At 56.8% G+C, this 54,160-nt stretch carries 66 protein-coding genes and 1 CRISPR repeat array (1 of these 67 cut by a window edge); of the genes, 16 read left to right on the top strand and 50 right to left on the bottom strand.

The genetic code is table 11. The annotated features are described in order from the left end of the window. The 6 genes in view from cas4 to cas6 are tightly spaced (at most 9 nt apart) and all read right to left on the bottom strand, a layout consistent with a single transcriptional unit that may run on beyond the window. A protein-coding gene (cas4, locus tag ACNO8S_RS16505; protein WP_420182807.1) for a CRISPR-associated protein Cas4 crosses the window boundary here: on the bottom strand, positions 1–140 show its start. Its footprint begins 475 nt before the window's first position; 140 of the gene's 615 nt are visible here — the first part of the coding sequence; the start codon lies at positions 138–140; the stop codon falls past the left edge of the window. After that, on the bottom strand, positions 140–2,293 hold the full coding sequence (gene cas3 / locus ACNO8S_RS16500; protein ID WP_420182806.1) for a type I-D CRISPR-associated helicase Cas3': 2,154 nt from the start codon (positions 2,291–2,293) through the stop codon (positions 140–142). The genes cas4 and cas3 overlap by 1 nt, the downstream gene beginning before the upstream one ends. Next, positions 2,286–3,029: a type I-D CRISPR-associated protein Cas5/Csc1 gene (cas5d, locus tag ACNO8S_RS16495; protein WP_420182805.1), complete on the bottom strand. Its 744-nt coding sequence runs from the start codon at positions 3,027–3,029 to the stop codon at positions 2,286–2,288. The genes cas3 and cas5d overlap by 8 nt, the downstream gene beginning before the upstream one ends. A 9-nt stretch (positions 3,030–3,038) precedes the next feature. Further along, the gene (gene cas7d / locus ACNO8S_RS16490) at positions 3,039–4,028 is read right to left on the bottom strand and encodes a type I-D CRISPR-associated protein Cas7/Csc2 (RefSeq protein WP_420182804.1); all 990 of its coding nucleotides are present in this window, start codon (positions 4,026–4,028) and stop codon (positions 3,039–3,041) included. A 2-nt stretch (positions 4,029–4,030) separates the two neighbouring features. Beyond that, positions 4,031–7,102, bottom strand: coding sequence for a type I-D CRISPR-associated protein Cas10d/Csc3 (gene cas10d, locus ACNO8S_RS16485; protein ID WP_420182803.1), 3,072 nt, complete (start codon positions 7,100–7,102; stop codon positions 4,031–4,033). After that, the gene (gene cas6 / locus ACNO8S_RS16480; RefSeq protein ID WP_420182802.1) at positions 7,102–7,845 is read right to left on the bottom strand and encodes a CRISPR system precrRNA processing endoribonuclease RAMP protein Cas6; all 744 of its coding nucleotides are present in this window, start codon (positions 7,843–7,845) and stop codon (positions 7,102–7,104) included. The genes cas10d and cas6 overlap by 1 nt, the downstream gene beginning before the upstream one ends. A gap of 272 nt (positions 7,846–8,117) precedes the next feature. On the opposite strand from cas6, the gene csa3 reads away from it, so the two are divergent. Then, the gene (csa3, locus tag ACNO8S_RS16475; RefSeq protein WP_420182801.1) at positions 8,118–8,762 is read left to right on the top strand and encodes a CRISPR-associated CARF protein Csa3; all 645 of its coding nucleotides are present in this window, start codon (positions 8,118–8,120) and stop codon (positions 8,760–8,762) included. Positions 8,763–8,871: 109 nt separating this feature from the next. Continuing rightward, positions 8,872–11,095: direct repeats of the CRISPR family, unit length 37 nt; unit sequence GTCGAAGCGGTCAGAAAACCCAGCACGGGATTGAAAC. A 205-nt stretch (positions 11,096–11,300) separates the two neighbouring features. Here the strand turns inward: csa3 and ACNO8S_RS16470 are convergent. The 7 genes from ACNO8S_RS16470 to ACNO8S_RS16440 all read right to left on the bottom strand — a co-directional run bounded on the left by ACNO8S_RS16470 (position 11,301) and on the right by ACNO8S_RS16440 (position 16,082). Further along, positions 11,301–11,483 carry a hypothetical protein gene (locus ACNO8S_RS16470; protein ID WP_420182800.1) on the bottom strand — a complete coding sequence of 61 codons (183 nt, stop codon included), beginning with the start codon at positions 11,481–11,483 and terminating at the stop codon, positions 11,301–11,303. A gap of 389 nt (positions 11,484–11,872) precedes the next feature. Then, entirely contained in the window at positions 11,873–13,099 is a 1,227-nt protein-coding gene (locus tag ACNO8S_RS16465; RefSeq protein WP_420182881.1) for an orc1/cdc6 family replication initiation protein, read from the bottom strand. Positions 13,100–13,792: 693 nt separating this feature from the next. Continuing rightward, entirely contained in the window at positions 13,793–14,758 is a 966-nt protein-coding gene (locus tag ACNO8S_RS16460) for a hypothetical protein (protein ID WP_420182880.1), read from the bottom strand. A 207-nt stretch (positions 14,759–14,965) separates the two neighbouring features. Further along, positions 14,966–15,244: a hypothetical protein gene (locus tag ACNO8S_RS16455; protein ID WP_420182879.1), complete on the bottom strand. Its 279-nt coding sequence runs from the start codon at positions 15,242–15,244 to the stop codon at positions 14,966–14,968. Continuing rightward, positions 15,237–15,377 carry a hypothetical protein gene (locus ACNO8S_RS16450; RefSeq protein ID WP_420182878.1) on the bottom strand — a complete coding sequence of 47 codons (141 nt, stop codon included), beginning with the start codon at positions 15,375–15,377 and terminating at the stop codon, positions 15,237–15,239. Before ACNO8S_RS16450 ends, ACNO8S_RS16455 begins: the two co-directional genes overlap by 8 nt. After that, on the bottom strand, positions 15,367–15,579 hold the full coding sequence (locus ACNO8S_RS16445; RefSeq protein ID WP_420182877.1) for a hypothetical protein: 213 nt from the start codon (positions 15,577–15,579) through the stop codon (positions 15,367–15,369). The genes ACNO8S_RS16450 and ACNO8S_RS16445 overlap by 11 nt, the downstream gene beginning before the upstream one ends. Then, on the bottom strand, positions 15,576–16,082 hold the full coding sequence (locus tag ACNO8S_RS16440) for a hypothetical protein (RefSeq protein WP_420182876.1): 507 nt from the start codon (positions 16,080–16,082) through the stop codon (positions 15,576–15,578). Before ACNO8S_RS16440 ends, ACNO8S_RS16445 begins: the two co-directional genes overlap by 4 nt. 145 nt (positions 16,083–16,227) lie before the next feature. On the opposite strand from ACNO8S_RS16440, the gene ACNO8S_RS16435 reads away from it, so the two are divergent. Continuing rightward, positions 16,228–16,368, top strand: coding sequence for a hypothetical protein (locus ACNO8S_RS16435; protein ID WP_420182875.1), 141 nt, complete (start codon positions 16,228–16,230; stop codon positions 16,366–16,368). Between the two features lie 25 nt (positions 16,369–16,393). Here ACNO8S_RS16435 and ACNO8S_RS16430 read toward each other — a convergent pair whose 3' ends face one another. From ACNO8S_RS16430 to ACNO8S_RS16415, 4 genes are read right to left on the bottom strand one after another with little or no spacing between them, the layout of a single operon-like run. After that, complete coding sequence (locus ACNO8S_RS16430) at positions 16,394–16,672, bottom strand: helix-turn-helix domain-containing protein (protein ID WP_420182874.1); 279 nt, start codon at positions 16,670–16,672, stop codon at positions 16,394–16,396. Then, positions 16,669–17,187, bottom strand: coding sequence for a hypothetical protein (locus ACNO8S_RS16425; protein WP_420182873.1), 519 nt, complete (start codon positions 17,185–17,187; stop codon positions 16,669–16,671). The genes ACNO8S_RS16430 and ACNO8S_RS16425 overlap by 4 nt, the downstream gene beginning before the upstream one ends. Next, positions 17,184–17,495 carry a hypothetical protein gene (locus ACNO8S_RS16420; RefSeq protein ID WP_420182872.1) on the bottom strand — a complete coding sequence of 104 codons (312 nt, stop codon included), beginning with the start codon at positions 17,493–17,495 and terminating at the stop codon, positions 17,184–17,186. Before ACNO8S_RS16420 ends, ACNO8S_RS16425 begins: the two co-directional genes overlap by 4 nt. After that, a complete protein-coding gene (locus ACNO8S_RS16415) occupies positions 17,495–17,878 on the bottom strand; it encodes a DUF7344 domain-containing protein (RefSeq protein WP_420182871.1) in 384 nt (127 codons plus the stop codon). Before ACNO8S_RS16415 ends, ACNO8S_RS16420 begins: the two co-directional genes overlap by 1 nt. Before the next feature lie 618 nt (positions 17,879–18,496). On the opposite strand from ACNO8S_RS16415, the gene ACNO8S_RS16410 reads away from it, so the two are divergent. Continuing rightward, positions 18,497–19,084, top strand: a complete 588-nt coding sequence (locus tag ACNO8S_RS16410) for a hypothetical protein (RefSeq protein WP_420182870.1) — start codon at positions 18,497–18,499, stop codon at positions 19,082–19,084. 11 nt (positions 19,085–19,095) lie between these two features. Continuing rightward, positions 19,096–19,218, top strand: a complete 123-nt coding sequence (locus tag ACNO8S_RS16405) for a hypothetical protein (protein WP_420182869.1) — start codon at positions 19,096–19,098, stop codon at positions 19,216–19,218. A 439-nt stretch (positions 19,219–19,657) separates the two neighbouring features. Here the strand turns inward: ACNO8S_RS16405 and ACNO8S_RS16400 are convergent, their stop codons facing one another. The 4 genes from ACNO8S_RS16400 to ACNO8S_RS16385 form a co-directional block, all read right to left on the bottom strand. Next, complete coding sequence (locus ACNO8S_RS16400) at positions 19,658–19,909, bottom strand: hypothetical protein (protein ID WP_004966740.1); 252 nt, start codon at positions 19,907–19,909, stop codon at positions 19,658–19,660. A gap of 213 nt (positions 19,910–20,122) precedes the next feature. Next, positions 20,123–20,599 carry a hypothetical protein gene (locus ACNO8S_RS16395; RefSeq protein WP_420182868.1) on the bottom strand — a complete coding sequence of 159 codons (477 nt, stop codon included), beginning with the start codon at positions 20,597–20,599 and terminating at the stop codon, positions 20,123–20,125. A 181-nt stretch (positions 20,600–20,780) separates the two neighbouring features. Further along, positions 20,781–21,062, bottom strand: a complete 282-nt coding sequence (locus ACNO8S_RS16390; protein WP_420182867.1) for a type II toxin-antitoxin system RelE family toxin — start codon at positions 21,060–21,062, stop codon at positions 20,781–20,783. Positions 21,063–21,071: 9 nt separating this feature from the next. Then, a complete protein-coding gene (locus ACNO8S_RS16385; RefSeq protein WP_420182866.1) occupies positions 21,072–21,437 on the bottom strand; it encodes a helix-turn-helix domain-containing protein in 366 nt (121 codons plus the stop codon). A gap of 184 nt (positions 21,438–21,621) precedes the next feature. Here ACNO8S_RS16385 and ACNO8S_RS16380 point away from each other — a divergent pair, with 184 nt between their 5' ends. Then, on the top strand, positions 21,622–21,951 hold the full coding sequence (locus ACNO8S_RS16380) for a hypothetical protein (protein ID WP_420182865.1): 330 nt from the start codon (positions 21,622–21,624) through the stop codon (positions 21,949–21,951). Further along, positions 21,948–22,211 carry a hypothetical protein gene (locus tag ACNO8S_RS16375; RefSeq protein WP_420182864.1) on the top strand — a complete coding sequence of 88 codons (264 nt, stop codon included), beginning with the start codon at positions 21,948–21,950 and terminating at the stop codon, positions 22,209–22,211. Before ACNO8S_RS16380 ends, ACNO8S_RS16375 begins: the two co-directional genes overlap by 4 nt. 599 nt (positions 22,212–22,810) lie before the next feature. Here the strand turns inward: ACNO8S_RS16375 and ACNO8S_RS16370 are convergent. Beyond that, positions 22,811–23,194: an FxLYD domain-containing protein gene (locus ACNO8S_RS16370; RefSeq protein ID WP_420182863.1), complete on the bottom strand. Its 384-nt coding sequence runs from the start codon at positions 23,192–23,194 to the stop codon at positions 22,811–22,813. A gap of 710 nt (positions 23,195–23,904) precedes the next feature. Next, a complete protein-coding gene (locus ACNO8S_RS16365) occupies positions 23,905–24,768 on the bottom strand; it encodes a hypothetical protein (protein ID WP_420182862.1) in 864 nt (287 codons plus the stop codon). A gap of 279 nt (positions 24,769–25,047) precedes the next feature. On the opposite strand from ACNO8S_RS16365, the gene ACNO8S_RS16360 reads away from it, so the two are divergent. From ACNO8S_RS16360 to ACNO8S_RS16350, 3 genes are read left to right on the top strand one after another with little or no spacing between them, the layout of a single operon-like run. Continuing rightward, positions 25,048–25,740, top strand: a complete 693-nt coding sequence (locus ACNO8S_RS16360; RefSeq protein WP_420182861.1) for a nucleotidyltransferase family protein — start codon at positions 25,048–25,050, stop codon at positions 25,738–25,740. After that, positions 25,737–26,276, top strand: coding sequence for a hypothetical protein (locus ACNO8S_RS16355; protein WP_420182860.1), 540 nt, complete (start codon positions 25,737–25,739; stop codon positions 26,274–26,276). Before ACNO8S_RS16360 ends, ACNO8S_RS16355 begins: the two co-directional genes overlap by 4 nt. 54 nt (positions 26,277–26,330) lie before the next feature. Continuing rightward, positions 26,331–26,825, top strand: a complete 495-nt coding sequence (locus tag ACNO8S_RS16350) for a hypothetical protein (protein ID WP_420182859.1) — start codon at positions 26,331–26,333, stop codon at positions 26,823–26,825. 143 nt (positions 26,826–26,968) lie between these two features. On the opposite strand, the gene ACNO8S_RS16345 is transcribed toward ACNO8S_RS16350, so the two are convergent. Further along, a complete protein-coding gene (locus tag ACNO8S_RS16345) occupies positions 26,969–27,631 on the bottom strand; it encodes a hypothetical protein (RefSeq protein ID WP_420182858.1) in 663 nt (220 codons plus the stop codon). Between the two features lie 176 nt (positions 27,632–27,807). Here ACNO8S_RS16345 and ACNO8S_RS16340 point away from each other — a divergent pair, with 176 nt between their 5' ends. After that, the gene (locus ACNO8S_RS16340; RefSeq protein WP_420182857.1) at positions 27,808–28,431 is read left to right on the top strand and encodes a hypothetical protein; all 624 of its coding nucleotides are present in this window, start codon (positions 27,808–27,810) and stop codon (positions 28,429–28,431) included. Between the two features lie 239 nt (positions 28,432–28,670). On the opposite strand, the gene ACNO8S_RS16335 is transcribed toward ACNO8S_RS16340, so the two are convergent. Together ACNO8S_RS16335 and ACNO8S_RS16330 are read right to left on the bottom strand one after the other, a co-directional pair. Further along, on the bottom strand, positions 28,671–29,723 hold the full coding sequence (locus ACNO8S_RS16335) for a Cdc6/Cdc18 family protein (RefSeq protein ID WP_420182856.1): 1,053 nt from the start codon (positions 29,721–29,723) through the stop codon (positions 28,671–28,673). 59 nt (positions 29,724–29,782) lie between these two features. Continuing rightward, on the bottom strand, positions 29,783–31,345 hold the full coding sequence (locus tag ACNO8S_RS16330) for a hypothetical protein (protein ID WP_420182855.1): 1,563 nt from the start codon (positions 31,343–31,345) through the stop codon (positions 29,783–29,785). Positions 31,346–31,885: 540 nt separating this feature from the next. Between ACNO8S_RS16330 and ACNO8S_RS16325 the strand changes: the two genes are divergently transcribed. The 3 genes from ACNO8S_RS16325 to ACNO8S_RS16315 all read left to right on the top strand — a co-directional run bounded on the left by ACNO8S_RS16325 (position 31,886) and on the right by ACNO8S_RS16315 (position 33,328). Further along, on the top strand, positions 31,886–32,713 hold the full coding sequence (locus ACNO8S_RS16325) for an IS5 family transposase (protein WP_420182854.1): 828 nt from the start codon (positions 31,886–31,888) through the stop codon (positions 32,711–32,713). A 268-nt stretch (positions 32,714–32,981) separates the two neighbouring features. Beyond that, entirely contained in the window at positions 32,982–33,152 is a 171-nt protein-coding gene (locus tag ACNO8S_RS16320; protein WP_420182853.1) for a hypothetical protein, read from the top strand. 38 nt (positions 33,153–33,190) lie between these two features. Next, positions 33,191–33,328, top strand: a complete 138-nt coding sequence (locus ACNO8S_RS16315) for a hypothetical protein (protein WP_420182852.1) — start codon at positions 33,191–33,193, stop codon at positions 33,326–33,328. Here ACNO8S_RS16315 and ACNO8S_RS16310 read toward each other — a convergent pair. The 20 genes from ACNO8S_RS16310 to ACNO8S_RS16215 all read right to left on the bottom strand — a co-directional run bounded on the left by ACNO8S_RS16310 (position 33,325) and on the right by ACNO8S_RS16215 (position 49,536). Continuing rightward, complete coding sequence (locus ACNO8S_RS16310; protein WP_420182851.1) at positions 33,325–33,861, bottom strand: hypothetical protein; 537 nt, start codon at positions 33,859–33,861, stop codon at positions 33,325–33,327. The genes ACNO8S_RS16315 and ACNO8S_RS16310 overlap by 4 nt on opposite strands. 6 nt (positions 33,862–33,867) lie before the next feature. Beyond that, positions 33,868–34,068, bottom strand: a complete 201-nt coding sequence (locus ACNO8S_RS16305) for a hypothetical protein (protein ID WP_420182850.1) — start codon at positions 34,066–34,068, stop codon at positions 33,868–33,870. 2 nt (positions 34,069–34,070) lie between these two features. Then, positions 34,071–34,394, bottom strand: a complete 324-nt coding sequence (locus tag ACNO8S_RS16300) for a transcriptional regulator (protein ID WP_420182849.1) — start codon at positions 34,392–34,394, stop codon at positions 34,071–34,073. Further along, complete coding sequence (locus tag ACNO8S_RS16295) at positions 34,394–34,699, bottom strand: hypothetical protein (RefSeq protein ID WP_420182848.1); 306 nt, start codon at positions 34,697–34,699, stop codon at positions 34,394–34,396. The genes ACNO8S_RS16300 and ACNO8S_RS16295 overlap by 1 nt, the downstream gene beginning before the upstream one ends. Further along, positions 34,699–38,982 carry a hypothetical protein gene (locus tag ACNO8S_RS16290; protein WP_420182847.1) on the bottom strand — a complete coding sequence of 1,428 codons (4,284 nt, stop codon included), beginning with the start codon at positions 38,980–38,982 and terminating at the stop codon, positions 34,699–34,701. The genes ACNO8S_RS16295 and ACNO8S_RS16290 overlap by 1 nt, the downstream gene beginning before the upstream one ends. Continuing rightward, positions 38,972–39,184, bottom strand: coding sequence for a hypothetical protein (locus ACNO8S_RS16285; RefSeq protein ID WP_420182846.1), 213 nt, complete (start codon positions 39,182–39,184; stop codon positions 38,972–38,974). The genes ACNO8S_RS16290 and ACNO8S_RS16285 overlap by 11 nt, the downstream gene beginning before the upstream one ends. Then, the gene (locus ACNO8S_RS16280) at positions 39,177–40,724 is read right to left on the bottom strand and encodes a hypothetical protein (RefSeq protein ID WP_420182845.1); all 1,548 of its coding nucleotides are present in this window, start codon (positions 40,722–40,724) and stop codon (positions 39,177–39,179) included. Before ACNO8S_RS16280 ends, ACNO8S_RS16285 begins: the two co-directional genes overlap by 8 nt. 2 nt (positions 40,725–40,726) lie before the next feature. Next, positions 40,727–42,676, bottom strand: coding sequence for an ATP-binding protein (locus tag ACNO8S_RS16275; protein ID WP_420182844.1), 1,950 nt, complete (start codon positions 42,674–42,676; stop codon positions 40,727–40,729). After that, positions 42,669–42,998: a hypothetical protein gene (locus ACNO8S_RS16270; RefSeq protein WP_420182843.1), complete on the bottom strand. Its 330-nt coding sequence runs from the start codon at positions 42,996–42,998 to the stop codon at positions 42,669–42,671. The genes ACNO8S_RS16275 and ACNO8S_RS16270 overlap by 8 nt, the downstream gene beginning before the upstream one ends. Further along, a complete protein-coding gene (locus tag ACNO8S_RS16265; RefSeq protein ID WP_420182842.1) occupies positions 42,998–43,798 on the bottom strand; it encodes a hypothetical protein in 801 nt (266 codons plus the stop codon). The genes ACNO8S_RS16270 and ACNO8S_RS16265 overlap by 1 nt, the downstream gene beginning before the upstream one ends. Further along, positions 43,791–45,599 (bottom strand): hypothetical protein, encoded by a 1,809-nt coding sequence (locus tag ACNO8S_RS16260; protein WP_420182841.1) that lies wholly within the window; start codon positions 45,597–45,599, stop codon positions 43,791–43,793. The genes ACNO8S_RS16265 and ACNO8S_RS16260 overlap by 8 nt, the downstream gene beginning before the upstream one ends. Before the next feature lie 2 nt (positions 45,600–45,601). Next, complete coding sequence (locus ACNO8S_RS16255) at positions 45,602–45,736, bottom strand: hypothetical protein (RefSeq protein WP_255410841.1); 135 nt, start codon at positions 45,734–45,736, stop codon at positions 45,602–45,604. Further along, the gene (locus ACNO8S_RS16250) at positions 45,726–46,085 is read right to left on the bottom strand and encodes a hypothetical protein (RefSeq protein ID WP_420182840.1); all 360 of its coding nucleotides are present in this window, start codon (positions 46,083–46,085) and stop codon (positions 45,726–45,728) included. The genes ACNO8S_RS16255 and ACNO8S_RS16250 overlap by 11 nt, the downstream gene beginning before the upstream one ends. A 72-nt stretch (positions 46,086–46,157) precedes the next feature. Further along, the gene (locus ACNO8S_RS16245) at positions 46,158–46,442 is read right to left on the bottom strand and encodes a hypothetical protein (RefSeq protein ID WP_420182839.1); all 285 of its coding nucleotides are present in this window, start codon (positions 46,440–46,442) and stop codon (positions 46,158–46,160) included. After that, positions 46,442–46,900: a hypothetical protein gene (locus ACNO8S_RS16240; RefSeq protein WP_420182838.1), complete on the bottom strand. Its 459-nt coding sequence runs from the start codon at positions 46,898–46,900 to the stop codon at positions 46,442–46,444. The genes ACNO8S_RS16245 and ACNO8S_RS16240 overlap by 1 nt, the downstream gene beginning before the upstream one ends. Positions 46,901–46,902: 2 nt before the next feature. Further along, the gene (locus ACNO8S_RS16235) at positions 46,903–47,346 is read right to left on the bottom strand and encodes a hypothetical protein (protein WP_420182837.1); all 444 of its coding nucleotides are present in this window, start codon (positions 47,344–47,346) and stop codon (positions 46,903–46,905) included. A 314-nt stretch (positions 47,347–47,660) separates the two neighbouring features. Beyond that, entirely contained in the window at positions 47,661–48,146 is a 486-nt protein-coding gene (locus ACNO8S_RS16230; protein WP_420182836.1) for a hypothetical protein, read from the bottom strand. Between the two features lie 6 nt (positions 48,147–48,152). Then, the gene (locus ACNO8S_RS16225; protein ID WP_420182835.1) at positions 48,153–48,737 is read right to left on the bottom strand and encodes a hypothetical protein; all 585 of its coding nucleotides are present in this window, start codon (positions 48,735–48,737) and stop codon (positions 48,153–48,155) included. Then, a complete protein-coding gene (locus tag ACNO8S_RS16220) occupies positions 48,734–49,360 on the bottom strand; it encodes a hypothetical protein (RefSeq protein ID WP_420182834.1) in 627 nt (208 codons plus the stop codon). Before ACNO8S_RS16220 ends, ACNO8S_RS16225 begins: the two co-directional genes overlap by 4 nt. Beyond that, positions 49,357–49,536, bottom strand: a complete 180-nt coding sequence (locus ACNO8S_RS16215; protein WP_420182833.1) for a hypothetical protein — start codon at positions 49,534–49,536, stop codon at positions 49,357–49,359. Before ACNO8S_RS16215 ends, ACNO8S_RS16220 begins: the two co-directional genes overlap by 4 nt. 200 nt (positions 49,537–49,736) lie before the next feature. On the opposite strand from ACNO8S_RS16215, the gene ACNO8S_RS16210 reads away from it, so the two are divergent. The 3 genes from ACNO8S_RS16210 (at position 49,737) to ACNO8S_RS16200 (ending at position 50,935) form a co-directional block, all read left to right on the top strand. After that, on the top strand, positions 49,737–50,123 hold the full coding sequence (locus tag ACNO8S_RS16210) for a hypothetical protein (protein WP_420182832.1): 387 nt from the start codon (positions 49,737–49,739) through the stop codon (positions 50,121–50,123). A gap of 117 nt (positions 50,124–50,240) precedes the next feature. Further along, a complete protein-coding gene (locus tag ACNO8S_RS16205) occupies positions 50,241–50,510 on the top strand; it encodes an AbrB/MazE/SpoVT family DNA-binding domain-containing protein (protein ID WP_420182831.1) in 270 nt (89 codons plus the stop codon). After that, complete coding sequence (locus tag ACNO8S_RS16200) at positions 50,510–50,935, top strand: type II toxin-antitoxin system VapC family toxin (RefSeq protein ID WP_121538762.1); 426 nt, start codon at positions 50,510–50,512, stop codon at positions 50,933–50,935. The genes ACNO8S_RS16205 and ACNO8S_RS16200 overlap by 1 nt, the downstream gene beginning before the upstream one ends. Before the next feature lie 236 nt (positions 50,936–51,171). On the opposite strand, the gene ACNO8S_RS16195 is transcribed toward ACNO8S_RS16200, so the two are convergent. The 4 genes from ACNO8S_RS16195 to ACNO8S_RS16180 form a co-directional block, all read right to left on the bottom strand. Next, positions 51,172–52,053 carry a hypothetical protein gene (locus ACNO8S_RS16195; protein ID WP_420182830.1) on the bottom strand — a complete coding sequence of 294 codons (882 nt, stop codon included), beginning with the start codon at positions 52,051–52,053 and terminating at the stop codon, positions 51,172–51,174. 280 nt (positions 52,054–52,333) lie between these two features. Next, positions 52,334–52,546 (bottom strand): hypothetical protein, encoded by a 213-nt coding sequence (locus ACNO8S_RS16190; protein ID WP_420182829.1) that lies wholly within the window; start codon positions 52,544–52,546, stop codon positions 52,334–52,336. Beyond that, positions 52,546–52,851 carry a hypothetical protein gene (locus ACNO8S_RS16185; protein WP_420182828.1) on the bottom strand — a complete coding sequence of 102 codons (306 nt, stop codon included), beginning with the start codon at positions 52,849–52,851 and terminating at the stop codon, positions 52,546–52,548. Before ACNO8S_RS16185 ends, ACNO8S_RS16190 begins: the two co-directional genes overlap by 1 nt. Before the next feature lie 505 nt (positions 52,852–53,356). Beyond that, complete coding sequence (locus ACNO8S_RS16180) at positions 53,357–53,674, bottom strand: PadR family transcriptional regulator (RefSeq protein WP_420182827.1); 318 nt, start codon at positions 53,672–53,674, stop codon at positions 53,357–53,359. Between the last annotated feature and the right edge of the window lie 486 nt (positions 53,675–54,160).

Here is a 54,160-nt window from a genome sequence, read left to right as displayed (position 1 = left end):
CGACCATCAACTAGTTCGTAGGGAGTCCCGATTTCGTCTTGATACCGCTGGTAGTAGAATCGTCGTGAACAGTAGAGGTACTCATTCAGCGCACTCACATGAACCAGGTCGTCATGATCTGCAACAGAACTTGCTGACATCACAACTCACCCAGTTCAATATCGAGTCCATCATCGTCTTGCTGATCCTGTACTCGACAGTACAAATAGAGTGCATCGTGGCTGAACGCGATTGCAGCCGTATCTCCTTCTGGGTGAAGGAGTGGATAAACGAATCCGAACTCACCAATGGAGTATTGTTTCGAGACTTCGCTGACGTGGCCTTCAATTGGATAACAGAGGATTTCGGTTTCACTAAGGTTGATTTTCAACTGATCTAGCCCATCGATATCTGGGGAGGTTTCGACTTCTAATCCGGTACACACTTTTGGTTTCCGAGTCTGCCGTTGTCCCCCACTCAACAGTGAGTACAGTTCACCAGTTGGTTTGAAGCAGAGGTCACGTCCAGTGTACCCTTCATCGCCTTCGGCTCCATCGCCGTCGTAAGTTCCGTAATAAATGCAGTATCCAATGCTGTAGCGTTCTACTCGCGATACGTCGTCTTCGAGATGACCGGGGATATGTGTAAAAAAGTCATCCCGCTCCAATAACCGGATGTCGCCGTGTCGTAGTAGATATGTCAGATTATAATTCTGGACGGCCTGTTGGTCTGGATCATAGACTGATAGTTGGAGGCTGTTGCCGCGGTACATTTGCAACGCATCGAGAATCTTTGTTTGTACCGCGTCATGGCATCGTTCCACATCTTGTTTCGAGAACACGGTACCATGCGGTCGGCAAAAGTGCCGTTCGATTCGTTTCCAGCCCTCTTTTCGGATCAGGCCGGCTTCGTCCGATGGTGCGTTTTCTACACGTTGTTCAACGTGATGGTACGCCTCGACGGCCGAATACCGCCAGTCAAACGACTTCGGTGTGGAATTATCGACGTAGTGTTGTTCAACCAACTCCTCGAAGCGATCTCGACCGATCCACTCGTTGCCGAAGTCATCAATCTCCGGCTGAAGTTGTTTATATACGTAGGGTGGGAGGTACGCGTAGGCACTTGATGTCTCTTCACGTGTTCGGAGTCGGCCGAGTCGCTGGAAGAACGTTGCGGCGCTGTGTGCCGAGAACAGCACCTGATCAGTATCGAAATCGACGCCAACTTCGACTGCCGCATTGCTGACAAGCGTGTCAAATCGGTCGAGTTTATCAGCAATATCTCCACGATGAAATCCGTCGATTCGTTCGACAACACCGAGTTCAGAATCCTGCAGCAACCGATATATTTGATCAACTTCGTGGATGCCATCCAGCATCAAAACCGTTCGTCCTCGTAAGAGGCGGTCGATGGTTTCCTCCCGTTCCTCAGCTAAGCGTGTCGCAGTCTGAAAGGTCGCTGCTGGCTCCAACTGGAGTTCGAGTGGTGGCAGTACTGGACGGTACTCGGTCGGTAGTTGGCCAGGTGCAAATGCGATAACTGGCTTGTCGTCCGCTGCCATTGCTGGATGTGGCGTCTCACGCCATCCAAAATCCGTGAGCGGATAGTAGGGCGCAGAGACGGCTTCATCGAACCGTTCGGCTAGCTCCTCGTCAGGAGTCGCACTGAGGAACACGAGGTATGACAGCCGACATATTTCTGTGTCGGCATCCTGCATTTCATCCAATAAAAACAAGAGTGTATTCTGTTCTTTTCGTGTCGCTCGATGGAACTCATCGACCACAGCGACTTCGAAGAGATTGATCCCATCAATTCGCTTGTGGTATATTTCTCGACGTAGCAGGACGAATATGTCTGGGTTCGTGAGTAGAATTACTGTTTCTGGCCGCTGAAATGCATCTCGTAGGAGGTACGAAAGTAGCTCTCCATTCGATTCAGCAGCAGGATACTCTGTGGCGTACTCATCTTGGAGTGTGTCACTTGAGACTGCCAGTAAATGGACATCACCTCCACCGTCGATATCGTCCAGCTGTGACTCGATATTCGCCTGTTGATCTTCAATCAGTGCGTTCGTCGGGTACACTGCAACTGTGTCAAGACCCTCCGAAATCGTCGGTGCAAGCCACGAAAGTGTCTTCCCCGCACCAGTTGGTGCATCGTTCACGAAGACACCTGGAACACCTGTTGTCAGAGCGTCGTGGAGTGCCCACTGGTGGCGGTGGGGTGTGACACCATCAACTGGATACGAATCGCCAGGATATTCCTGCAATGCAAGTCCCTTCAGCCGAACAGTTGATGAAGATGAATCAGACATCGTCACGTTTCGTTGCAAGAAATTTGGCATCTGCCGGGTAGTACACGCGGTCAGTAGAATCAATCGGAGGTTCTATCGCGTAATGTTCAGTTTCGAACTCACCCTCGAACCAGAGCGGTGTGGGTTGCATCTGCCGCATCACGACGCCACCGAGTGGCTGTGCGCTATGATCGTAGATACTCAGCGGATGGCCTAGCGAGAACGTCCCCGACTTTCGCTCGGCATTGACGATACGATATCGAACGTGGCCTTTTCCACGTTTTTTACCGAGTCGGATATACGGTGGAAGCGTCTCTTTGACGGTCTCAGCTGTCCGGCCATACGGAAAGACGTAGAACCGGAAATGGTTGCCCGGGGCGAGCGCTCGTTCACGTTCGAACGTTGGAAGGTTCTGGCTGGCCTTTCCTGTTGGATCGTCGTCAGCAGGATAGTTCGGGGTCGCGTACGTATCCGCTCTTGCGTTTCGGTTGGTCGTGAGGTATTCCGTTCGGATCGAATCACTCTCGACTGCAACAGGTGTTGCAGGGGTCACGTACACTTCGTTGACGATATCCGCGGTATCCTCAATATAGGTTGGCTGGTGTGTAACATCAACGTAGTTGCCACCCGCCAGCCCGAGCGCATAGTGCAGTGCTGTGTTGAGGATATACGGATCGGTGTCGGCCATCCGACCAACTTCCCGAGATGCAAATCCGACTTTTCCGTGTGTTGTCAGCGTTGCTTCGAGTACCTTCATGTTCTTGGATTAGCTTTCGTCTGCTGCGATTGCATCGTCGATGAACGACTGGGAGTGGGGTTGTTGAGCTTCAAGCACAGTCTGGAGGTTCTCGTCATCTGTGAGCGCCAGTAATTTATCAAGGATTTCGTCATCAACAGGGGTCTGTGCAATTGTCTCTGCACACGCTGTGTCGTAGGTCTCTCGGACGTATGTCGCTGCTTTGTCAGCATTCAGTGCTGGAGCCTGGACGACATCACCAAGCGTTCGATCACTCTCGCTGGCGAACGAGACAATCGTTTCGGCGGTCAACTCTCGGTTTGACGGCCCCTCTTCAGAGCCAGTGTAGAGGCCGAGGACACGATTGTTAACACGTCCAAGCCGAGTTGTTGCCGCCCCGTAGCGTTTATTTCGGCTCGTGATCGCAGCGACGAACGCCACTTCCGCAGGTGTTGCGTCCCGAAGGGTTATGCTACACGGGAACAGAGTTCCCGGTTCGAAGAAATCCGGCTCTCGAATGTTGGCAGTCGATCCTTTGGCGTACCCCTCACCGGGTGCGTTCTGGAATTTCTCGTCGATACAAGCACTGGCATCGCGGACAGTAAACGCAGTATCGTACATCACTCGTGACGTGACGCCAATGTCCACATCGTCGTCCCCACTAGCAGCACTGCCATAAAGTGCCGACTCGACGGACTGGGGGTTCATATCGTTGACATCCATCGAATCGCTCTGGTCGTACTCCAGTAATTCGCGCTGAATCGCTTTTCCAGTCCGGCGGTCGCTCCCGGTCTGTTTCCGCATGAACATCAGTCCTGGAGAGTACTCGATACTCCCGTCATCGCCAACGACCGATAATGAGGTGATATCTGCGTCCTGCCCATTCGTTGTGAAGACCGCATGGCTCTCCAATTCCCGGAGTACTAACAACGTCGTGTAGTTCGTTCCGGGCGTATTGGTCATGCCATCGATTGGAACAGTGCCATCGTCGAGTGCGTCGGTAATACTGTCTGGAATCATTGTTAGGCTTGATCTGCTGTCTGCTTCTCTGCGCTGTCTTCTTCGTAGTACTCTGCCTCTGCTCGAAGTGTCGCACCGAAGAAACCGTCTGCAAGGTTGTTTTCGAGACGTTTCAGTTGGGAGGGGCGCCCGTCAGCGATCCCGTAGAGGATTTCGTCGACAAAGTATCTCGCGTACTCTTCGATGCGCTCCTGAAGCGGTGTTCCAGCCTCTGACTCCTCGGAACTGACCGGGTAGACTGCGTCGCCAGCCTGCCGGTCGATCATCTTCTGAAGTCGCCCGGAGACACACATCCTGTAGTCTTCTCTGTCGAGTTGTTGTCCTGTCTTCGAGACCGCTTTGACGCTCTCACGGAACACGCGTTCGACACGATGGGGTTTCCGGTCGTGCCCGCTTGCTGGCCGGATGGCATCGTATGCGAGGTCTGCGAGTGTCGTAATGCGATTGTGTGGTGTGTCGCTCATCTGTGAATTGGATTGTCTTATCGCGTTTCGCTGATCGAGTGCGACTGCATACCTCATCAGGGCGGGTATATACGGCCCCTCATCTGAGGTCTGAACAGCACGCTTGAGTAGATACGACCCCGGCAACAGTTCGTTCCGTGTCGTCCGGAGGTATTTTGCGAACAAGGAGTCGTTGCGGTCATTACCCTGAATCGCGTATCCAAGCTTCACAACGGCAGCTGCTGACTGGAGTACTGACCGAAGACTGGTCAGTGGGACAGTCTCTCCGTAGAAACTCGTCACCTGTGTGAACCCACTCCCGATCTTTGCAAACTCTGGGAAGTCACGAGAGCGCATCTCCGGTACAGGCGACGAACTCAGATACACGCGCATCCCAGTGTATGCACTCACGGTGAGGGCCAGAAACGCAGCGAAAAACTGGAACTCAGTGTCGTTATCTGGGTTTTTGAAGTAACCGACCGTCTGAGCACCAAACTGCTGATTACGGTCGAAATGTTGTGAAAGTGACTCAATCATCGTTCGGCCGTTCCCTTCCGGCTGTGTCAATTCGTCCATCACGCCGGTGAACTCTTCAAGAGAGTCGATATCGAACACCCGCTCGGCAAGTCGTCCCAGTCGGACCCGGTTTTCACCAGTGAATCGGTTGACTAAGCGAGAATAGAGTCGCCAAGAGTAGGGTGTGTAAAAGTAGTCAGGAACCAGATGGAAAAACAATCGCCCTTCGTCTCGTCGTGACGCTGCCGTCTCGCGCAATGAGAATTCGATTCGGCAGGTCGAACACAGCAGGAGGTTATCTCGTTTCATTCCACCGACCATCTCCCTATTTGAAAACCCACCCTGTAACGTCGTCAGGGATTGTTTGGATTTCATTGGTCCAAGGTTCCCACCCGCCGCGACGCCACGGCTACACAGCATACAGGTCTTTCCCCGTGATGATTTGACGTATTCGTCGTAAGTATCGACTGTCGCACTCGTGAGAATGAGGTTGCCACCACCAACACGGAGGTTTTCGCCGATGAACGCTTCGACCTCTGCCGACATATCACCCGCGTGTTCGTTCTGAATGAGGGTCCGCCAATCAGTGTCATCGTCAACGAGTGCGGCCAACCCATCCGACAATGTGTTAATGATTTCGTCTTCAACAGTGGGAATTACCGGTCCGGTTCCATGTCGATCGAGAAGCCCTTGTGCAATTGCATACGAGTATTCCCATTTGCCACCACTGGTCAGCTCCGAGGTAGTGTCTTCGGAGAGAGCAACAAGATCCTCAGATAGCTTATCCGGAAGACCGAATACGGTGACAGTGGCTCGAATCAGGTCGTTCGCAGTTCGGTCACTGGGAAGCAGCGGATCGACAAACCAGCTTTTTATTGTGTTCACAAAGCGACCAAGACCGTACTGCTGCTCGGTTTTCTCGTACTCAGTCCCCAGTTCATCTTCCAACAGTTCCATCGACTCTGTGGCAGCGTCCGTGGCACTACTGTCCGCGTCGCCGTCAGTAATCCCCTTCCGAACAACGGCTTGCAACATCGTTCCACTACCAGCGTAGAAAAAGTCGGGCTCGTTCAGACTGTAAAGTCCTTGGGCGCCAACAATCGAGAAGTTTGAGCGCAGTTGATCGACATCGTTGTACGATGGGTGAGAATCGCCGATACTATCCCCTAGCTGTGAAGTGATTGCGGTAACGATGTCTTCGTCAGTCTCTGGCTGGTCTTGATCCGATGGTGCGAGATACACACAGCCATCCTGATACATCGTGAGTAGATGGTAGTTGTATTCCTCTTGTAGATACTCGCTCACGGCCTTGTTCAACAAGTTCGTAAAAATACCACTGACGTGGTCGGTCTGGTGATATGCGAGTTCGACGTTTCCACTGGGGAATGCCTCACGGAATCGATCTTGGACGCGAGTATTCGTCGCTGCCTCCGGTGTCGTGGAAGAAGCCATCGCGTCAGCCAGTCGGATTAGTGGCCGATACTCTCGCCAAGTCGTCGTGACGCGAGTCGAGTTAGCGTTATTAGTCTCGTGATGATCGACGGCGCACGAACGGAACGTCCGCATTGAGAGTGCCGAATCAGGATCGTCTTGACTAGCGCTAAATTCGTCCAGTCCGATTTGCTTGATAAATGGCTCCAGTTCCTTGATTTTGATATCGAACCGTTTATTTGGATTTTCGTCTTCTTCGCGGAGCTTGTGATAGTCATGAGCGACCGCGAGTGCAACGAGATGACGGAGTTTTTCCGGTGTAATCGGTGGAAGATCGGTATTCTCTACTTGTCGACCAAGCTGGTGTAAAAAGTATACTAGATTTCGAGTATGATTGAGCATCGACTGGTCGACTTTGTTGTATTCAACGCTCTTGTTCGGGAGGAACGACCAGCCTGCCTCCACGAGCTGTGGGTCAATTTCTGAAATATATTCGGTTAAAATACTATCCAATTTTGACTCAACAGTCTCCAAGTCAGAGTCCACTCCGAGTTCTTCCTCTGGGTCGTCGAAGAGAGACTGCGAAAACGAGTCAACGCCTTCAGTAGGTACTCCGTCTGAATCGCCATCGCCCTCTGACCCAATTTCATCGAGTTTTGCCTGCATTCTATCGTTGTCGGTCATCAGTCTTTAGCCTCCAAGCTCACCTGCCCACAGCCCCGAGCAACAGCGCTCCCGACGCCCGAGTATTCAGCGAACATCCCGAGCGCCGATACCACATTCTCGACGGACTCACTGGCTCCTTTGAATTCGTAGGCACAGTCACCAGTGAAACCCTGCCGGAAAATATTCCGCGTCTCACCGTCTTCGTTTCTGACGCGGTTGACCAACACTGAATGGGTATCGTACGTGCGTGCGTCGGGTTTCTCGATTACATTCGCCTCAATCGCCTCCCGGCTCAACTCAAACTCCAATTCCTCCGGAGCAGACCGGTTCCACTTCCCTAACAGTGACGAGAATACGGCACCCCGATGAGGAAACATCGTCGTAATTTCACCGGCTTCCTCAATGCAGGTCGCCGTTTCGAAGGACATCTCGATGGTCGGGTTATCCATCGACCCCGCCTCGTCCAGTAGTTCGGCCTGTGTCGTGTTCGTACTCTCGAACTGTTCAACGTGTAATTCCCCGTGGCTCAGCTCGATGCGATCACCTTCCAAGACGAGTGCGTTCACCAGCGCCTGAAAAATCTCGGTGTCGGCAGGGTCTACTACGCCAAGTGTTAGCTGATAGGTCTCGTCTGGTAGGAGCAACTTGTGATAGGCACGGTCACTATCACCGAACACACCGCGAAGGCCACTGCTGTGGAGACTCCCAAGTGACGAGTCATGAATGTGTCCGCTCACGTCCGCATCAACGGCTTCGAGCACACCCAATAGCGCCGAATACACGGAGTATCCGTCCGAGATTGGCACTGGAAACCGAGATGCCGGCTGAGCCGTGATGTGGATTTGGCGCAGTCTATTATTTGCCGAGACTTCTTGTTTGTTCATCAGGTGTGTCCGGGTCATTGACCCAGTACCATCATAAGCGTTTCCCAAAAATGGGACGATTTCAATTTCGTGCAACTAAAATTGAATAGTCGTCGATTTCACTGACACGCAACAGTACTATTTTAGCGGGTCAAAACGATTAGCAGGTAATGCATACATATCTCTCAGCGATTGGGTTTAACAGTACAAGCGTTACCCGGCCGCTGCTAAGTCACGGTGTCGACACCGGCGACACAGTCGTCTTAATACGGCCAAATCAAGAACCAGATTCACGCGCCAAGGAAGCGATTGGGGATGTCGAACGCCTCTTACAGGAGATTGAACCGGACCTCAATCTTACAACAGAACAGATCACACACGGTGATTTTCAGACAGCTGTTTTGGAATGTAGTGATTTGATCCGGGCAGCAGACGGTGAGCGAATTGTTTCGCTCGGTGGCGGAGCACGGGACGTGTTGCTTCCATTCACGATTGCTGCAATGACACACGTTCGATTGCTGTCTGCTGCACTGTTTTTTAGCGATCTTGATGGGACAGTACAGGAGTGGAATCTCCCTCGGTTGACTGCCCAAATTCAACAGACTACGATGTCAACACTCCAGACGATTGCCAATGCAGAGGGGGAGATCTCGATACCCGACCTGACTGCGGAGACTGGCAACTCGAAAAGTACGGTGACACGCCACGTCACCGCACTTGCCGATGCAGGAGCAATCGAGACATGGACAGACGGGAAAACCAAGTTCGCACAGGTGACTCTGACCGGACAATTGCTCCTTCGAGATGATGGCTGACTACGTGGACCTTTATTAAATCAGTGTACAGCCACAGTCGACGTAACCGGGTCTTTGTTTGGCGGGCTGAGAAAGACTTTTCAGCCCTATAACCGTATTTTCACCCCCTGTCGAAGCGGTCAGAAAACCCAGCACGGGATTGAAACGCGTATCTCGTCTAAATGCACGTCTCGCGGCCTATCCGTCGAAGCGGTCAGAAAACCCAGCACGGGATTGAAACTCTTCGATGCGGATGCGGGCCTGGTCGTCGGCCTCGTCGAAGCGGTCAGAAAACCCAGCACGGGATTGAAACACTGTCGTGAGTTCGTCTGGACGGCCGCTCATTGGAGTCGAAGCGGTCAGAAAACCCAGCACGGGATTGAAACCATGGGATCCCAACCTCTACCGCCATGGAAACGTGTTGTCGAAGCGGTCAGAAAACCCAGCACGGGATTGAAACCCCGAGAGCGGTCCCTGATTGTACCACGTATGCGGGGTCGAAGCGGTCAGAAAACCCAGCACGGGATTGAAACTTGTGGTTGGGACCGTCAGCGTGTACGTCGGTGATGGTCGAAGCGGTCAGAAAACCCAGCACGGGATTGAAACCGCCGTCGACTGTGCAATTGTCACAACTTCGTAGCCGTCGAAGCGGTCAGAAAACCCAGCACGGGATTGAAACTCGACCGGCCGCCGTTGGTCCACATCGAAACCCAAGAGTCGAAGCGGTCAGAAAACCCAGCACGGGATTGAAACGAGGTGGGTCGCGTCGAGTTGCCGGGACTGTTCGGTGTCGAAGCGGTCAGAAAACCCAGCACGGGATTGAAACCGAGACTCTTGGGACTCTATTTCGGCGTCGATTTTGTCGAAGCGGTCAGAAAACCCAGCACGGGATTGAAACTGACAGTGTTGCCGTCGGTCGGCTGATGCACGATATGTCGAAGCGGTCAGAAAACCCAGCACGGGATTGAAACAGCGCAACAGCGCCGCTGGGGCTGGCGGAATTGGGCGTCGAAGCGGTCAGAAAACCCAGCACGGGATTGAAACAAAGTGACCTGCTGAACGATACCCGTCGCGTCAGCAGGTCGAAGCGGTCAGAAAACCCAGCACGGGATTGAAACCAGGCGTTCAGGACGCGCCCTTCCAAGCGTTTCTCGGTCGAAGCGGTCAGAAAACCCAGCACGGGATTGAAACTCAGTGATACGAGCGGTGACGATGACAGCGGCGGCGGTCGAAGCGGTCAGAAAACCCAGCACGGGATTGAAACACGCCGACGACGCTGTCGTGACCGTCGACGACGGTCGAAGCGGTCAGAAAACCCAGCACGGGATTGAAACTACATCCGAGACGAGGGGCCAGTTGATGTTGATGATGTCGAAGCGGTCAGAAAACCCAGCACGGGATTGAAACTGTCCGATATCGACATCATCGGACTCTCCAAGGGGGGTCGAAGCGGTCAGAAAACCCAGCACGGGATTGAAACAGGATATGTATGCGCTGAACAACCTCCAGGGCAAACTGTCGAAGCGGTCAGAAAACCCAGCACGGGATTGAAACACGACGAGGACTGTGTCGAGAAGTCCGTTGTTCGGGTCGAAGCGGTCAGAAAACCCAGCACGGGATTGAAACAGGCACGCCAGATGTGCAAATCGTGCATTGACGAGCGGGTCGAAGCGGTCAGAAAACCCAGCACGGGATTGAAACTGGACGTGAGCGGCTGGCGAGATGTCGAGCGCATTGTCGAAGCGGTCAGAAAACCCAGCACGGGATTGAAACCGTGTTCTCGCTACGGAACCCGTCACCTCCACACCGTCGAAGCGGTCAGAAAACCCAGCACGGGATTGAAACTGGCAGGGTGAATATCACACCCATGTTCTCCGACCGGTCGAAGCGGTCAGAAAACCCAGCACGGGATTGAAACCCGAATATGTCGTTTCATTTGGAACCCCTGTTTCGTCGAAGCGGTCAGAAAACCCAGCACGGGATTGAAACATTCTCGGGTGCCACTGCCTGCTTTCACGTTGGGACAGTCGAAGCGGTCAGAAAACCCAGCACGGGATTGAAACATATTGCGGTCCGCATCGTAGGAGTCGACCTCGTAAGTCGAAGCGGTCAGAAAACCCAGCACGGGATTGAAACTACCGATACTGTCGTTGAACACGTCGAGCACGTAGGTCGAAGCGGTCAGAAAACCCGAACCGGGATTGAAACAGCGATGCGAGCGTAAAGACGCCGCCGAGAATGGCGTCGAATCGGCCAGAAAACCCGAACCGGGATTGAAACCCAGCGGGTATGACAAGACGGACAGTTATCTTAAATCGTCGAAGCGGCCAGAAAACCCGAATCGGGATTGAATGTCGGCACTGCGGGTGAGCGATTAGCGACAGCACAAGCGTGCCGGTCGGGTGCTGCTCTGGCCACTCATTGAGGTGATTACTGCCTCCCCAACGTCAGCTCATCGGCGTGGTCAACCCTCAGTACTCGTCAAACGACATAGCTAAAGCTAACAGACCTGGCGATGGCGTGCTCGCGGGCGTGCTGAGAGCGGTTCAGTGAGGGGAGTCAGTCAGCAACGGTGCCTCCATCAGTCATTGCCGATGGCTGCTGGCCGCCACCATAGGAACCCAGCGTCGTCTCACCGCTGTCAGCAAGCTTCGAGTCGCTATCGGCGTTCGCGAAGTGTCGAATCGTCTGACCCATATCGGGGTGGTCGATTTCGAGTTCGGTCAGATTCAGGCGCAGCACCTGTTGTCTGTCTGGTTTGCCAGTCCCGATCCCGAAGTGCTCAGCGGCTTCTTACATCACTTCATGCATCATCGGTCCGAAATCTCGTCGTCAAACACCTCCTGGCGAAGCTCCCGCTCAGGGAGCGTCACGTCCGTCGGCAACGTTGCCATTGCGCGGCGGTGAAGACGACGAGACCCTTGATTGTGCAAAGAGCCAGTTCTGGAGTGCACACACCACCGTTACATGTGAAACGCCTACCATCGGACACACCACTCTTTCAAGTGAAGCACTCACTGTAACCACACCACGCTTGCAAGTGGAACAGCGACCGTCAGACACACCACTCTTTCAAGTGAAGCCGTTGCCCCGCCCGCTACGCACCTTCACTTGAAAGGGTGGAGTCCCTTTCATCCAACGTTGTTCATAGCGGCAATGTCACGGATTGTATCGATCTCCGTTGTGAGATGAAGGACATCAGACATCGCCTCAATGGCGCTTGTAAACGGAACATCAAGCTCGTAGTTGTAGTAGTTCCCCCGAGAACCGCTCCGATTTTCGTGGGCTGAGAGGATGCCTAACATCCGAAGGTCTGAGAGGTGGTTATGGAGCGACCGCTGGCCGAGCGCATCGGTTTCAGAGGACTCACAGAGTGACCGATACTCCTCGTAGAGGTCACGAGTGCGACAGGGCGTTTCTTCTTTGGCTGCTTTCGAAATCACTGCCAATAGTGCAAGGCGGCCATGCGTCGTCAACTCGCGCATTCCCTCTTCGACTCGTTCTTGTTCGAGTTGTGAGCGGGCATCCTCGATATGCTCTTCTTTGATCATCTCAGCTTCCCGGTTTTCCGCGATTTCACCACCCAACCGAAGGAGATCGAGCGCCTGCCGGGCACTGCCACTGTCTCTGGCGGCGAGAGCAGCACACAACTGCAACACACCGGTATCGGTTGACCCATCCGTGACAGCGACTTCGACACGTGATTCGAGAATGTTTTTCAGTTCTGTCGCATCGTATGGCGGGAACTGGAGTTCCCGCTCACAGAGTGTGTCCTGGACACGAGGGTCGAGCTGGTCACGAAATTTGAAATCGTTGCTGATGCCAATAACGCCAACCTTTGCCGAGTCGAGATTCCCGTTGGCTCTGGCTCGAGGAAGCTCATAGAGCAACTCATCTCGGTCGCCGATTGAATCAACTTCATCAAGCACGATGAGAATGGTCCCGCCAATGGCCTCAAGCTCCTGATAGAGCTTTTTAAACACGGTTTGCTGTGGATACCCGGTCGTACTGATTTCGCCGCCGGATGGACGGAGTTCATTGACGAGCTCCACAGCGACCTGATACGAGGAGTTGAGCGTCTTGCAATTGAGCGAAATAATGGAGAGATCGATGTCATCGTACGCAGCGACGTCGTCCTGAAGTCGGTCAAGAAGGTAGTCGGTGACGGCTGTTTTCCCGACACCCGTATTTCCGTAGAGAAAGATGTTGTTTGGTTCCCACCCATCGATCACCGGCTGGAGAGCGTTCATATACTCCTCAATTTCTTCATCCCGTTCCTCAATCCGGTCCGGTTGGTAGGACTCCCCCAGGGCGTCTTTGTTCCGGAAGATGTTTTGCTTCCGCTCGAACCGACGCATAGTGAATCTTTCACAAGTGGGGTATATAAAACCACCTCTGCATCTGTTTCAAGTGAAGCCACTCACACACACCACTGTTTCGAGTGAAGAACTAGAGTAGAGTATCTAGTAGAACAACAGTCCACTGTTTCATCTAAAGCGCTGACATGACTGTACTGTGCTGCAATCCTGATTCTGGTGTTACTAACTCTGTAACTCCCATTTATGGTCGATCCGTGATAGTTGGCTGGTTCTTGGATCTCTACCGGGGACTCCACCATTCACCCGCTTCACTTGAAAGAGTGGTGTGTCTCTCCCCCTGCCTCTCACTGTCTCATCTCGAAGTTGGTGCTCTCAAGCTAACCAACATCTAGCGTCAGTTGGGGAAAGTGTTAGTTAGTTATGGTCGTGACTGTGGAATTTCAGGCGCCACTGCCTTGACGGAGTATCTGACAGTGTTGTCAGAAAGAACAGAAGGAGTATGTCAGATAGAATCGTTCGTTCTCAGACTTCTTTTCCTACACCTCATAGAGGGAAGGAAAAGGGAAGTCGTTTCACGTCACTCTAACGAAACGAGAACAACCGTAAGTTACGTACCACATTCGTGTGGATTTTATCGCAGGGGTCTAGTGGGGAATTCGTTACCGCTCTTGTCGACCACCTCCATCTGACACGCTACTCGCGAGTGTGCTGACAACACTGTCAGAACGCGTCTCAGTCATCCGCGTTCACCGCTGTTGCCTGATTCAGCTGATCGAAGTCCGTCGTGTTTGACGGCTCTTCGGCTGTATTCTGTTTGTTCTCGTGTTCACTGCCGGTTCTGACATCGGCGTCAGCAGTGTCTGCGTTGTGGACGCTAGCTTTCATCTTCCGCTTTGGAACGGTCAGAGTATGCGGTTTCCCGGAGCGGAAGTTGATCAGTCCATGGTCGGAGCACTTATCGATGTCAACGCAGTCCCTGTGGGCGTCACCATCGACGATTGTGAACCGCTGGACATCGCGCATGACACGCCCGGCTGTCTTGGAATAGGACTGTGTCTTGACGCCATCCAGCAGGCCTTCGTCTTCAAGCACCTCCACAGCCTGTTCAGTGTTCATCGTGAACTTCTGGCCGTCTGGCGTGACGTTCTGGTTCGTCTCGCCGCTGGCCTTATTCGCGAACCGCTCGTACAGCGCCGCGGCACGTTTCTGTGACTTGCTGAGCGATGCGTCGACGCCGGAGTTCAGATCAACCATCATCCGGTGCAGCGGGAGCATATTCTCCCGGCTCTTCTCCGAGGTGCCCTGATTCTCAGCAGCCGGCTGGGTGTTCGTGACCGACTCTTTCACCGTCCCGTGCTCCTCGACGAACGGCTCAATGTCGCTTTTTTCCACGCCGGGCTCTGGATTCCCAAACACCAGGCGGTTGAGATTCTTTCGGCCCGTCTTGTTCGAGGCGATGCTGTTGCCGACCGGCACGCCGCCGACGAACAGGTTCTCAATCTCCTTTGTATCACCGCGATATTCAATGGACTCTTGCTCGGCAACCTCCGTTTCGAGCTCATCAACGCGCTCGCGAAGCCGTTCGTTCTCCGTTCGTAGGTGTGAGACCTCTTCGACGAGGTCGGCAACAACATCCCGAAGGCCGTTCGAACTCTCGGGCAGTTCCTCGGCAGTTGATGGAGAGTTGTCGATGCTCATTGGGCACCTCCCGTGCGTGGACCGCTGACTGCGCCGTGGGCGATGCCCTCGGACGTTCCACTCAGCACGGCGCGATTGGTAGCAATCGCACTGTAGGTAGTCGGCTCGAGCTGGGAACGGTGGCCCCTTCTCAGGTGCGTTGTATTCTCGTAGTGTCTTCTCTGTCCTGCGACTTGCACGTGCGGTGAGTTAGAACCGCCAGCAGCGTCAGACATTGGTATCATCCTCGACAAGACTGCGAACGACATCGGCGTTTGACCCGCGAGCGATACTGACACGGTCAGTAGCGACGTTGACCATCTTCTCGGACGACTCGACAAGCACGCGTGGCGGGGCGTCGTATTTCTCATACGTGTAGCGCTCGCGAACGATCCCGAGCAGCGAACCGCCGCTGAGTCGGTCGACTTTCACAGGCGTGCCGACATCGGCGGGTTCGTCAGCGCGCGCCTTGCGTTTGACCGGCGTGCCCTGGCTGGCTTTACTCATCGGCCCACCCCCGCTTGCGAACTTTCCCGAGCGCATCGAGCAGCACCGCCTCGGTGTCGGCGTCTTCTTGGTCGGCAACGAGATCGGCGACCTCGACGACACGGTCGACGGTGGCGTCGAACTCACTCGCCATCGTTGCCCTCCTGGTCGCGTGGTCGAAGGTGGACGACGACAGTGCCCAGCTGGATACGGTGCTGGACCTCAGTCACCCGGTAGTGGTCCGTATCCCAGGTGACGATCTCGCCCTCGCGAGGAATCGCGGCGCCGTAGTGCTCGATTGTCTCGGTGAAGCTCTCCGGCGTGTCGGGTTTCTCGACGAGTTCGAGGCGGGTCATGGCTGTCCCCCGTCGTACTCAGACCGGATATCAGCGAGTCGTGCGGACGCCCGGGTCCGTTCGGTCACCTCGACGATCTCCCAGTGCCAGACGTGGTCCTCAGGTACGTCGTCGTCGACGTCCCACTCCGGGGACCACCACTCAGTGTCGGGCCGAACCGTGTATCGCGGCCCGTGGGGCGTTACTTCGACAGCGTGGATTTCACCGGGAACGGGCACGTCGTCAGTGTCGAAGTCTTGGAAGAGCCCGTCCTCTTTGAGCCGGTATCGATGCTCGTTCTCGTAGCGAACGCCGAAGCCTTGCTGGAGGGTCTCGGCTGCGTTCCCGAGCAACTCCCAGCCGTCGGGAGTCTCGTCAACGGTGCCAACAGCCTCGAAGCGGCGCTCGGTGTCACCATCGAGATCGACGACAGCCCGGTGGCACGGACAAATGCGCGGGTCCGTCGTTTCTGGCCCCGCCATCTGGCGCGTGCAGCGCGGGCACTGGTAGAGGATGGCGGCCATCTACGGCTCACCTCTGGTGGCTGACTTACTTGCGGTTACTCGGCTACGTTCAAGAACACCTGTTAGAAGCCTTCTATAGCAGGTGGAAGCCGTATATTTCGTCTGCCCTTGTACCTTTAATATGGAATTCAGGAAAATCCCACATATGGATGGAACATTCCTTCCCGAATGGATTATGGCTGTCAGTAGCGTCGTTGCAGTTGTTGTCAACGTGTACCAACTAGGCAGCGATGATGACGACAACGAGGATGAACGGCGAGGCGGTGGTGCTGTAATCGAGTTCTGAGGGGCACACCGCTGTTCAATACCGTTCATGAGCCAGTGTTCACCTCCGATAGCTCCGATGCAAGGGCCTCGCCGCTGTCAGTCAGCCCATAGAACCGTCCCTTTCGAACATCTTCAGACACCAGCAATTCGACGTGGCCCTTCTCTTTGAGCTCTTGGAGCGCCCGGGAGATGTGTGCGATATCGCGGTCGGTTTCCTCTGCGATGGTCGACGGCGTTGCGGGGCCGTCCTGGAGGGTTTCCACAGCGACTTCTCGGTTGGCACTCGATGCGATGTAGGACAGTTCGTCGTAGTTGACACTCATGCCAGATCACGCTCCTCAAGAAGTTCGTCACGGCGGCCGTACAGCGCCTCACTGTGGCACTTCTCGCATGGGACGCCACTTTCCAGCCGCTCCCGTGCGGCCTGTGTCACTGCCTGTGGATCGGATACCTCGGTGAACCCGGTCCACTGTTCGTTGGCAATCGGGAAGTAGTGGGCAGCACAGTAGAGGTGGAACTCAGCCTGGTCGTTCCACCAGATGTGTGTCGCCTGCGGGATCTCGTCTTCGTCCAACTCGGCGTCGATAGCCTCCATCAACCGGTCTTGGGCGTCGAAGAACCGCTCTACAGTACCGGGTTCTGCTTCGGCAAGGTCGACACCCTCGAACGATTTGAGTTCGTCGAGGATCGCATCGATATCGTCGTCGGAGACACGCCCGCCGTCGGTTCTCAGCTCACGAACTGGTCCGCCGATGCCTGCGACCGCGTCGGCGTCGGGCCAGCGCTCGTCGAGTGACCGGCCGTCAACATCGTAGTGGTTGCCGTGGCCAGCAGTCATGCTGACCCTCCCGTGGAGTCTTCGGAGTTCGTGAAACCGTGTTCTTGAAGCACATCGGCCGGTGACCGACCGGACTGGCCGTGGTTTCCTCGCGGGTCTGGCTCGCCGTTCATCTTCGCCGCACAGACACGACAGAGCCCGTAGCGTTCGCGGTCGCTTTCGTCGGCGATGCGAAACGCTTCGGAACCACTCGTGGTATGGTTGCACAGCGGCTCCGGGTCATCACGGGTGGATTCCGGTGCTGGGTGATGGACTTTGGCGTCGTTCCACTGGGATTTCGGCTTGATGTAAAACTCGTCTTGGTCCATCAGCAGTCACCTCCCGTCGTCCGGTCAGCGAGGTCGTTCAGGGCGTCGACGGCCGGCCCCGTCTCGGCGGTCGCACAGACTGTGCCGTTAGCTTGGTTCCAGCGGACCAGTCTGGTGTCGTCCAGTTTCGAAATGTGCGTCTGATACAGAGATACGTACACGCGCTTGCGTTGTTGGGACTGGAGTTGGTCGCGGTCAGTGCCGACTTCCGCAGCGGCGACGATCTCCGCGAGGTCGGTGAGTTCCAGTCGGCCGTGCTCGTTCACCGTCCGGAGGCATTGCCGTCGGCGTTCGGACTGAGCGATATCCAGCAGGGCGTCGAATGGGACGCTCACTGCCGGTGGCTCCGACTCGTCGCCGTTAGAGAGGAGGCGTTTCAGCATCCCGCCACCCCCGCAGCGACGGTGCTGGTTTCTGGGTCGATACAGTTTTCCGGGGCCTCGGCAAATACCGAGGCGCGGTCGTTGGGTTGCTTCATAGCGCTGGAACGACCGCATTGGGTCGGTGTGGCTGCACCGGCCCGCTTTCGTAGACGGACCTTACTGACCCTTGAGCAGTCGTTATGACTATCATTATAGGCGCTGGTATTAGTACTTGTGTTACTACTAATTAACTTCTGAATACTAGTCTCTATATGTGTAGAAACATCGAACAAATGATATATACGAGCATAGGCAGATTCGTACGTAAGATGGCTGGCCGAAAGCCGACTGTATCTGACTCCGAAATCCTTCAATTCTTTGTCAACTCTGACGACCCATTCCTCACTACAGCAGAGGTGGCCGATTTGGCAGGATTTTCTACCAATTCGGGAGCGAATAAGCGGCTTACCGAGCTTGAAAAACAGGGATACGTACACTCCAAAACTGTTGGTCGGGGCCTCGCTTGGTGGATCACCGACGCGGGCCGCGAGTACCTGGAGTCTGAGTCGTAGAAACCCCCGAGGTGACGTAATATCGGCAATAAAAACGCTTTTCGGATCACCACCTGCAGACGCCCACATGGGAGAGGGTGGCCAGTCGTATCGTGAAGCCGTAGAAGCGGCGAGGCGCGTGTATGATAAGCAGGTAGCTAAACTGGAGGAGATAGACGACAAGGCGATGCGGACGGCTCGGACTGGTATCCTCGTCATGGGATTCATCGCGGCAGCGCTGACGAACGCAGGTGCAGACGCAGTGTCATCATTGCCGAACACAGCGGCCATCGCTGGCGGGCTCGGCACTGCTGCTGTCGTGGCGTCGTCGTTCGTCTCAATTGGGATATATACGATGACAGAGTACCCCTTCGAAATCCAGGGTCGGCACATTGACGCCGCCGACGACACGCCACCAGAGGAGTGGCTTAGCACAGCGCTGGATCGCCTGAAGGACTCCAGCATCGAACTTGCTGGTGAAATAAAACGCAATGCAGAGTATCTTGAAATGGCCCAGCTATTCCTGCTCTTGGGGATTATTTTTCTCGTGTATTCATCTAGTGTGACGATCCTCAGACGCTCATACGGGATCGTGCTGGGAATCCAACCGCTGTCGTTCCTCATCGGAGCTGGCGCGGCACTCCTTGGGCAAGTCTTATACAACTTCTTGCAATAGTTAGATACACGATGGCCGACACCAGCGAGTATCCCAGCCGAATGCAGAATGGTTCGGACCGGATGCGCCGGTTCTTTTCGTTCTTCGGCATCCGTTCCGCGCGAATGGAGCGAGAGCGGTCGGACGACGAATAATTCTGCTTCTGCTTTTTCATGTCTGATTCCCCGGAAGAATCTGTAAACCGGACATACCACTCTTCGGCAGGGTGGCGCAGATTCTTCTCGCTGTTTGGTATCCGCTCTGCCCGAATGCAGCGAGAGCGGTCGGATGATAACTGACTCTATAGTTTTTTCTCCGACGCTGGCCGTGAGTACCTGGAGACGGCTGACCGACGGTACACTTCGATAACGGGGCGTCCGATAGTCGATACCACGTCGCTTTTGAGAGACTACTGCCTGTCTGTGCATGGGTTGCGGTTGCTCCTGACCCTAATCCGCTGACGGACCGCGACCCCGCGCCGGGACCTGTTAGTGGCAGGTCCCACGCTGGCGCGAGTGGCGTAGGTAGTCCTGACGAGCGAGTTGTATGTAAACCCCCCTTGGACTTCCGGAGTGGAGGGGATCGGTCGCCAATTCAGACCGCTCGGTCAACGAGTTCATGCACCCAATCGGGTGCGTCGAGGTCTGCCGCCACGCCGTGCTCCCACGCCTCAACGACCTCGTAGCCGCCTGTACGGTTAATTTCGAGCCGCCACCGACGCGTATCGCCGTCGGCCTTGGGTTCGACTTCGAACTCCGCAGTGTCGTCGCCGGTTGCACCAAGGTACTGGACGGCGAGTTCAGTCCCATCATGCAGTTCGACTGTCTGAGCCTCTGTTGCGGCCATATACAACCGAATACGGGCGACTGGCTATTAAAACGGGCTTGTACTTCCGGAGTGAGCGGTCGCTAACCAATACTCGGTGGAAAAAGTGGGGCAGTGTTGGTTAGTCAGAAAGTATCATAACTACCCACTCTTCTGCTGACAGTGGTCAAGAGTCGATCCAAAGCCTATGCTGGATGCAGTGAACAACCCGTTAGTTGGAACTGAAATGCTCCACTACGCCGTACCCCATCTTCGAACTGCACCGGAGACACGGCGCTTGATATCACTCTTCCATTCATCCATATCGATGGACATCTGCTCGGTCACTACCCCTGCCCCAGTTGGCGACATCTCTTCAGTTGCATCGCGGTAGCAGACTGTGAACTGCGCTTTACGACACTCGATTTGAGCAATTACGATACCGGACGACCGTGACCTGAACGCGATAGCATCGCTGCCACGCTGCCCACCATCAGGATTATATTCTCGTTCAAAATCCCCGAGAGTCTCGATATAGTCTGCCAATTCGTCAACGGCGTTCCGCATGTGGTTCGGCATGTATGCGGCGACAGTCGATTCCATATCCTCGGGATCGGAGGCGATCCCCAATACACGTTGAAGGGTGTCGTCCATCGTCTCTCCGTCTTGTTGTTCGTGTTTGATACGCTGATGAGTCGTTTCTGACACCTTGATATTTTTTCTGTCTACCACGGATATGGAGTACTATATCTCTTGTATCTCTTGTATCTTTTCTATCTTAGCCAGGATAAATGCTCAGTGGTGTTTCAAACCCTGTTTCGAGAGTATGTTTGTGTACCAACAGTCAGCCGCTCTCACGCAGTCTTGTCGTTATGATCGACGCCGGTCGCGAGTACCTGGAGACGGACGACAGCTAGGGACTGTAGAAACCGTCGCGGTGGCCGATCCGCCGAATAAAGAACACATCGTCGCCGTCGTCCCGCCTGCGCCAGTCGACAACGAGCCTGTACTGCCCGGCTTTGAGTTTGTAGTACGGGCTGTTGGTATACGATTCGAGGAAGTAATCGGGCTCGTAGAACGGTTCTTGTGAATTCGCCCGAATCTCTTCGACCTTCGACCGGACTTGCTCCGTCGCTGTGTTGTCTGCCTTTTCCAACCAATCGACGGCCTGCGACGAATACTCGAAAACGACCATCCGACGTGTCTACTCGTCCCCGAAGAGTTCGTCGTGCGAGACCGTTTCGCCACGCTCCAGTTCGCCCTCGGTCGCCTCGATGTCGGCCTTGACACTGTCCGACAGCTCGGGGGCGACGAGTGCGGCCCAGCCCTTTGCACGAGCACCGAACTTCTTGCTCACGACCTTGCCGTCCGATTCCATTTCGCCGAGCCGACGGCGGACTGTCTCGCTGCTGACCTCGATATCGAAGTGCTTGGCGAGTGCGTCGGTGATCTCGCTTGTGGTCAACATCGGCTCTTTAGGCCCGGTTTCGTAGTCGAACGCTTTCAGCACGTCCTGCTCGGTCAATTTCGAGCCAAACGTTCCGTCGTCGTCGTGAACTCGTTCGCTCATACTCCAATATAGCCGACCGTCTCGAATAAGTGTTTTGTACGTACCATATGCTACAAAGCAATGGCTTTATGCCCTTGTGGTACGTGGCATATGGTACGGAAGGCCGGCCACTCGGGGCACTTGGAGTGTAGAAGTGCCCGCGTGCTGGAACCACGCGGGCCGGGCTTCCATGATGCGAAAACCCATGAGCAAATCTACGACGCCGACTAGTAAACCTGTCGGCACGACCGGACCGAATCCGCAAGAACGTACCGCCCGCGAACTGCTCACCCAGGGCCGCCCGCTCTTCTTGGGCGTCGACGGCGAAGGCGCGGCCCATTACTGGGACTCGTACGAGTTCGCTGTGGCCGTCGTTGCGACGGACGACCAAGCCGAGAAGGTCCCACTCGCCGAGACGCCATATGAAACACTCGCAGGCTGGTGCGAGTACACGCAGGACGAACGCGGCTGGGCCGTCGGGCCGCATGTCGGTGGCTCCATCGTCGACGATCTCGCTCGGAGGCTGAACGCATGAGCAAGAGCGTTCGCTGTACGGTCGAGAATCGCCAGCGGGTCCGGCGCGCCGCCCGAGCGCTGCGGGAGACCGCGCCGACCGCGGTGGTCGAGACGACGCCGCCGGTCCGCTCGGAACACGACGCCTGGACGCTCGATGCAGTGCTGCGAGAGACTGAGGGCGTTCCACCCGAGGTGCTTCGGGAACTGGCGCTGGCTGGGTTGACGTTGCAGCCGACGCCCGCCCAGAACGAGCATCAGCACGTCGTTGCGACGGCCTGAGCGGGACAGCGATACCTCTATCTTTTTGATGACTTGCGTAGCTGTTTGGCATGGGTTACGATGGTTTCCGAGACGACTCCTGGCAGCTCGCGACCCCGTGCCGGGGCCTGGTGAGGCAGGTCCCACGGCGGCGCGAGTATGTATCTGTAGCCGACGGGCGAGTTGTATGTAAACCCCCCTTGTACTTCCGGGAGGTGGCGAGTAGTACGAGAATAAGCGACTTTGAGCGGGCTTGACCTCGAACATCGAGATGGGCTCGATATGTAGTTCGGGCGCTTGAGTCGCTGTCAGCGCCATGTTCTGCCGGCGTGTGATAGGGGGTAATAAAGATAGCTTATACTTCCAAGGGCGGGGTTCACTAACCAACACTCGGTGGTAGCAGTGGGTCAGTGTTGGTTAGTCAGGAATTATCCTGACTGGCCACGCTTCCGCTTATGTTGGTTAGAAGTGGGGAGCTAAGCCTTATGATGGATATAATGAGTGACATAGTAGTTGCAGTCAGAGTTGCTCGTTCTTCGGTTCCACTCCGACAGCATCGTATCTGATTGGGAGATAACTCTGAACAGCCAGATGGCCAGACCAGCTCAAATAAAATGGGACTATGTCGCCCGGACCTCAATCGTGTACTCAGCGATATTTTCGGGACTCTCGGCGATAGCCGCTTCAAATTCGGCGGCTTCGCCGGGGTCGTTCGGTGACGTCGACCCCTTCGGGAACGCACTGGTTTCCCCGAGGGTTGTTCCTTCGCTGTCAACGAAAGTCATCACCAGTTCGATGAACGCAGTGTTGTCGCTGGTGTTCTCTGCAACCCCGGAGACAGCAACTCCCTCAGACCCGTTGACCTGAGTTGCCTCTTCCGTGATGTCCGAAAGTTCGACGTACTCGTCCTGTTCTGCGGCGTACTCGATATTCTGTTCGATTTCTACGCCGTCTCCGCCGCCATTTCCAGAGCAACCGGCAAGAGCTATTGTTGTCCCTGACATTGCTGTAGCGAGGGCCCGAATCGCATCACGTCGCTCCATATGTACGCTCTTATTTAATCGCAATAGTAAGTGCTTGTTTATTAGATTCTAAATATAAATATCAAATAAATATATTTAATACAAATGGACTCATTTCGTTGAGGAAGCAACTCATAAATCAGATGGGGATGAGTCACAGAACTTGGGGATGAGCTTGATATTTACAGACTATCATAGATAGAAATTATGGTGTCAGGCGAAATGGATGATCATATCCGGTGCCTCGAACCTCTCTGATATCTCTCTAATTCGAGTCTCTGGGGCTACATATACCCTTCCCAGTCGAGCAGTATCTTAGAGGGACAACTTCTCGAATAGCATGGAAGAGGTGCCGCCGACGCATTTGTGAGTACTCCCACTACCCCAACTTGGTCGTTTCATTGAAATCACGATGTGAAACTATTTCTATAAACAATCCCGACACTGCTCGTAATCGCCCCTCTCTAGTGCCCACTTGTACGCACTCCTGAACGTTGGCTCACCACACCAGAAAGCGCTTGGTTGCTCTGGAGGGTAAGCCAGTCGCTGATGGAGCACTGCATCGGCCATGATCAGGATACTCTACAGGGATACACGTTGTCGGGTGATGTTCCATCAAACGACAGGTACCCTTCGGAGATACGGTATCCTCATCGGTCTATTTGCGGGACAACGATGCGTCGAAAAGATTTCTATGAAGACCGATAGCCGATATGCCCTGACCAACCGACCCGAACAACGACCTTCTCATTGTGTGGCTTGGCCAGTCCGCCGGCGATTATAATTTCATCACCCGGAGCGACCTTCTCGTAGGCATTGGTGCGCCAGAGGGCAACCTGAATCTGGTCATTATTAAGATCACTCACGTGAATTTCGCGTAATTTAACCTTTTCATCGTCCAGCTGAATATCCTTAATTTCACCAACTCGCTCCACTGTCCCCTCCAAATCTACTTTGGGCGTTGTTGAAGTAATTTGATCAATCGCCATCGAATCAAATTTCACTTCAGGCGGTTCCGTGAGAATATCAATCGAGTCTTGTGAGTGGATGTTTATATTGTGGACACCATTGTCTTTAGACAGTTTACCCTCAGCTTGGATCGGATCGCCAATTGAAATGTCTTCCATTGCCCCCTCAGCGTCGTCCCACAATGGAATTTCAATCCAGTTAAATTCTGAATCGGCCGTCGTGACTACAAACAAACTTGGCGGATTATCTTCGTCAGCCCGGTTTTCAGCTTTCCATGCATGGCGCTTGTTGAATACAACGCCAGAAACAGCGCGTGTAACGTAATCAGAGGGATCGACAACCTCTGGATTAACCTTCTCAGCGTCGGCATGTCGCTCATGCTCTATTTTATCGATATCATAAACTCCAGAGTCTGCCGACACTGTTCCGTTCTCAGGAGGTTGTTGGTCACCTCTACCATTTTCATGTTCTGTGACAACTTCTCTTTCAGTTGGATCGACTTGCCTACAGATTGGACACTCTATACCAGTATATTCTCTCCCACATTCTGAGCACCGTATGCCACCAGCCCAATCTTCATACGACATGTCTGGGAGATTAATCGATTTTAGTATAAAAAATTAGTTCAATCCATTTGTCAAGTAGATTGTTTATCAGTATATGAAAACGCGGATTTCTTATTCAGCAAAGCAGGTGAGATAAACAGGGTGACAAAAGCGGCCTCAGACCTCTAAAATAGTGGCTGCGAATATGGTTCTATTTCTGATATTTGTCTAAATGCTTGAGTGAGGGAATCCTATCCCAATACTGCCTGACAGAACAACCATTAAATCACCTCTCGTTCAATCATCCTAACAAGCTCTGTGATGTCAGATACCCCGTTTCATAGACTGAAACCATCCGAAACTCCAATTGAGGATGTTCTAAACGCAGTTCAGTCATTACTTTCTTCAAAAGGAGTCGAAGCTCTCGCTGTAGGGTCCCGTATTCGGGGCCACGAACATACAGACAGTGATCTGGATCTGCTGGTGATTGAAGAGTCGGTAGCCAGTGAATCATTTGCTGAATTAGAAGAAGAAATGAACAGTAGTATTGATACAGAATTCAGAATTTCTATTGACATAAAAAGTCTTGATAAAGTCTGTAAGAAGCTTGAACAGGGTGATCCACTCATATTAACTTTGTTTGCGGGGTTTGTCCCGTTGACTCTCACCGAAAAAACTCTATCACAAATCCAAGAAAGCTACCCAGAAGATCCCCCCGAGAGTATGCCAGAGCTGATAAAACGTGTACAGCATCGAAACGCTTCTACAGCGGGTGTGGCAGTTATCAATGCTATCATCTATGAGGGGTACTACCAACTCGCTGAGACGGGAGAACTACCTGTTCCACCCCAAGAGCTACCAGATGCAGTCGCCCCGTTCAATAAGTCATTGGCTGCTGCAATCAGGGTAGCACTCGATTTGCGTCAACAGATTCGTGCTGGTCAAATATCCACAGAGGCAGTCCTCGAATCAATCATACAAATTATTGGAACGTACGGTAGTAACTCAGAATGAGTATAGACCACCCCCTACTTCAGGCACTCTTTGGAACTATTGACTTCTTCGTTGCTGTAGTATGGGGTGTGGTGGCGTTTATTCTAGGCTATTTAACGCGGAGCAAGGTCATAGAGTCAAAACCATCAACAGAGAATCCTTCGGAGATAAATAAAACATCAGACACTACCGAACTAGAACTTGATGTTGAACCAATTATTGAAGAAATTGATGAGTATATTTGGGTTAAAGATTCATACAGCACGATAGCTAACAAAATTGAGGCAGAAATAGAACGGCAGACACGGGCTTGGGACAACGATTCTGATCTCGCTGTGGCTGCGGAGCTCTCGTATGGGCTGTTGAACTCTGATAAAGGGGATGACGAACTGCCCATAGACCCAGAAACGCTAAGGATGTTGCAGATATCTGACTTTGGCGAACTGAATGAAGACCAATCAAGCACCGATAGCAGTAATCTAGTTCCAGATCTTGAGACAGAAGATGACAATGAATTAGAAGGATCACAAGAACAGGACAATGATGATCAAAACTAGCCTATCCACCCGAACGCTCTATCGGGGTCTTGAAAAACCCAGAATTGGCAACTAATGGTAACAGAACTGGCATCCCAAATAATCGACTTTTCAACAATTCACTTATCATCCGTTATTGCTGTTCTTATCGGCGCAATATTAGGATTCACGAGCTCGTATTTACTCAACCTACGGCGTGAACGTATCCGCCAACAAAACCTACGGATGGCATTGATCTCAGAACTAGAAACTTCGAGAACCTTTTTCGATATTTGGGTAGATGCCGTGCGTGATATTGATTCAGAACCCCCAGAACCAATTATCTCGACAGTAGTGTACGAAAATAATCTGGATGATATCGGCCACCTCACTGAAAACGAAATAGACGCACTTGTAGACTATTATTCATATATCATCTCATTCGAGAAAGTCATTAACGGTATGGATGAAACGTCTTTTTCCGACGGGGACAGCGCAGAATTACTCAATAGAGTTAAAAGGTTACGAGAAACCGCCTTAGAAGCTCTTAGAGAGGAAAAGTCGGACAACCGCTGGTTCTGGCTGTGGTGATTCTATTTCCATATCTCTGCATCATGTATAAATATGTATAAAATTACTGCGCCCAAGAAATGAGCAGGTCGTAGTCGACGAGCGTCTGCAGGTTCGTCCGCCGGCCACATCCCGAACTCAACGCATCGCTATATCAACTCGCCCTACCCCTCCTCACGCCGCTGCTTGTACTCATCACGCTCCAGTGCCCACTTGTACGCACTCGCGGGCGTCGGGTCGCCAAGCCACGCCAGAAACCGCTCGGTCGCATCGAAGGGTAACGCCAGCCGCCGATCCCATACCATCACCTCGTAGCCCTGTTCAGCAAGGGCCTGCTCACACGCCTGTCGCTTGTCGTCGTCAGTGATCGTCCAGGTGGCCCGTGGCCGCGTCGAGTCTCCCGGCCACTCTAACCCACCGTCACAGGCGTACCAGATACGTGCAATCGGCTTCGTTAGTGTCCAGTCCGACGGCGGCCCATCCATCCATGTCCAGTACCGCCCGAGAGTTGGATGTGAGAGTGTCCGCAGTCGGTATGCACCAGCATCATCCTGGGTGATCCCACGGACAAGCCAGCCGAGCTGGTCGTGAATCCACCTGAGATGTGACAGTCGCATCGAGGACATCCGCAACGCCGGCGGGCCGTCGTTCGGATTATCGAGATTTCCATCACCCACCAGACAGCCACGAATCGTCTCGTGCTGGGCCTCGCTCACGTCACGATACGAACAGTGCTTGCTCCGCGACCAGTGCTGGGCAAGGCGCTGATACTCGCTGTCGCACTGGTGGCAGACACCCCCACGAGCATCGACGACCCACTCGCTCATACCCGCTGGTGCGAACGGATCGATATGTAGGTATCGTGTTGGCTCCAGTGGTGGTCGGTTTGCTATTGCCTCAGTCCGGTGGAGAAACGAGAGAATACTGCTCAAGATGGATATGGGCTAGTTTGGATTAACTATTCAGCAGTACGTTAATCCGGAATTAGATAGTTTAGTCTAACGTGGAAGTTGACGAAGCTATTTCGATAATCCGGCGACAGCGACAGGCATTCGCCTACGGGATTGAAGCGGTTCATACACTGAATAACGCAGGGATTGGAAGCAGTGAGCCTTTGAAAACGCTACCTACGAAAACCGGCGATGAGCCAGTTTATACGTCAGCTATTATCAACCCAAATACAGTAATGAGTCGACAGTTAGAAACGGCTACCACCAACCAACTTGCAATGCAATTACTTGTCGCTGTGACTGAACCGGTCAGGGAGGTCCGCGAATATTGGCCCGAAGACCCAGAACCAACTATCCGGTTTCTCCGATTGCTAAGAAACGGCATCGCCCATGGTAATGAGGTGTCGTATTGTGGAAGTGATCCCCCTCCAAACACCTCTTGGCGTGGATTTGAATTCACAGACGACATAGAGGGGGAGACACTATTCACACAACCAAACGAATATATCTGGGATGGAGAGCAGGTAGAGTTGAAGGAGGGACTTTTCGAATCTGGTGACGCACTGACTCTTACTACAGATGTGCTGGAAATACTCATTGAAGAGAGTGATACCTTCGATGTCGGGAATATTGTGGGTCTCTCTCATGACACACCGCCAGAGTGGACCGAATTATGAGCTTACGACATATTTGTATGGGCTTGTCTAGCCATTCGTACAAGCCGGATTTAATATTCATATTTTAACGATTGGAGATATGTCGTTATCCCCAACAGTCGTCGCTGAATGTGCGCCGTTTATTTTGCACGACTGCCAGACTGCCTCAAAATATAATAAAACTCGACACGGTTAGTCCACAGACGCGCTGAACAGCCGTAGCACGTCTTTTCAGCCCAATCAATATGCACGCGACATCACTACGGCACCGGAACCTGCAGATCCAGTGGCGATGAAATCGACGGATCACAGGCCCAATACTCTCGGGCCGGCCCAGTCCCCTCACATGCAAGCAAGTCGTAATCGACGAGCTTCTGCAGTTTTGTGCGCCGCTCGCGCTTCGAAATGGGCGTCTGGTCGTACCCGTCGTAGGCCACCGCAGAAATCGCGTCGTAGCGGCTGTTGATCGTCGCTGTCCGGACCTCGCCCTTCCGTCGGATAATCTCGTACAGGATGTGATGGTGCAACGGCAGACTCTCCAGTGCCTGCTCGCGCAGCTGGCGGCGCGCCCGGTCGAACGAGTCCTCGACGTCGACGTCCTCGATAGTCGTGTGCCCACGCTCGGTCGCCAGCTCGGCCGCAGCGCGCAGCGCGAAGATCCCGCGACGGGCGACACCCGCAGCGCCGTCGGCGAGTGTCCGGAGCTGGCCACGAGAAATCACGCCGCCTTCCAGTCCGACTCGCTGGCGGGCCTCAAGGATATCGGTCAATTCGCTGGTTGTGAACTTGTCCAGTTGGAGGCTGCGGTCGGTCAGTCCATGGCGAGTGCTTTCGTTGACGCGAGAGAGCCAGTCGATTTCGTCGTGGCAGATGGCGATCCACGAGATATCGGGGACCCGGCGGAGGACATCGACGATATCGGTCTCCGGCAAGTCGTCGCCTTCGTCCAGGACGACGACGGTGGGCTCGGTGACGCGCTGCTGGAGTGTCGCGATGAGCTCTTCTTGGGGCGTGGTTCGTGCTGGATCTGAGCCGGGCAGTTCTTGGAGGATGGAACGGATGATGCCCGCCGTCGACGCTCCGAGGCAGTGGACGTGCGCCGACGGCGTCGGCTGTTGTCGATTCAGCCGGTCAAGGGCGGCCCGGGTCAACACGGTCTTGCCAACACCCTGAGGCCCGTGGAGCAGGACGTCCTCGGCTCGATCTCCGTCAAGCACTGGAGTGAGCGCGTCGGTCAGGACGGTCATCTCGGCCTCTCGATGTTGGACGTCAGGCAACCAGTCATCACGGAACACCGACCGGTCGGTAATCATGCTGTCTGAGTGTGATGAGATACTGGCATATAAATGGGACTTACACTTCCGGGGGTCTCCTACTCAGCAGACCAGACGACGAGGGGGGTATCCATAGTATAGCCTCCAGTATACAACCCGATACATGCGTTGTCAGCTGTTACAGAACTATCGACTTCGTACGCGACCCATCCCGATGGCTCTTCATTTTTCCCTGTCCGTTGGCTATTATACTGGTTTCCTTGTACGTCGCCTTCGAGACGAGTGTTTGCAAGCAATCCCGGCCTGTATGTCTCGTCTCCACCAATGGCACGGAATTCATGATTAGCCGGGTAGGTGTCGTTACCGTCCTCAACAGCAATTTCCGCATACAGCCATTTGTCTCCCGAATAGGCCTCGCGTTCAGAATACTCTCCAGAATAGCTATTATAAACTTGTAAATTAGTCCCTGTCCTGATTTGGTCAACGGAGACTGTCGCGCCGCTATCTGGGACAGTAAATGAATCCCCGAGAGATAGCTGAACCGGCATAACGGTTGTACTCACGGTCTGAGACGGCCCATCAGGATATAGGTCTACGTGATATTCAGATTCGGAAGTGGTCAGTGGAATTTGATATTGTCGTGTGAGTGTGGCGCTATCGCCACTTGGTACTTCGAGTTTTATTTTCTCCGCTTCATCGAATTCCATCGTGGAAGCACTGAGGAGTGCCCGAAAAGTCCCATCAGTTTGGCCGTTGTTTGCCACTGTTAGAGAGACTTCAAATTCATTACCACGCTCTGTCTCAGGTGGGACTTCGAAGTTTTCTATTTCAAATTCCGGAGCACCAGTGAGTTGTTGGAGTTGGGTTTCACCAAACGACCAGGTAACACGTCTCTCAGGTGCATCAGAAGATAAACCAGAATTCTCCCAGGCAACACTAAGTGAATTTGACGTCGAGAGTACTTCTGCACGAAGCCATCCAGATGCTACTTCATCTGATGAGATATCACTCGGATATTCAGCAACGGGCAGCGATGGGTCAGCAACTCCAGAAGTCTCTGTTTGATACTCTGTCGCTCCGTCAACGATGTCAAGCATATCTGGAGCAGATATCGTAGCGTCACCCGTATTGTTGAACTGCATCTCAACAAATACGAATATATCATCATCCTCAGCAGACACTAACTCGTCATATCTATCAAAGTAATTCGGGGCTGTGACAATGGTTTCCGGCTTGATTTCTAGTCCATCTGCAGTGGTGAATGTGTCATCGAATTCGAGTTCGATGGGCTGGACTGTAACCGTATGTGAAGCCCCATGTTCTGTTAACCGAAATTCCAACTCTGTCGCCCGGTCAAATTGCATCGGACCTATTTCCGACGTTTTCGTCTCTGAGACCGCGATATTTTCGATTTCCGCAGTTCTATCGACCGAGAATATGCTTTGACCAACAGTCAGCGTCGACGAGAATGATCCTTCCCGTCCCCCCGTGTTCTTAGCAGTGAGTTCAAGTGAGAACTCCTCGCCGACATCTACCTGTTCTGGACCAGTGATTTCAACATTCTCGAAATATGGTGGTCCGCTCCGCACTGCCGCTTTGAGAGAATTGCAGCCAGCCAATGCAGTTGTCCCCGCGGCTGCGAGGAACTTTCGTCTATACATGGTACGTAAGTGATAATCGGTATCAAAATAGGTTTCGACAATTCTATCCCCAGTTCTCTCGACGCAGTTTGACTTCCTTCGCACTCGTGATCGTCGCCTCACTGGGTGCCTCGAAACGTGGGGTAATGCACATGCGTTTGTGCGAGTGTGAGACTTGGCGGCGGCGGTCTCAATGCACCCTACTTATCAATTTTCACTCATATCTTGACCCCCTCGTCGCACGCGATGAGCACACAGGCTTCGCTGCGAGCTCGTGGTCACTCGTCCCCCTTGTGACCTCACTTTTCTCGCTACCTCATGGGGGTGTGCCCACTATTAATTGCGGTACGGGGCTGAATGTGGTTAGGATATCCTAAAATTAGGACATCAATTAGGATAGGGGGTGTCATAATTAGGACACTAGTTAGAGGAGGGGTAGCCTAATTTTATAACAGGTGTTAGGACGGGGTGTTCTAATTATAGGGCTCTGGTGAATCGCTGGACAGCGTCGGCTTCGACCGTCAGAACTAGGAAGTTGAAGCGGGAAACCGCCGATGCTCTATGTCGAAGATTTCCCGCTTCACGAAGAAAGCGGTCCAGTTAGCTAAAAATGCTGTTGGTGAGCGAGGCGAAGTCGCCGCCCCCGAAGGGGGTGGCGGCTTCGCCGAGTATGCGGTGGTGTCGCTGCACTGTCTGCGGGTTTACCTGGAAAAATCCTACCGAGAAGCACTTGATTTGCTGAGCGAGATGCCACAAATACTCGGGGAGATCGGCCTCGACGCGGCCGATCTCCCCGACCACTCTACGCTAGTCAAGTGGTTTGACAGAATCAAGACAGCACTCTGGCGAGTGCTGCTGCGCCTCTCGGCGCAGGAGCACGAACCATCCGATCACGCCGCTGTCGACGCAACGTTCTTCGACCGAGAAAACGCTAGCAAACACTACTGTCGGCGGACGAATTACCGGGTTCAGACACTCAAAGCGACAGCTCTCGTCGACACAGAAAGCCAAGCCATTCTGGACGTTCACTGTACGACTGAGAAACGCCACGACACGCAGCTCGGCTGGCAGGTCGCCCTCCGCAATGCGGGCGACCTTGCCAGCCGAGCTGCGGACAAAGGCTACGATTGGATGGATTTACGCGAGAAACTCCGCGAAGAGGGCGTGAGACCACTAATCAAACATCGTGAGTACCGGCCCATCGATCACGCGCATAACGCGCGGATCGATGGGCCTCGATACCGCCAGAGAGCGATGTGTGAGACCGTTTTCTCGACGATCAAGCGCACGCTCGGCGACGCCGTGCGTGCGCGAACTTGGTACGGTGAATTTCGTGAGCTTGTTCTGATGTGTGCTGTTCACAACATCAAGCAATCGCTGAAACCGTGAAATCACGCTACGTCTGGCGATTCACCACGGCCAATTATAGAACATTATTATAACTGGGGTGGGATAGAATTAGGACAGCAGTTAGGGCAGGGGTATCGTAAGATTAGGATATTCTATTATGACATGGTAAAATATGGCACCCTAAGATTATAGCAGGGTAGATTAGGAGGTTTTTGAGTGGCTTGGGATAGTTTAAGAATCTAAAATATCGACTTTCTAACTATCCATAGAGATGTACGCAGCGGTTCTTCTAAGCAGATGACGTAACGTGCTATTCGATCGGGGTATCGACGTTCGCGAGGCGGTCAGTACGCTCTTGGCCAACATCGTCGATGGCTTTGAGGTCCTCAACATCGGCAGTGACGAATTCCCCGACTGTCTCAAACTGCCGAGCGACCTTGCGGGATATCTCGTCGACCACCCCGAAGCCGTTGAGTGACCCAAACATATATTTTCAGAGTGTTCGTAATATCAGATATGAACTCCTCAATGGAGGGGCTTGTTTTCGGTCTGGTACTTGTCCTGCTCGCGCTTGGGTATTCTCTCTATACGGTTTATCAGGACGGGTACGACCCACTGGCACTGATTAAGACTGGTGAATTAATCGAGCGCTAATCGTTGCCCAGCTCTTGCAGTTTCTTTGCCGGGATTATCACGATTACTCCCAGAATCAGCACCCCAGCAACCGGGAACCCAGCCAAGTAATCAGATGCCGCCACGGGACCAGAGCTGAATACGCCGTACAGCGTTGTTGCAGAGGCTGCAACGATGATTGACCGCAGTGCATCGTCCAGTGTCAGCCACTCTAACAGCCCGAAAGGTCCCGACACTCGCTCGGACCTGATACCAATCACGAGGATCAGGAGACCGGCAATCGGTGTCCCGAACACCCGCAGCAACTCAGTGTTCTGTGTGTCGACCGCGTACAGCACCGATAGCGACGTGCCGATGGCGACGACACCGATTCCATTAACACGCGAAAGATAGTTCCAGATATTTCGAGTGGTGAAGGTCTGGATCAATACCAGTAAGCCGACTAACCCTACCGCGGTGATCGCTGCAATAGTCGCCAGTCCTGACTCAAAACCGGTCAGTTCAGCAGTCTGCTGTGCAACAGTCGAAAACAGTGTTATGAAAGCTTGTATCATACTATTTCAGATTGCCCTCCGGTCGACGGCCGGGTCCGTTTCATCGCCCCAGTAGGCTACCAACTGCCCGACAGCAAGACTCGACAGCGCGAGCCCCAGCCACCACAGCATCGGGCCGCCGATCCCGACCAGCCCCAGCCCGACGACCAGCGCACCGAGCTTTCGCGGGTGACCGCGGGCTTCGGCAACCCACGAGCCCTCGGGCACAATCACGAGTCTCCCCCCAGCGCCCGGTCAAGACTGTCCCGCATCCCGGCCAGCACCTCGTGGCCGTCCTCAGTCACCGAGTACGTTTCTCGTCGCTTGTTCGGTCCCGACGCTTCGACCAGCCCCGCCGCTTCCAGTTCCGACAGCTGTTCCCGGACCCAGCGGTCGCTGGTGTCGAGTCCCTCCTGTGCTTTCTGTGCGATGAGCCCGCGCCACCCGTCGCCGTCGTGGGCTTCGACCAAGAACAGGCAGGTCTGTGCGACCGGCGAGAGGTTCGCGAAGGCCGCCCAGTCCGGGTCGTCCTCGACGCCATCGAGGTCCGCCATTACAGCACCTCCGTTGTAAGCCAGTCGACGGTCCGTTTCCCGGCCACGTCCCACGCGGTGCCAGCCCCAGAGACGATATCACCGATCATCTGGCCCACGTCGACGCTGACCCAGCCCGTCGCCATTCCCAGCACGAGCGCCCCGGCAGTGAGCGCGCCGAACGTCGCGACCGTGCCAACGGCCGCCACCAGCCCGCCGATGATACTCTTGATACGGCGGAACTTGTAGCCGCCGTACACGACAGCAGTGACCAGCGCCACCTCTTTCCCGAACTGTGCGACCAGCGCGCTGAACCAGTCGAACATCAGTCGTCACTCCCTCCGTTGCCGCCACTGCGACGAGCGATGATGTTCACTTGCGGCTGGTCGTCGTCCGGCGAGTTGTTCGCACGGTACTCCCGCACGAGCTGAACCACCGCGTAGCCAGCGATGACCAGCACGATCACGAACGCATCGGAGTTCACCAGCGCTGTCAGCAGGTCGCCCTCACCGAGCCATTGCAGCGCCAAAACACCGAGGACACCGACAATCGCAATCCACCGGGCCGTCGTGAACTCACCGATCCGCTGCAGGATTACGAGCGAGCTGATAGCGAGACCGGTGACGGCCAGCATCGCGCCCAGTTCCGGCCCGATATCGATGTAGCCCGACTGGATGGCGGCCACCAGTGCCGCCGCGCCGACGGCGCTGGTCAATATGGTGTTCTCACCGAGCGTGACTATCGCATCACCGAGCGCTTCGGTGCCACTGGTGACGCCGCCCTCGACGATCCCGCCGACGCGGGGCAGCTGTCCGGCCGCCGACCCAGCGCCGGACGCAAGCGAGTCAACCACGTTACGGGAGCGCTCGGGCCGCCGGCCGATCACGAACAGCATCGCAATCGAGCCGAACAGTGCGACCAGTCCGAAGAGGTTGCCCTGATCGGCTGCGCCGAAGATTGTCGACGCGCCCTCGGGGTTCGCCGTTGGTGCCGACGCCGTTTTGACTCGAATCACCGAATCGATGTTGTCTTTCGGCACCGTCATCGGCTCACGGCCTTGCACGCGGTCGAATCGCTTGGTCGTGTCAACCTCATAGACGCCGTACCACGTCCCTTCGGTCGCGCCCATGTACTCGACAGTGAACGATTCACCCGAGCGCTGTCCCGGAGCGACGGTAAACGCCGGGCTGGTGGCGTTCGTCTGTTGTTCTGGCACGCTCGCCCGAATGGTGCCATTGACTGGCGCGAGTTGGACGGGTGCGGCCCGGACGCCGACCTTGCTGCCTGCAGTGGCTTCCGGGAAGTGAACCCGCTGGGCGTGGCGTGTCGAGAGTTCGGCGTAATCGCCCTCTGCCGAGTAACTCTCGTTGACGCCGTAATGGAGTTGCTGGGCTTGCGAGGTATTGCCGACGCTGATGTAGGAATCACTGGCCCAACTGTCCAGTCGGACCCGCGAATCGAGGTCGGTTCCGACGGGTGTCGCATCGAGGACAGTCACCGCGCCGTTGTGAACGTCGACCTTCGAGCCGACCGAGCGCACTTCGACGGTCGTTCCCTTCGGCACGGTGCCGCCGGTCAGTTCGGCAATGTCGATCTGCAGTTCCGTGCCCTGCATAGACCGGGCCGACGCCGGTATCTGGGTCCAGCTCCCGGACTGCCCGACCCGCACTTCGAGCGACCGCAGGGAGATGATGTTCTGTGCGTGCGGTATCGTCAGCGTGGCACTCTCGCGGCTGGAGAGGTACGTTCGCGAGATATTGTAGCGCTCGCTGAACGCCTCGTCTTGGAAGGTGACCGCCCGCCGGGTCGTCAGCTCGTGCTGGTAATCAACGTCGACGGTCGGCGCTGGGGCATCAGTGCCGGTGTCGCCGTCGCCAGCGACGACGGTGACGTTGTTCTGGCCGGACTGCAGCCAGCTCTTATTCGCCGTGAGCGTCGTCGTGTCGTCTTGGCTGAGCGTGCCGGACATCCGCACCGGCTGGCCGTTGATGATGACGCCAGCGTCCTCGGTGACCGTGCGTTCCGTGTAGCCGATAGCCACGTCGACAGCGCCCGATTGCGTGCCGACTGTGGCATTGCTGACCGACGAGTCGAACTGGTCAATCTGGACGGTCTGCGATTCGCCGTCGGTGAGCTTCCCCAGGTATTCCGCTTCGGCCATGCCGTCGCCGTCGATATCCAGCGTTGGGTCCTCGGTCGTCGTGGTGATCGTCGAGCCGGCTTCGACGCCGACCTTGTGGCCGGTCGAAACCTGTGCCGTTTGTGACCCGGATTCGATGTCCGGCAGCGACCGCGTGACCGTCTCACCATCCATCAGAACGCCGTCATAGGAGGCATCAGCCGTCCCGTCGTCGTTGATATCTATCGACGGGTTCTTTGTGGCTGTGCGCTCGGTGAACGAGAGGTCAACGTCAGTCTGGCCGCCAGCGAATGACACGGTTGCCGTGTGTGACCCTCTCGGGATGTTCGATGCGTCGACTGTTGCTGTCTCACCGGGTTTGAGGGTCCCGGAGTAGCTCGCGTCAGTTGTCCCGTCGCCGTCGATGTCGACACTTGGGTTTTCGGTCGCAGTCCGCTCCGTCCATGATAGGTCCCACGCCGGGTCTGGTCCGTTTGCAGTCGCGTCGATGTTGTTGGACCCGACCGACAGCCCGTCAACAGACTTGCTTGTAGTGCTCTCCCCAGATGTGTAGACGCCCGACCACGACGCCTCATCGGTCCCATCTCCGTCGATGTCGATAGATGGGTCCTCCGTGCTAGTGTGGGCGATGTAATCGAGCGTGTAGTCGAAACTCCCGGACCCGCTAGCGGATATGGTATCGGCCCGATTGACATCGAACGATTTTGTTTCCGAGTTGCCGCCACCAACGGAGAACGATTTGGAAGCCCCGGTATCGGTCGCTTCAACCGTCACATCCGCGCCCGTTCTATAGGTGGCGGTGACGGTCCCATCTCTAGGGCTACCGTCAAAGTGGGTGTAAAATTTACCGTCTGCGGCCCCGTTCCTCCCTATTGTGATAGTCCTACTCGCTAGGCTCGTTTGTACAATTTCGACGGTGACTTCGGACGCCCCATTCGGGTCCCATGCATCGATATCAACTTCCTTATTGGTAGTCGTAAATTGCACGTCGCTGGCGACTAACGTCCCCTCTTTTTGTGTTGTATCAACTCCTTCGCGGACGAGATATATGTCGACCTTGCCGGACCCGTCGCCAGCGACATCATTCGGTAATTTGAGTGACGTAATGGGTTCGCTGGGCGTTGGTTCCAGCGAAAACTCGGATTGGTATTTCTCAGTGTCATCCATGATGACGTATTGGTATTTGTCTTCACCTTGGCTAACGCTCTGGCCAGCAGTAACGGTCAGTTGCTCGTTTGTCGGGTCCAGATTGCCGTTAAGATTGAGTGACTCTGAATTGCCGGGCGAGAGAGAGCCGGAGGCCGACGCGCTGGAAGTACTTTCGCGCCCGGTGACAGACACACCCTCGTTTGTCGGTTCAATGTTGCCCCCGACATTGACAGTCCCGCTCCCGATCCCGTCCGCGGACGCACCCGTGACTGACGTATCGCCAGTAAACGTCACCTGAGTATCCGTCGCATCGATATTACCACCAGCATCGTAACTGAACGTGTCCCTGTCACCGAGATTCGACGCTGAAACCGTCCGGCGGTTCGATGTCGATTTGCCGATGAACGTCGTCGAAACGTTCGTTGCCGGCTGGTTCCCATCGATGTTGTAATTGACAGTCTCACCGTCGGACAGCGTTGTCGAGAACAGTCCCGCGTCCGTTGTGGTCTGTTCGACGCCCGTGAACGTTACTTCGGGATTGCGCGGTTCGAGGTTGTCACCAGCGACCGCCAGCGGAATCAGCTGACCGTCGGTCACACCGATGACCTGTTTCGTGTCGCGTTCGGTGTTGACCTGCCCGGTGAGCGTGATTTCTGGGTCCGTCGCACTGTCGAGGTCCCGAACCTCATACAGGTGGGTCGTGCCGGTCGTCGCCGGTTGGCCGTCGATCTGCAGTGTCCCGCCGAACGTGATCGTGTTCGTCGAGAACCCGCTCACCCAGAACTGGGCTTCGCCATCGCGGACGTGCACCTCTTCCTGATACACCGCACCGGACTCATGCACGACACCGACGACGGCTGGCACCGACCCGTGCTGGTCTTTGAGCCAGTCAGTCGAAACGCCAACCCAGCGGCCGTCATGTGTGCGGTCGTCGGTGAGATTCAGTGCGGGCTCGCCGTCGACGGTTGTTGTCGACGCCCGGAGCGTCTGTGCGCCCGCCGATGCTGACAGCGACGGTTTGGTCGTGTTACTCTCGACGTGCGTGTCTGGCACCTTCGACAGCGGTTGATCGGGATTGCGTGGCGCGGTACTCAGCTCGTTGATAGGGTCGCTGGCTGGCTCGGCTGGCGTCGACGCTGACTCTGCCTGCGATTTGCTGTCGGTTGGTGTCGAGTAGACGGTCCCGCTGTTCGCGTTGTCGGGTGCGTTCGACTGTGGCGCGAACAGCATCGGCGCGGCGACGGACACGACGACGACCGCCAGCGCCATGCCGACAATCGACAGTTGTTCGCTCGACAGTGGCAGGTCGTCACTGTCCATCAGCCACACCTCCAACAGGGTTCAGGGGGGTCCCCCCTTCCGTTCCTGTTCCAGATACGCGCGCGTACCCAGCGGAACTTTTCTTCCGCTCGCGGTGATCGGTGCCGCCGCGGCCGCCAGCCGGGCCGCCGCAGCCGGCTGTCGTGAACTTAAAACGCCGTTCGATATCGGTCACGACCAGCGGCGTTGCTGGGTCAGTCATCGGCCACGACCTCCGTTGTCGCGCCGGGGCCAGTCCGTCTCGGGATGCGCGCCGCCACGATCTCCGTGCTACTGTCGGGGTTGAACATGATATCATAGTGGTTCTGGGTCGTTCGGATCGGATTCTCCGGGAACGTGCCGTCAGCATACGGGCTCGACAGCGCTTCGAGCACCTCGGGCTCGTCGCCAGAGATATCGATAATGCCGTCGCCGGGCGCGAGGACACGCAGCTCGTGAACAGCGCCACCAGCCGCGCGGTACTCTTCCAGGAGCGTCGGCTGGTCCTCGTCGTCGGTCGCTACTTGGAGGTCCTCGACGACTATGCCGCCGTCGTCGCTGGTCGACACGTCAACTGACGACGGGATACCGAGCCGCAGCTGGAACTCTGGCGTGTCGTGCGGGTAACCGAGGTCGGAGAACTGGAACTCCGAGAACCGACTGCCGGTGTAGCACAGCCCGAAGCCCTTCGGCCGCTTCGACAGCAGGTCTTGGTCCTGTTCGAGGTCCCGGAACGGCTTCGGTGCCTCAGTCTTGGTCGTGCGGTTCCCGCGGTCGTGGTTCGAGAGTTCGACCCAGAAATCGAACTCTTTGAGCCAGTGGTTGTGAACGTCCTCTTCATGATGGCCGTAGCCGACCAGCGACAGCCCAGCCGACCGCATTTCCTTCGCGATGTTCGCCATGATCTGAATGCACTGATGCGTCCAGTGGCCGGATTCACCACCCGGTGCTGACTCCGGCGCGAGCATTCCGAACTCGTCGATGTGGGCGGTCATCCAGTTCCGTTCGCCGTTGCTGTCGACACGCAGGCCGTCGAACGTGCGAGCGGCCAAGAACCCGAACCACCAGTGCGATGCCGGCGTGGGGTTCGGCTCGTTCTTGGGGATGAACGTCGGTTGTTCGACCGTTGCATCCGCCGTCGACAGCGCGTCCTCGCACTTGCGGAAGTACGGGTCCGGGAACACGACGTTGTAGGTCCCTTTCGGGTGGTTCTGCAGCCGCTCGACAAGTTCGAGAACATCCGAGTAGTATCGCACGTCCCGACACAGATCCTCCGGGTCTGGGTCCTCGCGGTCGACGGCTTCCATCCAGCGGCCGTCAACGTCGACGCCGCTTGGAAGCCACAGCGTCGTCCAGTCAGCCATCCGCCGCCAGTCTGAGCTTTTCTGGCGGCCGTTGCGGACGATTCGCTCGTCGTTGTGTTCCATCTGGTACGTGGCAAACTGGTCGGCAGCCGTCGACTTCCCCGAGCCCTTCGGGGCTTCGACCATTGTCAGTGACGCCCCCGGCGAGTTTACCGTCGACGGGCCGTCCGATGCGCTCTCTATATGCACGAGGAAATCCGGGTACACGCCCGATAGCGCCGCGCCCTCTCGTGGATAGAACGCTTCCGGGTCGAACGCCGGGATATCGAACCGCGTCCGAATTTCTTCGGCGTCCTCAGACCACTTTTCGTGTGGATTTGTTCCGTAGACAACCTGTGCGCCTTGTTTCGTTTTTTCAGTAAAACCGTCCTGTTCTGACTTTGGTTTTCTCTGTGACATCGTTAGCTCACTCCAGTCAAATCAGCCGGCTCACGGCGGTTCACGTCGCCCCCGCCGAGCCCAGCGTTGTGGACAATCGGGATATCGAGGTCGGCCAGCGACCGGCTGACCATTTCCTTCGCCACCTCGACATCCGCCATCGTAATCTCTTCACGCAGGTTTGCCCGAGCGCTCGCCTGTGCAATCCTGCGGGCGGCCCCGAGCTTGCGGGCAGTCACGGGTACGGGCGGGCCATGATACCGGCCGTCCGCGTCCGCGAGGGCATCGCGATAGCGCTCCGGCAGCGCCATCTTTTGCTCTTCAAACCACGCGGCCAGCGCCTCGATGACGCTGTCGTTCGCGGGCGTGGGATGCAGCTGTCGAGCCCGCATCAGGACCGCGCGGTACTCATCCATCGATAGCACTGGGTCGATAGCATCGGCGTCAGCCGTGTCGAGCGCCTGCCCAGTCGCGTCCTTGAGCGATGCTGACCACGTCCGAATCATCGACTCGGCCAGTTCTCGGACGTGTTCACGGTCCTGTTTCGACCGCATCTGCATGATAAGGTCAAACCGCGACAGCAGCGGGCTGTTGATGCCCAGCGCGTCGACCAGCGACTCGTCACCAGCGAAGTGACCACCGAGCGGGTTGCACACGCCCAGTAGCCCGCACTCGGCTGGTAGCGTCATCGACTGGCCGGCCAGCGACAGCGGCAATATCTGGTCGGCCAGCGCCGAGTGCATTTTCTCGACGGCGTCCTCGCCAGCCTTGTCCAACTCGTCGACGACCGCGATCCCCTCGTGGGCGCGGACCAGCACACCGGGCTCGATGCTGAACCCGCCGTCGGAAAAGTCGTCTTTCACCGCCGCCGCGGTCAGCCCCGGACCCGACACACGCTCGCCGCTCGCGAACGCCGATCTAGGAGCGACCGCCGCGGCCCACTTCGCCAGCACGGACTTCCCTGTCCCCGGGTCACCCGGCAGCAGAACGTGGATATCGCCCCGATAGTGCGAGCCGTCCGGCCCGTCGAACGTCGACGCGCTGACCAGCTGTAGGACCAAGCCGCGAACCACCTGCCGGTCCCGTGGGTGCGAGCCCGACACGAACTTCGGCGCTGCGGCCGCCATCAGTACATCCGCCGTCGACGGGTTCTCGATATCCACGTCGAACGACTCCGGGCGCTCGCGAAGGCGCTCGAAGAGGTCCCGCTGGTCGGCCGTGAACTCCGTGTCTTGGTAGGTCTGGCCGGCCGCTTGCACGGAGTTCACGACGACCTGTGGCTCGGGAATCGGCCCGCCACCGCGGAACTGCAGCTCACCAACGAGCACCACGTCCTGACAGTTCGCGATAGCCCCGTGGCCCGCGAGGTCGCCCTGCAGGTGCGCGATGATATCCGACGTGTCACCACCCAGCGCCGCGCTGCTGGGATTCTCTAACAGGAGCTTCTGATAGTCCTCGTAGCGGGACTGGTCGGGATTAATCCGGAACGGTCCTTTCATCTCACAGCCGACGCACTCGAAGGGCTCGATGTACTGCCCGGGCTCGAATGGTATCCGGGTGAGGGTGCCACAGCGCTGGCACTCGAAGGCTGCTTCGACAAGCCGCGGCTGGACCTGCGTTCGCTTCGCGACCTGCCCTTCCAGCGCCAGCAGTTGCCCACGTCGGTCGCTCGGTGAGAACTCCCCCGGCGCGGTCGTGTGTGACTCGGGCAGGTTCTCGAAGCGCGGTGTCGCCTGCCCCAGCGACGTGTCGACCGGCAGCGGCGTGTCCCGAATCCCCGCTTCGACGTACTCAAGCATCGAATCGGGCGCATCGAGGATATCCTCTGCCAGCGTTGGGTCCCATCGCGCGAGCGCTGTCCAGTCCAGCGTCAGCGACGTGTCGTCGGGATAGCGCTGGGCCAGCAGCGCCACCTTGTCGCTGACCTGCCAGCGGAGATACTGAGCAACCCGGTCGGACAGCTCGTCACTCATCGCTGTCCTCCGTGTCCGGCGTCACCGAGTCACGCCACTCTTCGAGCCGGGCAACGAGGTCCTCGACGAGCGCGCGTTCCTGTTCGGTGACGCCGTCCCAGTTGACCGCCATCCCGGCAGCTCGGAACGACGCCAGTTTCAGGAGTTTGCCTGCCCGCTCGTCGGCCAGTTCGGTGGTCAGTTGCACCGCGTCCTCAGTGTCGATATCCCCGTCGTCGACGGCGATCTGTGTGCGCTCGAAGATTGTCGGTTCGGCCAGTTCCACGAGCGACGCCGCGTCACGTTCGCGAGCCTTGGCCGCCCGGATTGCTTCGATATCCATTATCCCGGCGGCACCTCCTTGGGACGGCCAGCAACATCGGCCAGTTCGTTGCTATTGGTCACTAACTCTGAGAGAGTGGCATTCATCGCCGGGAATATCTCGCCGGCCAGCAGCCACTCAAGCCGGACTGACGGCCCGCGAGTCAGCGAGTGCCACCAGTCGCCGTGGCGGTCCAGCACGTCCTCGATGAACCCGCTGCGGACGTGGCCCTCGGTCATGTGAATGATGTCCTCCGCCCACGCCATGACCTCCGATTCGACGCGGGGTGGTTCGCGGAGCGTCCGCCGCAGCATCCCATGCTGTTCGACGGCGCGCTGATGCAATCGTGGCCGCCCAGCGACGTACTGAATCCGTTCGGCGTCTTTGACGCCCTCTTCATCCGAGAACTCCCCGACCCGTTCACGCAGCAATTCTGTGGCGTCCTGAAACGCCGGCAGCAGCACCTTCCGAATGAGCCGCCGCCGGAACGCATCGGCTGTCTCGTCGTCGCTGGGTGCCTGGTCACAGATTGCGACCCGGTCGTCCGCATCTGCCATGAGGCAAGCGACCTCCCAGCGGTCTTGCACGAGGTCCTCGTGCCACGTCTCCGGGGTTTGCCCGCCCGACACCACGTCGACGGCGTGGCACCACTCCAAGACCTCGGTGCGAGTCTGGAACCCATCGCGAAGGGACTGCTGCAGGTGGCGCTGCTGGGCGCGCAGCGAGTCGAGCCCAGCCGCGAACGAGCGGTCGACCGACCCGTCGTCGCTCGCGAGCCATTTGAGGGCATGATGCCCGTCGGCCGCCATCGGGTCAGTCATCCGCATCAACCCCCTGTTGTGGCGACGACGGCGAGAGGTTCGTTGACGGGTTGTTCCCGCCGTGTTCGTCGTCGAGCGCTTTCTGAATCTCCGTGCGAACGCGGTCGACAATCTGCTGGCCTTTCTCGTGGTCAGACCATTCCAGCTCGGTGACCGCCTGCAGAACTTGGTCGAAAGTCTTGCGCTCTTCGTACTCGTGGCGCTCGGTCTGGACCTGTGCCTGGACGTCGTTCCAGTGCGACGGTCCCCAGTCGACTTCGAGCGACCCATCGCGAGCTTCGTGGCCTTCGATGAGCGCCGGCAACGTCGCCAGCCCCAGCCCGATAATCGACGAGCCCAGTGCCGCGACTGTCCCGAGGTAGACCAGCGCGCCACCGCCGAGCGCGATGCCGATGAATCGCCAGTTCCGACGGGTGACCCAGTTCGACACCGCCGCCGAGATAGCCGCTGGCAGTGCCGCGATGCCCTCACCTTCGGGCGGGTCCGCGAGGTCCTCTTCGTCGACCTCTTTCGTCAGTGACGGACTGAATTTTAGCCGCGCCGGCTTGTGCCGCAGCACCTTGTCGGACTCTGGGTCGACCTCGAAGAGCTGGTCGAGGTCGCCTTCCCCGCTGTCGTAGGACTTCCAGTCCTCGGTCGGTATCTTCGCCGGGTCAGCCCAGTAGCGGGCCAGCATCGGCCGAAGGCCGGCTATCGGCGCGTACAACTGGTCGCCGTGTCGGTACACAGACTTGATTTTGTTCGGCACACGCCGCGTCCCGACCGTTTCCTCACCGCTGGGCGAAATAGCGCCTTGCCGGAGTTTTCGCTGAAAAAACCCGGCTTTCGAGAGGTCGCTGTCCCGAATCGACAGCATCACCGGCAACGCCAGCAATCCCATCAGGATGCCGACCGCGATGGGTGCGTTCGCGAGGATAATCGACGTTTGCCACGTACCAACTATCGCTGCGATGCCGATCACGACGGCGACCACGCCTGCCCAGTACGTGACGCCTTTCAGCGTCCCGAGAATCGTTCGCGAGAGGATGTGCTTGGCCGACGCGCCGCTGAACATGATTCCACAGATAGCCGGGATAATCAGATTCAGCGCACCCCAGCGCCAGAGGTCGCCTTTCGAGTTCGTCGGGTAGGCCGGGGACGCCGTCAGCGGGTTGGTCTGGTGACCGAACCGCCAGCGTGCGCCCTCGACGCGGCTGCCGTCTTTCTCCAGCCACGCCGTTGCCTGCCACTGCTGGTCGTAATGCGACTGCAGTTTCAGTTTCGATGCCGAGTAGCCGCTATCTGCCTCGAAGCTAATCCGCTGGACAGTCTGGTTCGCCGCGTAGGTATGCTGTGTCCCGTTGACGCTCGTCGTCCGCTCTTGCCAGAACACGACGACGAACTCGTAGTCACCGACACTCTCACCGAACGCCGATGTGTAGGCCAGCAGATAGTCCGTTTTGAGTGCCTGATTCCGACCGAGCGGCTGGTAGGACGACTGGGCCGGATTCAACGGCAGGTACTTCAGCACGATCCCGCCGGTCGGGAGCATCCGCGTCGACTCCGGCGGCCCCTGTGAGCCACCACTTGATATCTGGTCGCCGCCGGTCCGCAGCTCCGAGATGTTGAACGGTCCCGGCGCTGTCCAGTCGCTCGACGCGCTGTCGGTCGTCTCGTTGGTCGCTTGGTAGTGTCCGTCAGCCACCGCTGCCGATGCGGGCATCGCGAACGCGCCCGCCACGGTGACAGCGACGAGGACGACCGCAACACTAACCGCGGCGACGGCGGCCCTATCACCTCCTGAGAGTGCGTGTCCGCCCACAGTTAGCCCCCCGAAAGAGCGCTCGCGACGCCGTTGACGTAGTCTGTCGTTGCCTCCGGGGCCACGAACATCGCGATGGCGACGAGCCCGACTGCGGCCAGCATGACCGCACCCCAGCCCGAGATGTTAATCTGCATCCACCGCCTCCTCTGCAGCCGCGCCCGTGTACAGCGCCAGCCCCACGACCAGCGCCGCAAGGAACACGACCATCGTCTCTTTCCCCGTCAGTCCGAGGAATACCGTGCCACCGCCAGCCAGTGCGCCAGCGCCGATGAACGACGCCGCCGCGCTCCAGAGGAATCCGCCGGCATACACGCCACCGAAAAAGCCGCCCACCAGTCCCGTCGTCAGCCGGGCCGGGCGGCCTTTGAACCACTTGATCGGGTAGGCTGTCTTTGTCAGCACCGACGTGTACTCGCCGATCACGTAGAACACCATCCCGATGATGGCCCAGCCGGTGACTGTCGCCGTCGTCACGTCTGGCATCGGCTCACCTCCACGCTGTCCGCCGTTCTTGCTCGATACGTCCGCTTGATGTGTTCGTTCTGAGTCATGAGTTTAGCCGTCCGTTCGTTTGTCAATCTGTTCGCGAGCTTTCAGCAGCAGTTTCAGCAACAACAGCGCCGCCAGCCCAGCGACGAACTTCGATGCCGTCGCCTGCGTGATCGGCAGGACCGGCGCGGAGCTCACCAACAACGTCGCCCCGTAGAACAACTGTCCGAGGTTCGCCCAGCCCCACTGCAGCAGCACCGCAATCACGTCGAGCTGGAACGCACCGAACAGTGTCGTCGCCGTTGCCGTTGCCGCACTTGCTGGGTGGGTGAGAAGGTCTTTGAGCGACATCAGTTGATGAAGGCACCTCCGCCGGGGATGAAGTCCAGCGCAATCTCGATGGCTGTCCGCAGGTACGTCGAGTACGCGACCACGACAATCGCGAACACAATCGCCGCGCCCAGCAGTCCCGCTGGTCCCGTCCAGTTGAAAAAGTCGATTAGCAACTGAACGAGCATATCGATGAGACTGAGCACTGGGTCACCGATTGCGGACCCAGCGTCGATGAGCGTCGTCGCGATGACGGCCGGGACATCCACGAGCCCGAGGTCACCAACTGTTGACGACCGAGAATGGCCGAAAAACACGTAGTTGATTGCCCAGAGGACTTTCTCAACGACGCCCTCGACGCCATTCAGCAGCGGCGTCAAGATCAGCCCCAGAATGAACCCGGTTGGAGAGGCCGCGAATGCTTTCAGCGACGGCGGGAGGACAGGGCCATCGCCGCCGCCGTTGGATGACTGTGACACTGTCAGTCACCCCCGGAAAGCCGTTGGGCTCCCTCTCGAAGGCCACGCACGACGACGAACAGCGTCAACAGGGTGAACCCCACCGCAACGAGGTAGCCCCAGAGTCCGAACTGTTCGACGCTACTGGCCCAGAGGTCCTGTTGATACCACTGCAGAATCGGGACGAACAGCTCACCAAGCACGCCCGATCCTGTCGGCGTCTCGTCGGTCGACACTTCGCCGACGAACGACGTTGCGCCCTCGATGAGCCGCTCGGGGATACCGATTAGCTCGTCGATGTACCTCCGAAGCCCGATGTACACCGTCGCGACTGTCGACAGGAGTATCGACGCGCCGACCCGAGTCCAGTTGACCGGGTTCGCCGTATCGACGATGCGGTAATCGTCGTACTCCGAGTTAGAGTCGGCGTTATTAATCAAGCTCGTCAGCCCCGAGTCATCAGCCATCGGGGGTGACCTCCGAGTTGTGGGGCTGGCGAGCCGTCATTCGTCGACCGTGTCCTCCCCGATTAGGCGGTCTGCCAGCCACTCTGGCACCGACATCGGCGGCATGGGCGGACCAGACCGCTCTAATCGGATAAACGAGGCAATCAACCAAGCGCTGCTGGCAGCAGCGACGATGCCTGCCGACAGCACAGGATTCGTCGCGAATGGACGAACGAATAGGGTTGCAATGGCGGCACTGAAATCGGCAGTCGGGACCACCACAACGAACCCAAACAGCAACACAACTACTCCCAGCAAGTCAAACTGGCGAGCCGTCATTCGTCTATCGTGTCCTCCTCTTCAACGCCGAAGATGTCCGTTGGCACGTCGATAGGCAGGCCCGGCAGCACGTCGCCAGTCTCGTCCTCGCGGAGATAGCGCACGACCATATACAGCGCAAACATGACGATACCAACGGTAATCGGGAACGCGAGCGTCCCCGCCAGCGTCTCGCCAAGAGCCGATCTTAGCGCTGTCTCCGAGATATCTGCCCCCGCAGTCAGCAGATTCCCGGGAGCCTCGAAAAGCCCCGTTAGGAGCGACCCAATCGCATCGCCCGCGTTGTTGAACGGCTGGGCAAAGAAGTTCGCCACCGCGTTCACCACGTCGATGACTGCGACGACTGGCGACACAATCAGGCCGATAATCGACGCAGACAGCACCTTACCCGCGTCTCCGCCATCCTGCAGGAAGTTTGTCACACCACTCAGTGACTCCTGCCCGCTGCCGTCGCCGAGGTCCAGGCTCGGGTCAGATGACATCCCGTCTCACCCCGATATCCGGCGCTTGATCGGGTCGAACAGCCCCAGCAGGAACGCCGCCGCCCCCAGCAGCGCCGCGATGAGGATGTTCATCGGCGTCAGTAGGCCATCGCCGCCACCGCCGAAGATGGCCCCGCCTGATTCCTGCTGGACGATCTCGCCGATCTCGATGGACTCCGCAGATTCGGAGTCGCTGTCCGTGCCGTCCTCTTCGACGACAATCCGGTAGCTGTCGTACTCCGACGAGTCAACGGCGAAGGTCTTCTCCGTGGTCTCGCCGTCGGCTGCCGACACCTGCCCGGAGTCAACCTGCGTTGTGATGCCGTCAGACACGCCATAGACCGTGTAATCGACGCTCTGGCCGCTGGTGTTCGTCACTTCGAGGTAGACCTGCTGGGTCTGGTTGTCGACAGCAACGGTCTTGTCCGCCAGCGTGTCCGAGGTCGAAGTTTCGGTCGGTGTGGCGGTCTCAGTCGTCGCTGCGGCCGCGCCACCGACGCCAGCGACGGCCATGCTGGCACAGATAAGGCCAGCCAGCAGCAGCGCAATCGGTCGTGAACTGTTCTTGTCAGTCGAAAATGGTCCTATCATAGGTTTGAATCCCCGGTTTCGGGCTGGGGAACGCCCTGATTGCGTGCCGATTCGAGTGCATCGATCAGCGCGTCGTCACGGACGGCACCGCTGCCTTCCTGATCGACGGCGTCGATGAGCTGGTCGATTCGGTCGGTGCCGCCGTCGGTCGCTGCGAGTCGGGCAGCTGCAGTCGAGTCGGTGTCAGTCCGGGACGGCAGTTGCATCTGACGCCGGTCAGCGTCAGCTGTCACGCACTCGCCCGAACAGTAGTGGTAGGTGTCCGTCCGGCGCTGCAGTACCACCGACAGCGGCCCCAGTCGCCCCCGTCGTGGGTCCGAACTGCAGAGGACTTCGACGGACTCGTCGTGGCCATCTCGACTGGAATGTGCGACGATGCGGTCGCCACAATGGTCACAGATGGCATCCATTTCCGGAATGGCGTTGCCGTAGGCAACGAGCCCGCCGATAAGAGCGGCACCAGCGCCGACAACTAGTCCGTCAACGACACCGCCGCCGACGGTCAGTGAGGTGATGATCGTCCACCCAGCATAGGCTAGCCCGGAGACGCCGAGTCCGATGCCGAGCCAGCCGACCACGGAGAGGTCTGCCCGTCGGACGCTGTCGACTTCGATGTCGATCACACGCCACCTCCAGCGACGAGAGTCGCCGTGAGGTCGCGGCTCGCGCCGGCAATCTCATGCTGTGTTCGCACGCGTCGACGGGTGTCGGCGCTGTGCCATTCGGTTCGATACGGTTGATACGCGGGCTTGGCCGCGTTGGCCGGCGACTGTCCGCCGCCGGGGTCGTGTTCGCGCATGGGTAGGGGTACTGTCCGAAGCTAGACTACGGACGCGACGGGAGTCGCGATGGCCGAATAAACCCCCTAGGAAAATTACAAGATTCTGTATGATGCTGTCAGTGCCTGAAACGCTGCTGTAAGATGCTGTAAGAGCTGTGTAAGAGTTCACTGCCTATTGAGCCGATGGCTTTATTCTAGAATGTTGCCAATGAAGCCATATGTCACAGACAGCGATTCTGGGGCGGGACATTATTCTTCGGGGTCAGGTCTCACTGTATCTGAGTATTGACGCTGACTGGGTGTCCCGTGCGGAGTTGGATATCGAAGACACATGCCGACTACAGCTTGGCGGTGTTGAGGATGGCGCACTGACTGTCACGCTGTTTATCGACCAAGATTACAGCGATAGTGACAACCCACCGGGACAGTTCGACATCGATCCCGTCGACGTCCAAACGGACATTCAGTGGTGCCTGCCCTCCGATATTCGTCATGACCGTGGAATTACCGGAGAGTTTGGATATAACGCGGAGTATCTCGGCGACGGCCGCATTGAGTATCGGCTCGTGTCTCCATCTGCTCGTGATGACCGGCTGCTGGCGTGACCAGTGGGCTCGTTATTGTCAGCTCTGGCTGCTATGGAGGGAATATCTCTCAATTAGTGCTCATCCGGAGGTACATGTGGCGCAACATGTATGACGTACGCAGCGGTACTACCGAGTATGGTAGCAGACGACGCTCCTGAAGAGACAAAGGTTAGCGACCGGGGGATGGTTACGATTCCGGCATCGCTGCGTCGTCGGCTCGATATCGAGCCAGGCGACAAACTCCGCTGGGACACTGACGATGATGGGACGCTCGTCGTAGAGGTTGTCAAGCAACACTACGGTGCGTTTGATGACTTTGAGCCCGTCTCGATGGGTGGCGATGGGCAAGAGACGCACGACCTCGCTGGACATGAGGATGAGTCTGGCTTTACAGGGGACAACTGATGGCAGTTGCAGTTGTGGATACAGGTGTTCTCATTGGGATGGCAGACGCCGATGACCAGCACCACGACACTGCGATGGAGATCGTCCGTGGCATGGATCACGGCGACCTGCCCACAGGGCATGTAACAAACTACGTTGCCCTCGAAACGCTCAATTGGATACATAATCGAAAGCGCCAGCAGAAGGCTGTTGAGACCTACGAGCGGCTCAATCAGTCTGCTGGGTTTGAGGTCCGACAGGCGGCACAGAAGGACTTTACCAACGCTCTTGATCTGTTCGAAACGTACGACGGACTCTCCCTTGGTGACGCAACCATTGCCGCGTACATGCAGCGAGAGGGGGTTGACTATCTGTATTCGTTCGATGATGACTTTGACGTGATTGCGGATATCACTCGACTGGAGACGGCGGATAATCCGTTCTAGTGAACCGCTAGACGGAGCTTGATCCAACTTTGCCGTCACACCCGTTGTGAACGACTGTATTGCTCTGGTCGCTCCGTTCGTGTTACGACCACTCACTACACTCCTGAAAACAGGGGGTCGCTCCCGGTTCCTGCAGCTAGCAGACAGCGGCGTCAGCGGCGGCAGGGCATGTGCCACCGCGTCCAACAGCGTCGGGTCAGTGGCGATTGTCGTTCTATTCGGTGCGTGTCACAGGGTTAGGGCGAAGACTCCACCACAACGGGTGTGACGCCACCCATCGTGGCTTTGTGGTCGCTGTTCTCCAGCAGATCGAGACCGACGTAGCGTTTCTCCAGCAACCCTTCGGCTGTTGCCATATCCATCGCGAGGATCTCCGTTTGCGTCTGGTCCCGTCCGACCTGCCGAGTTTTCTCGACGATGTCGGTCCCGCCGATCTCAACCAGTTTCTCCCAGACGCGCTTGATTGTCTGGCGATGGGGTTCCTTCCCGAGTTCGGCGGTGAGGGCCGTCTGCAGGTCGGCTTTCGTCATGAACACGCCGCTACCGTCGGTTCGTGTCGTGGCAAATTCCGGCCAGCGTTTGGCGATGCTGATCGCCCGGTAGGTATTCTGGCGGTTCGAACGCTCGACGAACATGGTCTTGACCTTCGACTGCCGGCAGTTCGCGAAGAAATCCAGCGGCGAACTGCTGGGTTCGATCCCCTCGGGCAGCTGTTCGGCGTCTTCCTGGTGGTCGCTATCGGCTTCGAGTTGCTGGGCCTTGGCGATGGCACTCTTCGCGACATCGTGGGTCGCCTCCTGCTGGGTTTCGAGATCGTCGAGGCGCTGGTCGTTCGTGGCGGCGCTGCCGACCGCTGTGGTCGCAACGTCATGGGTCTGTTCAACGTTATCCTCTAAATCTTCGACGCGTTCTTGGAGGTCCTCGATGGTGCCGACCAGCAGCTCAAGAACACTCGAAACGGGGGGTGCCATCTCGTCACCGAGGTCACTGACGAGTGACTGGAGGGCGTCGATGTCCGCCCCATCTTCTCTGATATCCATCCCGAGTTCGTCGGCGAGCGCTTGGTCGGTCGCTGTGCTGTCGGTCCCGCTGTCGTCGTTGGTGGGTTGTCGTGGCATTGTGACCACAGTGCCCGTCCCCGGAATCGAACCGGGCAGTGCCGACCACGGCACGGGCTATCGGTGACGTAGCGGGCGCTATCTGGACGCGGTAGTTGGCTCGTGGCAATGCCGGGCTGTCCGGTGAATTTGCCTCGTGGCAACGGGCTGGATGCGACCTGCAGTGATCATTGGGAGTCTTCCCGTAGCGTGGGTTCGGTGTCGCTGGCACCGGACGCCTGTCGCCACCCCGGTGCTTCGCAGTCGTCGTGGTCGACGCCGTAGTGGTTGCCGTGGCCGGTCATCGTTTGACCACCGTCCGGCGCTCGATGGCGACGTCGTGGGCGTAGTCACCGCGGCGGTACTGGTCGTAGTAGTTCTCGATGGTAGGGAAGTCGGTCGTCCACTCGGTGTAGTGTTCGAGATCACCGACCATGTAGCGGAGTCGCCACGGGTTGGCCTGTGCGGGCGCTGTGTCGGTCCCGGCTGAGTCGGGGGCGTCGGTCGTCGCCATCACCGATCCCCTCCCATGAGCGAGTCACGGCTCTGTGTGGTCGGCTGGTCGCGCTGGCGGAGTTCGTCGACAGGGACACGGAACGTCATGAGGTCATCGGCTCGGCGGATGGCCGTCGTCAGCTTCCGGCGACGCTGGCGATTGCCGGCCGTGGCCTCAAGACGCTGGATGGTCTCGGCGGCAAGGTCGGCCAGCAGGACGCCAGTGACCTCGTCGGCGAACTCGTCGACGGCGGTGACGAGCAGGCGTGGCTCGCTGTCGAGTTCGGTCAGGACGACCACGTCGCCGACGCTGGGGGCAGTCATGCCGACGCACCTCCTCGTGGCTGGGCGGCTGTGGGCCTGAATGAGCAAGTTTTTTCAGAAACCGCCCCACAGCGGTCGAATGGGTTCCGGTCCCCGTCATCAAAGCGCCACACACGCTCTCCGATCTCCCCATCCTCCTTCCGTGGGTCCGGACCCCAGTTTTCGGGGTGCTGTGCGCTGTATTCAGACTCTATAATGAAGCGTAAATTACAATTATAGTGGCTACTGAGTCTGATACTGCCAGCACAAGGTTGGGCACTTTGTACTGGGATATTGTCAGAGGCACGCGATCCGGTCCACCGTCGCGTTTGGCGGTGGACTGGCTCACGGATCGAACTGTGAACGACGACCTGACAGCAACGATTATGTAGGTGTTCTTCGATTATTACCGGAGGGTACCAGTCGGTAATCGCCCGCCCAGTGATACCGTGCCTCTGACAACCTCGACCGACTGTGCCCTCCCTTTTGACTACTGAGGGGCGACGCTGCGTTGGGTGCCGGGCCATTACTGTGTCCCTCCGTCAGCGACGGGTCGGGGCAGCTCACAGAGTTGTGCGAGCGTCTCGGCGTGGCGCTGGAGCTTGTGTCTGCCAGCGTCAGTCAGCGTATACACATTGGTGCGGGCGTCGAGCTCGTCGCAGTTGATGAGGCCACTGTCGACGAGCTGGTCGAGATTCTGGTAGAGACGGCTGTGGTTGATCGGATCGGCGTAGCGCTCGTCGAGGTAGTCCTTGAGTGCGAGGCCGTAGGGGTCGTCCTTGACGGCGCCGATTGCTTCCAGCAGATCGCGCTGGAAGCCGGTGAGTTCGTGGTAGGTCGTCATCGGTCGCCTCCGGTGGTATGCATCTGGCCAAGGCTGGGAGGTGACTTGGTAAGAGTCTGGGGCGCGCGTGACCGGAAGTGGATTTTAGGCGCCCGATTTTCGTCTCCGGCCCGCTGTGGCGTGTTCGTGGGCCGCTCAGGCGATGACCGGAAGATGACCGGAAGTGAGCGAATGTACCGCTGTCTGGTGGTTCCCGAATGACCGGAAGTGCCGGTCGATTGCGAGCGATGCAACTCTTCGTGGGTGGACTGGGCTGCTGTCATGGGTTCAGTGCGACACTTTCCCGAAGCAACCGCTTCGGTCAGCGTCGTATATGATAATCAAGGCAGTTGGGCCCACTTATAGGTTGTGTAGACACAACGGTTTTAGAACAAATATCCCTTTTACCGAGGAGAGATACGAATAGAATGTGACTAACCGTCGTGGGCCAGACCCGACTGTCTCTGACGAAGAACTGCTTAGATCCATGCATATGGCCTACAAACC

The sequence above is a fragment of the Haloarcula sp. KBTZ06 genome, assembly GCF_048595605.1.
GTDB lineage: Archaea > Halobacteriota > Halobacteria > Halobacteriales > Haloarculaceae > Haloarcula > Haloarcula hispanica.
The sequence above is the reverse complement of the archived record's forward strand: the minus strand, read 5'-3'. Positions and strand labels throughout refer to the sequence as shown.

Coding starts and splice junctions, on each gene's coding strand:
- cas3 (WP_420182806.1), bottom strand. CDS start 2,293: ATGTCTGATTCATCTTCATCAACTGTTCGGCTGAAGGGACTTGCATTG.
- cas5d (WP_420182805.1), bottom strand. CDS start 3,029: ATGAAGGTACTCGAAGCAACGCTGACAACACACGGAAAAGTCGGATTT.
- cas7d (WP_420182804.1), bottom strand. CDS start 4,028: ATGATTCCAGACAGTATTACCGACGCACTCGACGATGGCACTGTTCCA.
- cas10d (WP_420182803.1), bottom strand. CDS start 7,102: ATGACCGACAACGATAGAATGCAGGCAAAACTCGATGAAATTGGGTCA.
- csa3 (WP_420182801.1), top strand. CDS start 8,118: ATGCATACATATCTCTCAGCGATTGGGTTTAACAGTACAAGCGTTACC.
- ACNO8S_RS16465 (WP_420182881.1), bottom strand. CDS start 13,099: ATGCGTCGGTTCGAGCGGAAGCAAAACATCTTCCGGAACAAAGACGCC.
- ACNO8S_RS16460 (WP_420182880.1), bottom strand. CDS start 14,758: ATGAGCATCGACAACTCTCCATCAACTGCCGAGGAACTGCCCGAGAGT.
- ACNO8S_RS16455 (WP_420182879.1), bottom strand. CDS start 15,244: ATGAGTAAAGCCAGCCAGGGCACGCCGGTCAAACGCAAGGCGCGCGCT.
- ACNO8S_RS16450 (WP_420182878.1), bottom strand. CDS start 15,377: ATGGCGAGTGAGTTCGACGCCACCGTCGACCGTGTCGTCGAGGTCGCC.
- ACNO8S_RS16445 (WP_420182877.1), bottom strand. CDS start 15,579: ATGACCCGCCTCGAACTCGTCGAGAAACCCGACACGCCGGAGAGCTTC.
- ACNO8S_RS16440 (WP_420182876.1), bottom strand. CDS start 16,082: ATGGCCGCCATCCTCTACCAGTGCCCGCGCTGCACGCGCCAGATGGCG.
- ACNO8S_RS16435 (WP_420182875.1), top strand. CDS start 16,228: ATGGATGGAACATTCCTTCCCGAATGGATTATGGCTGTCAGTAGCGTC.
- ACNO8S_RS16430 (WP_420182874.1), bottom strand. CDS start 16,672: ATGAGTGTCAACTACGACGAACTGTCCTACATCGCATCGAGTGCCAAC.
- ACNO8S_RS16425 (WP_420182873.1), bottom strand. CDS start 17,187: ATGACTGCTGGCCACGGCAACCACTACGATGTTGACGGCCGGTCACTC.
- ACNO8S_RS16420 (WP_420182872.1), bottom strand. CDS start 17,495: ATGGACCAAGACGAGTTTTACATCAAGCCGAAATCCCAGTGGAACGAC.
- ACNO8S_RS16415 (WP_420182871.1), bottom strand. CDS start 17,878: ATGCTGAAACGCCTCCTCTCTAACGGCGACGAGTCGGAGCCACCGGCA.
- ACNO8S_RS16410 (WP_420182870.1), top strand. CDS start 18,497: ATGGGAGAGGGTGGCCAGTCGTATCGTGAAGCCGTAGAAGCGGCGAGG.
- ACNO8S_RS16405 (WP_420182869.1), top strand. CDS start 19,096: ATGGCCGACACCAGCGAGTATCCCAGCCGAATGCAGAATGGTTCGGAC.
- ACNO8S_RS16400 (WP_004966740.1), bottom strand. CDS start 19,909: ATGGCCGCAACAGAGGCTCAGACAGTCGAACTGCATGATGGGACTGAA.
- ACNO8S_RS16390 (WP_420182867.1), bottom strand. CDS start 21,062: ATGGTCGTTTTCGAGTATTCGTCGCAGGCCGTCGATTGGTTGGAAAAG.
- ACNO8S_RS16385 (WP_420182866.1), bottom strand. CDS start 21,437: ATGAGCGAACGAGTTCACGACGACGACGGAACGTTTGGCTCGAAATTG.
- ACNO8S_RS16380 (WP_420182865.1), top strand. CDS start 21,622: ATGAGCAAATCTACGACGCCGACTAGTAAACCTGTCGGCACGACCGGA.
- ACNO8S_RS16375 (WP_420182864.1), top strand. CDS start 21,948: ATGAGCAAGAGCGTTCGCTGTACGGTCGAGAATCGCCAGCGGGTCCGG.
- ACNO8S_RS16370 (WP_420182863.1), bottom strand. CDS start 23,194: ATGTCAGGGACAACAATAGCTCTTGCCGGTTGCTCTGGAAATGGCGGC.
- ACNO8S_RS16365 (WP_420182862.1), bottom strand. CDS start 24,768: ATGTCGTATGAAGATTGGGCTGGTGGCATACGGTGCTCAGAATGTGGG.
- ACNO8S_RS16360 (WP_420182861.1), top strand. CDS start 25,048: ATGTCAGATACCCCGTTTCATAGACTGAAACCATCCGAAACTCCAATT.
- ACNO8S_RS16355 (WP_420182860.1), top strand. CDS start 25,737: ATGAGTATAGACCACCCCCTACTTCAGGCACTCTTTGGAACTATTGAC.
- ACNO8S_RS16350 (WP_420182859.1), top strand. CDS start 26,331: ATGGTAACAGAACTGGCATCCCAAATAATCGACTTTTCAACAATTCAC.
- ACNO8S_RS16345 (WP_420182858.1), bottom strand. CDS start 27,631: ATGAGCGAGTGGGTCGTCGATGCTCGTGGGGGTGTCTGCCACCAGTGC.
- ACNO8S_RS16335 (WP_420182856.1), bottom strand. CDS start 29,723: ATGATTACCGACCGGTCGGTGTTCCGTGATGACTGGTTGCCTGACGTC.
- ACNO8S_RS16330 (WP_420182855.1), bottom strand. CDS start 31,345: ATGTATAGACGAAAGTTCCTCGCAGCCGCGGGGACAACTGCATTGGCT.
- ACNO8S_RS16325 (WP_420182854.1), top strand. CDS start 31,886: ATGTCGAAGATTTCCCGCTTCACGAAGAAAGCGGTCCAGTTAGCTAAA.
- ACNO8S_RS16315 (WP_420182852.1), top strand. CDS start 33,191: ATGAACTCCTCAATGGAGGGGCTTGTTTTCGGTCTGGTACTTGTCCTG.
- ACNO8S_RS16310 (WP_420182851.1), bottom strand. CDS start 33,861: ATGATACAAGCTTTCATAACACTGTTTTCGACTGTTGCACAGCAGACT.
- ACNO8S_RS16300 (WP_420182849.1), bottom strand. CDS start 34,394: ATGGCGGACCTCGATGGCGTCGAGGACGACCCGGACTGGGCGGCCTTC.
- ACNO8S_RS16295 (WP_420182848.1), bottom strand. CDS start 34,699: ATGTTCGACTGGTTCAGCGCGCTGGTCGCACAGTTCGGGAAAGAGGTG.
- ACNO8S_RS16290 (WP_420182847.1), bottom strand. CDS start 38,982: ATGGACAGTGACGACCTGCCACTGTCGAGCGAACAACTGTCGATTGTC.
- ACNO8S_RS16285 (WP_420182846.1), bottom strand. CDS start 39,184: ATGACTGACCCAGCAACGCCGCTGGTCGTGACCGATATCGAACGGCGT.
- ACNO8S_RS16280 (WP_420182845.1), bottom strand. CDS start 40,724: ATGTCACAGAGAAAACCAAAGTCAGAACAGGACGGTTTTACTGAAAAA.
- ACNO8S_RS16275 (WP_420182844.1), bottom strand. CDS start 42,676: ATGAGTGACGAGCTGTCCGACCGGGTTGCTCAGTATCTCCGCTGGCAG.
- ACNO8S_RS16270 (WP_420182843.1), bottom strand. CDS start 42,998: ATGGATATCGAAGCAATCCGGGCGGCCAAGGCTCGCGAACGTGACGCG.
- ACNO8S_RS16265 (WP_420182842.1), bottom strand. CDS start 43,798: ATGACTGACCCGATGGCGGCCGACGGGCATCATGCCCTCAAATGGCTC.
- ACNO8S_RS16255 (WP_255410841.1), bottom strand. CDS start 45,736: ATGCAGATTAACATCTCGGGCTGGGGTGCGGTCATGCTGGCCGCAGTC.
- ACNO8S_RS16250 (WP_420182840.1), bottom strand. CDS start 46,085: ATGCCAGACGTGACGACGGCGACAGTCACCGGCTGGGCCATCATCGGG.
- ACNO8S_RS16245 (WP_420182839.1), bottom strand. CDS start 46,442: ATGTCGCTCAAAGACCTTCTCACCCACCCAGCAAGTGCGGCAACGGCA.
- ACNO8S_RS16235 (WP_420182837.1), bottom strand. CDS start 47,346: ATGGCTGATGACTCGGGGCTGACGAGCTTGATTAATAACGCCGACTCT.
- ACNO8S_RS16230 (WP_420182836.1), bottom strand. CDS start 48,146: ATGTCATCTGACCCGAGCCTGGACCTCGGCGACGGCAGCGGGCAGGAG.
- ACNO8S_RS16225 (WP_420182835.1), bottom strand. CDS start 48,737: ATGATAGGACCATTTTCGACTGACAAGAACAGTTCACGACCGATTGCG.
- ACNO8S_RS16215 (WP_420182833.1), bottom strand. CDS start 49,536: ATGCGCGAACACGACCCCGGCGGCGGACAGTCGCCGGCCAACGCGGCC.
- ACNO8S_RS16210 (WP_420182832.1), top strand. CDS start 49,737: ATGTCACAGACAGCGATTCTGGGGCGGGACATTATTCTTCGGGGTCAG.
- ACNO8S_RS16205 (WP_420182831.1), top strand. CDS start 50,241: ATGGTAGCAGACGACGCTCCTGAAGAGACAAAGGTTAGCGACCGGGGG.
- ACNO8S_RS16200 (WP_121538762.1), top strand. CDS start 50,510: ATGGCAGTTGCAGTTGTGGATACAGGTGTTCTCATTGGGATGGCAGAC.
- ACNO8S_RS16195 (WP_420182830.1), bottom strand. CDS start 52,053: ATGCCACGACAACCCACCAACGACGACAGCGGGACCGACAGCACAGCG.
- ACNO8S_RS16190 (WP_420182829.1), bottom strand. CDS start 52,546: ATGGCGACGACCGACGCCCCCGACTCAGCCGGGACCGACACAGCGCCC.
- ACNO8S_RS16185 (WP_420182828.1), bottom strand. CDS start 52,851: ATGACTGCCCCCAGCGTCGGCGACGTGGTCGTCCTGACCGAACTCGAC.
- ACNO8S_RS16180 (WP_420182827.1), bottom strand. CDS start 53,674: ATGACGACCTACCACGAACTCACCGGCTTCCAGCGCGATCTGCTGGAA.